The sequence below is a fragment of the Alistipes montrealensis genome (assembly GCF_018362775.1).
Taxonomy (GTDB): Bacteria; Bacteroidota; Bacteroidia; order Bacteroidales; family Rikenellaceae; genus Alistipes; species Alistipes montrealensis.
The window spans coordinates 57,672-115,342 of sequence record NZ_JAGYXY010000007.1 but is presented as its reverse complement, the minus strand read 5'-3'; the positions used below and the strand labels follow the sequence as shown (position 1 = coordinate 115,342).

37 protein-coding genes (2 of these 37 cut by a window edge) are annotated in these 57,671 nt (G+C 59.6%); 29 read left to right on the top strand and 8 right to left on the bottom strand.

Going from position 1 to position 57,671, the window contains the following annotated elements:
• The 4 genes from KG007_RS12890 to KG007_RS12875 all read right to left on the bottom strand — a co-directional run.
• Positions 1-1,140, bottom strand: the 5' portion of a protein-coding gene (locus KG007_RS12890; RefSeq protein ID WP_249413357.1) for a sugar porter family MFS transporter. Its footprint begins 255 nt before the window's first position; only the first 1,140 of its 1,395 coding nucleotides appear in the window; the start codon lies at positions 1,138-1,140; its stop codon lies off the left edge, out of view.
• 7 nt (positions 1,141-1,147) lie between these two features.
• Positions 1,148-2,251, bottom strand: a complete 1,104-nt coding sequence (locus tag KG007_RS12885) for a DUF4434 domain-containing protein (RefSeq protein ID WP_195461591.1) — start codon at positions 2,249-2,251, stop codon at positions 1,148-1,150.
• A gap of 344 nt (positions 2,252-2,595) precedes the next feature.
• On the bottom strand, positions 2,596-4,044 hold the full coding sequence (locus tag KG007_RS12880) for a phosphodiester glycosidase family protein (RefSeq protein ID WP_213349390.1): 1,449 nt from the start codon (positions 4,042-4,044) through the stop codon (positions 2,596-2,598).
• A gap of 491 nt (positions 4,045-4,535) precedes the next feature.
• Complete coding sequence (locus tag KG007_RS12875) at positions 4,536-5,555, bottom strand: LacI family DNA-binding transcriptional regulator (protein ID WP_213349387.1); 1,020 nt, start codon at positions 5,553-5,555, stop codon at positions 4,536-4,538.
• A 356-nt stretch (positions 5,556-5,911) separates the two neighbouring features.
• Between KG007_RS12875 and rbsK the strand changes: the two genes are divergently transcribed.
• The 23 genes from rbsK (at position 5,912) to KG007_RS12760 (ending at position 40,238) form a co-directional block, all read left to right on the top strand.
• Positions 5,912-6,820: a ribokinase gene (gene rbsK / locus KG007_RS12870; protein ID WP_213349384.1), complete on the top strand. Its 909-nt coding sequence runs from the start codon at positions 5,912-5,914 to the stop codon at positions 6,818-6,820.
• A 30-nt stretch (positions 6,821-6,850) separates the two neighbouring features.
• The gene (locus KG007_RS12865) at positions 6,851-7,861 is read left to right on the top strand and encodes a GRP family sugar transporter (protein ID WP_213349382.1); all 1,011 of its coding nucleotides are present in this window, start codon (positions 6,851-6,853) and stop codon (positions 7,859-7,861) included.
• Positions 7,862-7,876: 15 nt separating this feature from the next.
• Complete coding sequence (locus KG007_RS12860) at positions 7,877-8,905, top strand: nucleoside hydrolase (protein ID WP_213349380.1); 1,029 nt, start codon at positions 7,877-7,879, stop codon at positions 8,903-8,905.
• Positions 8,906-8,930: 25 nt separating this feature from the next.
• Entirely contained in the window at positions 8,931-12,209 is a 3,279-nt protein-coding gene (locus tag KG007_RS12855; protein ID WP_213349377.1) for a SusC/RagA family TonB-linked outer membrane protein, read from the top strand.
• A gap of 11 nt (positions 12,210-12,220) precedes the next feature.
• Complete coding sequence (locus KG007_RS12850) at positions 12,221-14,023, top strand: RagB/SusD family nutrient uptake outer membrane protein (protein ID WP_213349374.1); 1,803 nt, start codon at positions 12,221-12,223, stop codon at positions 14,021-14,023.
• A gap of 35 nt (positions 14,024-14,058) precedes the next feature.
• On the top strand, positions 14,059-15,846 hold the full coding sequence (locus KG007_RS12845) for a BACON domain-containing protein (RefSeq protein WP_213349372.1): 1,788 nt from the start codon (positions 14,059-14,061) through the stop codon (positions 15,844-15,846).
• Between the two features lie 84 nt (positions 15,847-15,930).
• Positions 15,931-17,091, top strand: a complete 1,161-nt coding sequence (locus tag KG007_RS12840; protein ID WP_213349370.1) for a hypothetical protein — start codon at positions 15,931-15,933, stop codon at positions 17,089-17,091.
• Positions 17,092-17,099: 8 nt separating this feature from the next.
• Positions 17,100-18,413, top strand: coding sequence for a glycosyl hydrolase family 28 protein (locus tag KG007_RS12835; RefSeq protein WP_213349368.1), 1,314 nt, complete (start codon positions 17,100-17,102; stop codon positions 18,411-18,413).
• A complete protein-coding gene (locus KG007_RS12830) occupies positions 18,413-20,038 on the top strand; it encodes a calcineurin-like phosphoesterase C-terminal domain-containing protein (RefSeq protein ID WP_213349366.1) in 1,626 nt (541 codons plus the stop codon). Before KG007_RS12835 ends, KG007_RS12830 begins: the two co-directional genes overlap by 1 nt.
• Positions 20,039-20,216: 178 nt before the next feature.
• Positions 20,217-20,804, top strand: coding sequence for an RNA polymerase sigma-70 factor (locus KG007_RS12825; RefSeq protein ID WP_213349363.1), 588 nt, complete (start codon positions 20,217-20,219; stop codon positions 20,802-20,804).
• 123 nt (positions 20,805-20,927) lie between these two features.
• Positions 20,928-21,911 carry a FecR family protein gene (locus tag KG007_RS12820; RefSeq protein ID WP_213349360.1) on the top strand — a complete coding sequence of 328 codons (984 nt, stop codon included), beginning with the start codon at positions 20,928-20,930 and terminating at the stop codon, positions 21,909-21,911.
• A 115-nt stretch (positions 21,912-22,026) separates the two neighbouring features.
• Positions 22,027-25,359, top strand: coding sequence for a TonB-dependent receptor (locus KG007_RS12815; protein WP_213349357.1), 3,333 nt, complete (start codon positions 22,027-22,029; stop codon positions 25,357-25,359).
• 25 nt (positions 25,360-25,384) lie between these two features.
• Positions 25,385-26,956, top strand: coding sequence for a RagB/SusD family nutrient uptake outer membrane protein (locus KG007_RS12810; RefSeq protein WP_195461606.1), 1,572 nt, complete (start codon positions 25,385-25,387; stop codon positions 26,954-26,956).
• A gap of 2 nt (positions 26,957-26,958) precedes the next feature.
• The gene (locus KG007_RS12805; protein WP_213349354.1) at positions 26,959-28,794 is read left to right on the top strand and encodes a beta-N-acetylhexosaminidase; all 1,836 of its coding nucleotides are present in this window, start codon (positions 26,959-26,961) and stop codon (positions 28,792-28,794) included.
• Positions 28,795-28,796: 2 nt separating this feature from the next.
• Complete coding sequence (locus KG007_RS12800) at positions 28,797-29,813, top strand: DUF6528 family protein (RefSeq protein ID WP_213349351.1); 1,017 nt, start codon at positions 28,797-28,799, stop codon at positions 29,811-29,813.
• A gap of 9 nt (positions 29,814-29,822) precedes the next feature.
• On the top strand, positions 29,823-30,740 hold the full coding sequence (locus tag KG007_RS12795; RefSeq protein ID WP_213349348.1) for a sugar phosphate isomerase/epimerase family protein: 918 nt from the start codon (positions 29,823-29,825) through the stop codon (positions 30,738-30,740).
• A 22-nt stretch (positions 30,741-30,762) separates the two neighbouring features.
• Complete coding sequence (locus tag KG007_RS12790; RefSeq protein WP_213349346.1) at positions 30,763-32,469, top strand: hypothetical protein; 1,707 nt, start codon at positions 30,763-30,765, stop codon at positions 32,467-32,469.
• Between the two features lie 144 nt (positions 32,470-32,613).
• Positions 32,614-33,363 (top strand): lipopolysaccharide kinase InaA family protein, encoded by a 750-nt coding sequence (locus KG007_RS12785; RefSeq protein WP_213349343.1) that lies wholly within the window; start codon positions 32,614-32,616, stop codon positions 33,361-33,363.
• Positions 33,364-33,601: 238 nt separating this feature from the next.
• Positions 33,602-34,447 (top strand): prephenate dehydratase, encoded by an 846-nt coding sequence (locus tag KG007_RS12780; protein WP_195461612.1) that lies wholly within the window; start codon positions 33,602-33,604, stop codon positions 34,445-34,447.
• Positions 34,448-34,469: 22 nt separating this feature from the next.
• Entirely contained in the window at positions 34,470-35,534 is a 1,065-nt protein-coding gene (locus tag KG007_RS12775) for a bifunctional 3-deoxy-7-phosphoheptulonate synthase/chorismate mutase type II (protein ID WP_195461613.1), read from the top strand.
• A 173-nt stretch (positions 35,535-35,707) separates the two neighbouring features.
• Entirely contained in the window at positions 35,708-36,388 is a 681-nt protein-coding gene (locus KG007_RS12770) for a response regulator transcription factor (RefSeq protein WP_213349340.1), read from the top strand.
• Positions 36,366-37,814, top strand: coding sequence for a sensor histidine kinase (locus tag KG007_RS12765; protein WP_213349338.1), 1,449 nt, complete (start codon positions 36,366-36,368; stop codon positions 37,812-37,814). The genes KG007_RS12770 and KG007_RS12765 overlap by 23 nt, the downstream gene beginning before the upstream one ends.
• 153 nt (positions 37,815-37,967) lie before the next feature.
• On the top strand, positions 37,968-40,238 hold the full coding sequence (locus KG007_RS12760; protein ID WP_213349335.1) for an inorganic phosphate transporter: 2,271 nt from the start codon (positions 37,968-37,970) through the stop codon (positions 40,236-40,238).
• Between the two features lie 263 nt (positions 40,239-40,501).
• Here KG007_RS12760 and KG007_RS12755 read toward each other — a convergent pair whose 3' ends face one another.
• Positions 40,502-40,894, bottom strand: a complete 393-nt coding sequence (locus tag KG007_RS12755; RefSeq protein WP_195461651.1) for a DUF2721 domain-containing protein — start codon at positions 40,892-40,894, stop codon at positions 40,502-40,504.
• A 328-nt stretch (positions 40,895-41,222) separates the two neighbouring features.
• The gene (locus KG007_RS12750) at positions 41,223-41,660 is read right to left on the bottom strand and encodes a PepSY-like domain-containing protein (protein WP_195461625.1); all 438 of its coding nucleotides are present in this window, start codon (positions 41,658-41,660) and stop codon (positions 41,223-41,225) included.
• A 233-nt stretch (positions 41,661-41,893) separates the two neighbouring features.
• Between KG007_RS12750 and pflB the strand changes: the two genes are divergently transcribed.
• Both pflB and pflA read left to right on the top strand, forming a co-directional pair.
• Positions 41,894-44,125, top strand: a complete 2,232-nt coding sequence (gene pflB, locus KG007_RS12745) for a formate C-acetyltransferase (RefSeq protein ID WP_213349333.1) — start codon at positions 41,894-41,896, stop codon at positions 44,123-44,125.
• 94 nt (positions 44,126-44,219) lie between these two features.
• Positions 44,220-44,945 (top strand): pyruvate formate-lyase-activating protein, encoded by a 726-nt coding sequence (gene pflA, locus KG007_RS12740; RefSeq protein WP_213349330.1) that lies wholly within the window; start codon positions 44,220-44,222, stop codon positions 44,943-44,945.
• A gap of 70 nt (positions 44,946-45,015) precedes the next feature.
• On the opposite strand, the gene KG007_RS12735 is transcribed toward pflA, so the two are convergent.
• Both KG007_RS12735 and KG007_RS12730 read right to left on the bottom strand, forming a co-directional pair.
• Positions 45,016-45,927: an endonuclease/exonuclease/phosphatase family protein gene (locus KG007_RS12735; RefSeq protein WP_249413356.1), complete on the bottom strand. Its 912-nt coding sequence runs from the start codon at positions 45,925-45,927 to the stop codon at positions 45,016-45,018.
• A gap of 23 nt (positions 45,928-45,950) precedes the next feature.
• Positions 45,951-49,346, bottom strand: coding sequence for a DUF5689 domain-containing protein (locus tag KG007_RS12730; protein WP_213349327.1), 3,396 nt, complete (start codon positions 49,344-49,346; stop codon positions 45,951-45,953).
• 251 nt (positions 49,347-49,597) lie between these two features.
• On the opposite strand from KG007_RS12730, the gene KG007_RS12725 reads away from it, so the two are divergent.
• The 4 genes from KG007_RS12725 to KG007_RS12710 form a co-directional block, all read left to right on the top strand.
• Positions 49,598-52,720, top strand: coding sequence for a SusC/RagA family TonB-linked outer membrane protein (locus KG007_RS12725; protein WP_229095513.1), 3,123 nt, complete (start codon positions 49,598-49,600; stop codon positions 52,718-52,720).
• Positions 52,721-52,744: 24 nt separating this feature from the next.
• Positions 52,745-54,634 (top strand): RagB/SusD family nutrient uptake outer membrane protein, encoded by a 1,890-nt coding sequence (locus tag KG007_RS12720; protein WP_213349324.1) that lies wholly within the window; start codon positions 52,745-52,747, stop codon positions 54,632-54,634.
• Positions 54,635-54,706: 72 nt separating this feature from the next.
• Positions 54,707-56,866 (top strand): DUF6259 domain-containing protein, encoded by a 2,160-nt coding sequence (locus KG007_RS12715; RefSeq protein WP_213349322.1) that lies wholly within the window; start codon positions 54,707-54,709, stop codon positions 56,864-56,866.
• A 1-nt stretch (position 56,867) separates the two neighbouring features.
• Positions 56,868-57,671, top strand: partial view of a hypothetical protein gene (locus KG007_RS12710; protein ID WP_213349320.1) — the 5' portion only. It continues 144 nt past the right edge of the window; only the first 804 of its 948 coding nucleotides appear in the window; it begins with the start codon at positions 56,868-56,870; the stop codon falls past the right edge of the window.

Here is a 57,671-nt window from a genome sequence, read left to right as displayed (position 1 = left end):
TACGGCGCAGATCGACACCGCGCAGCAGAAGATGTAGGCCAGGAAGAAGATCAGCAGGAACGTACTGGACACACCCCATGCCGCTCCCCACAGGAAGTAGAGCCCGATGCAGACCAGCGACAGGATCATGCCCGACACGCCCCAGTATACCAAACTTTTGCGCCCCACACGGTCGATAATCACCAGTGCCAGAACCGTAGTCAGCATATTGACCATCCCCACGAGTATCTGCGAAAAAAGCGAGTCCCCGCTCGAAAGGCCGGCGTTCTCAAAAATCGTCGGACCATAGTAGAGCACCGCATTGACCCCCATGAACTGCCCCAGCACAGCAATAAACACGCCGATCAGAACCGCCTTGCGGATACCCGGAGCGAACAGCATACGCCATTCCGACTTTGTCTGCTGCGATCCGGCGGCGCGCACGGCCGCGATCTCCGCCGAGGCGACTTCCGAAGAGCGGTAGATACGCTCCAAAACGGTATGGGCCCGTGCGTCGCAGTTGCGCAGCACGAGCCAGCGCGGACTTTCAGGGATAAAGAAGATGACGATGAAGAAGAGAAGCGCCGGAAGCGTTTCGCTTCCCAACATGCCGCGCCACATCTCCGTTACCAGGATTTTCTGCATCAGGGCGGATGAATAGACGGCCGTTTCGGCCGATCGCAGGATCAGGAAATTGACCAGATAGGCTCCCAGGAACCCGATCGTGATGGCCAATTGGTAGAGCGACACGAGCGTACCGCGCCAGCGCGCTACGGCGACCTCCGAGATGTACATCGGCGAGACGATCGACACGACGCCGATACCCACCCCGCCGATGATGCGGTAAATGACCAACTGCGCGAAATCGGGACTCAGGGCGCAGCCGATGCCCGATACGGTAAAGAATACGGCCGAGATAAGCATCGTCATCCTGCGGCCGAAACGGTCGCTGAGGATGCCGGCCACCGCAACGCCGCCGATCGAACCGACGAGCGCACAGCCGACGAACCATCCCTGCTGCATGGCGTCGAGTCCGAATTGGGCCGAAACCCCGGTCACGGTTCCCGAAATGACTGCGGTATCGTATCCGAACAGGATTCCGCCGATAGCGGCTACGACCGAGAGGAACGCAACGTAGCCTGTGTTTGTCTGTGATTTCATAGTAAGGCTACCTGATATTGAAGTACTCTTTGTAACGGTCATAGAGGTGTCCGGCCTGCAAATAGGCCGACTGCGGACTCATGAAGTGCGAGAACTCGAAGGTGATCGCCTTGTCGTACCCGGCGCGCTTGGCCGCTTCGAGTTTCATGCGCAGTTTGTCGAATTTGATCGGCAGGAATTTGATCGGCATATCGCGGTCGAACGACTCGGCGTTGGTCCAGCACTGCATACCGTATTTATCGGCCATCTTCTTGTTGACGGAGAAGAAAGCGTCCAGTTCGTCGTAGTCGATGTGTCCGTCCTGAAAGGCGCAGGCATCGACCACGTCGTGAATCCCGTCGAAAATCTCGCTCCACTCCTTCTCGTGCTGCTCGACCGACACCGCCTGTTCCTTGGTCAGTTGGCTGCCGCTCGCCATAACGGCTTTCTTGCCGTCGATCCACGGGGAAATGAAGGTCGGCAGTCCGCCGGAAACCGCTTTGCACTGACTGCCCATGGCACGAAACGCCCCGATAGCGCCTTTGGTACTGCGGCTGATCTCGCCGCTCAGATACCAGCCGCCGAAACTCCGATACTTTTCACCGTACATCCTCCAGACCTCGTCGATGACGTATTTATTATGCTCGACTTCACTCGACATGTCGCCCGTGTCCCAGTACCGTCCCGAGTCGTAGAGGCCGAAATAGAATTTCATACCATATTTCTGGGCCAGACGCAGGTACATATCGACCAGGTCGACCGAGGGCATATAGCATCCCTGCCCGAGCAGGTGGGGCGACGGATAGGTGATGAACTTGCGGTATCCCGAGCGAATCAGGATCACGGTATCGATGCCGACGGCTTTCATGTAGCGGAAGTCGGCGTCCCACTCCTTCTCGCCCCAGTTCTGGTGGGGAATATCGTGGGAAATCTCATCCAGGAATGTTCCCGAAATCTGTAATCCGTTCCCTTTGGGGACAATCAGACCGCCCGGGCCCGGGAACGCCTCCGCCGATTCGGCCTCTGCGGTTCCGAGGTTTTCAGACGCCTTGACCAGCCCAGGTACGGCAACCGCCGAGGCGGCAGTAATGGCAATTTTTTTCAGGAAATTCCTGCGGGTCGAGGTTTTCATATTGGGTTCCAATTTTATCGCACACTCAAAATAAAGTAAATTTTATCACTCTACAATGCAAATATAATTAATTTATTTACAATGAAGCAACCTTTTGCCTTTAAAATTCACGATCGAGCAAAAATAAATACGTTTAGCACAGGCAACCGGAGTTCGGCGTGTCATCCTAAGAAAAACCGGAGTGCATACCGACTTCCGTCAGCCGATTTTGCCGGTCCCGATCGGCGATACCGGTCCGCTCCGCGCCTGCGCAGGTGCGATCACGATAAAAAACCGGGACAGCCGAAAAGCCGTCCCGGGTACAGAAAATTTACCGGCCAGCGAATATGCCGCCGTTTTCTCCGCTACTTGAATCCAAAAGCGCCCTGCACTTTCTTCGACGCTTCCACAGACCCTTTGGAGTTATCCACGGTCTTCTGACCGTTGATGAGCATATCGGGCGAGCTGGACCGTTCGAATACGATGGCCGAAGCGCAGCCCGTATCCTTCATGACCTGCGCCGTTTCCGGAATCGTAAGGCCCACGCTTCCGTTGATCTGCTGTCCGCAGAATGCGATCACCTTACCGTGAGGAGTAAGTCCTATCGACGAGGTCGCATACCGGTTGACATCGGTGGGATAACCCCAGTTGATTCCCGTATTGCAGATCATCTCGTCGGCAGTCTGGATTTGTCCGTCCCACAAGATCATCAACAGGCCGGAAGCTGCATTCTGCGCGTCCCAGACCGTTCCTTCCTCCTTTTTCCGCTCGACATAGGTCGAACCCGGCTTGTAGGGGAACGCATAGAGTTTGTCATCGAATTTCTGCGACCAGGCCATCTTGTACACACCCTTGCTGTCCTGCCCCAGCGTGCCGAAAGGATAAAGCGCGCCTTCCTGCACGAATTGTCCGCCGCGGAAGATCAGCGGGTCTGCCGTAGATTCGATGCCGACCAGCAGGACATTCCAGGAGGGTTCCTCCGAAGCAAAGGTATAAATCGATTTCTTGTTATCCTTGCCGGCTCCGAGCGCTCCCATCGTCGATTTGCCCGGCGACATGATTGCGATGTAACCGATGCTCTTGGTGGCTGCATTGTTGAGCAGGTCTTCGTTCTTGTAAACTTTGATGTAGTTGGGAAGCGTGCCGTAGGACGAAGTCACGTTCGTCCAGCCCTTGCTCAGCAGCGGATCTGCATAATCTTTCACCTTGACGGTATAGTTGTAGTCTTCACCCTGATAGGTAACCACCAGTTTGCCGTCCTCGAGTTCGAGGTTGAACGTCTTGTCGGCGGGTGACTTAACGGAGGCGCCGCTCAACAGGCTGAAATCGAACGTCATGGCGTTGATCTCCATCTCGGGTTTGTAGCCGATCGTGATGAGCTGACCTTCGACCACCGCGTCGGTGTCACCGACCTTAGCCCCAACAACCGGCTGGAGGATCTCTTTAGGCGTCGCCGTCATCGTATAGGTCACCTCTTTCACGCCGTTGTGCAGTACGACCGAATAAGGAGCCGATAGATTGAGCGTCGAAGTGGCTTTGCCCGGGGTTTTCAGAAGCGCACCCTTGGTCATGTTGATCGTAACCGACACACTGGTCAGGTCGGACAACTCCTCGAATGCGAATTTGATGGTTTTGTCGGCATCGGAAATCACGGCATTGGCTGTTTTAGAGCCGTCGACCGCCACGACAGACGCAATCGGATTGGCAATCTCTTTCGAATCGCCCTCACCGCCGTCCTTATCCGAACACGAAGCGAGCCCTCCCCCTACCAGGAGGCCGAGCAATAAAGTCATCAGACTAAAATGTCTTTTCATAATTAAAGGTTTTTAGGTTACAGAAGGTTTGACGTTTTAATAGTATGTAGTTTCAGGTCCCCTTTCGCTATAAGTTTTTTCATTGGCAACGGCGCTACATCTTTTCGATGTCCTCAAAACAACATTTATTCATTTTGAAACAAAAATGTAACACCTTTGACACACAAACATAGTAATTATTTTTATCAATTATTCAATTTTGAATAAAATAAATAAACATATTTATCCAAATGGCAGAATTACCCGAAAATATCACACCCATCAAGCCGACACTTGGCAAAATCACATAACAACCATGAAAGGCCATTCGCAGAAATTTTATTTCCGCAAAACATTATTGCCGAAAAACAGAAGAATGAAGAGACACAACACATGCAACGGGGATGTCCGTACGGACATCCCCGTTTTCCGCACGGCCTATAAACAAAAGAGAGCCGGCGACAGGCCGGAAAACAAAAACGGGAACCTTGCAAGGTTCCCGTTTTTATTTTCTATAACAGCAGGTTGCGCACCGAACGCCGGATAATCAGCGACGGCGGCAGGTGCAGGTGCGAAGGCGCCGCACCGGGTTCGCGGATGGCGCGGATAAGCAGTTTCACAGCCAGCGTGCCGATCTCGTCCGTGGGCTGCCCGATGCAGGTGATCGCCGGGTCGAGGTAGTTGAAAAGCATGTTGTCGTCGAACGAAACGACAGAAATATCGTCGGGAATCCGCAGGCCCGATTCGTGGACCGCCTTCACCACCCCGAGCAGGATCAGGTTGCTCAGCGCGAAGATCGCCGTAGGCCGCTCGGCCTGGGCCAGCGCCAGTTTGGTCTCCAGATAACCGTTTTGTACGGAAAAATCTTCGCCCGTCACCACGATCCGATCGCCCAGCCCGTGTGCACGCAGCGTATCGCCGAATCCGCGCACGCGGTCCCGCACGGGCATCGAATGAGGCGTACCCTGAATACAGGCGATGCGGCGGTGGCCGTTCTCCAGCAGGTATTCGGCCGCCATCACCGCGCCGCGGTAGTTGTCCGTCGTGACGTATGACAGCATCCCGGCATCGGGCAGGTAGCGGTCGATCAACACCAACGGCATGCCGCCCTCCTGCACGCTTGCGAACAGCGCAGCGTCGTTGCCGCACGGCGCAGCGATGATTCCATCCACACGCCGCGCCAGCAGGGCCGACAATCCGTCCTGCTCGTTACGCTCGTCCTCCTGCGTGTCGACCACCACCACCTTATAGTTATAATTGCGCGACTCGCGGATCACCACGCCCGCAACATTGGCAAAAAACGAGTTTTCGATATTCGGAATCAGCAGGCCGATCGTATCGGTACGATTTGTGCGCAAACCCTTTGCCAGCAGGCTGGGCGTATAGTTACAGCGTTTGACCTCCTCCATCACGCGCGCCACGGTGCGCTGGCTGATGCGGTATTTGGCCGCATTGCCGCTCAGGACACGCGAAACAGTGGAAATCGAACATCCGGAACGTTCGGCGATGCTAACAAGAGTTTCTTTTTTCATTGTTTTATTTTCAGTTCACCCATGACAAATGTATGAAAAATATCGAAAAAGGAAAGAAAAATAACAAAATAATTTTGGAGGTTTCCAAAAAGTAATTATATTTGCGCAAACGATAAGCGCAAACAGAGCCGAAAAGATAGAATCCGAAAGCACAGACAGCCGCACCAGAGGCCATATGAAACATATCGCATAAAATTGATTTACGAAAACAAGAGGCGCAAAACGGCAAAAAGAGCCTTCGGAGGCCATCGAAAAACAACCTGAAACCCGAAAACAGCATTTCCCCCGAGCGGATGCGTCGTCCGAATCCTCCCGGGTGGAGAAAGCGTCAAAAATTAACCAACGATAACCGAACGATGAACAAGATTCTGGTAATTGGCAGCACCAACATCGACATGATCGCCTGTGTCAAACACCTCCCCCGCCCGGGCGAAACCGTCGGCGAGGCGCGCTTCATGCAATCCAACGGCGGCAAGGGAGCCAACCAGGCCGTAGCGGCCGCACGCCTGGGCGGCGACGTGGCTTTTGTCACGTGCCTGGGCGACGACGCCGGGGCCGCAGCCCTCCGTCAGCAATTCACCGCCGACGGCATCAACACCGAAGCCCTCTTCACAGCCAAGGACACCCCGACCGGCACGGCGCTGATCTTCGTCTCGCAGGACGGGGAGAACTGCATCGCCGTAGCCCCCGGCGCCAACCACAGCCTTACGCGCGAAGCGATCGACGCCGTGGCGGACCGTATCGCCGGGGCCCAATACCTGCTCGTACAACTCGAAATCCCGATGGAGACAGTGGCCTACGCCATCGAAAAGGCCTACGAAGCGGGAACCCGCGTGGTGCTCAACCCGGCCCCGGCCATGCCGCTGCCCGACGAACTGCTGCGCAAGGTCTACCTGATCACCCCCAACCGGACCGAAAGCGAAACGCTGACGGGAATCCCCGTACATACGGCGCAGGAGGCCTCGAAAGCCGCCGCCGCACTGCTGGCGAAAGGCGTCGGAAACGTCATCGTCACGCTGGGCGGCGAAGGCGCGCTGATCCGGACACCGGCCGGGGAGCAACTGATCCCGGCGCACACGGTCACGCCCGTGGACACCACCGCCGCCGGCGATGTCTTCAACGGGGCCCTGCTGGTAGCCCTCTCCGAAGGCAGCAGCCTCGCCGACGCCGTACGCTTCGCCTCGCGCAGCGCCGCGGTCTCCGTGACCCGCATGGGCGCCCAGACCTCGATACCATGGCGCGAGGAGTTGGGAACCCTCGCCTGAACCGAACGAAAACCTTAAAACTCAAATACTATGTTCGTTGTTAACAGCTACTCTTTGGCAGTCATCTTCTGCTTCATCACGATGCTCTGCTGGGGCTCGTGGGGAAACACCCAGAAACTCGCCGGCAAGACCTGGCGTTACGAGCTCTTCTACTGGGACTATGTGATCGGCATGGTGCTCTTCGCCGTCCTTCTGGGCTTCACGATGGGAAGCATCGGGACCGAAGGCCGTCCCTTCCTCGAAGACCTCGCACAGGCCCAATGGAAAGGGATCGGCAGCGTCGTCCTGGGCGGCGTGATCTTCAACGCCTCGAACATCCTGCTCTCGGCCTCCGTGTCGCTGGCAGGGCTCTCGGTAGCCTTCCCGCTGGGGGTAGGCCTCGCACTGGTGCTGGGCGTCATCGTCAACTACATCGGCGCTCCGAAAGGCGACCCCGCCATCCTCTTCCTGGGCGTTGCGCTCATCGTTGTCGCAATTATCTGCAACGGCATCGCCTCGGGACGGATGCGCAAAAGCGGCGATTCGGCGGCCCAAAACCGCAAAGGCATCGTGCTGGCCGTCGTGGCAGGCGTGCTGATGTCGTTCTTCTACCGTTTCGTCGCCGCCGCGATGGACCTCGACAACTTCGCAGCCCCCACACCCGGCATGCTGACGCCCTATTCCGCCATCTTCGTCTTCTCGGTCGGCGTACTGCTGAGCAACTTCGCCTTCAACACCTACGCCATGCGCCGGCCCTTCGTCGGAGCGCCCGTCAGCTACCGCGAATACTTCCGCGGCTCGCTGCCGACCCACCTCGTAGGCGTGCTGGGCGGCGCCGTCTGGTGTCTCGGCACGGCTTTCAGCTATATCGCCGCCGGAAAAGCCGGGGCCGCCATCTCCTACGCGCTCGGACAGGGCGCACCGATGATCGCCGCCGTCTGGGGCGTCTTCATCTGGAAGGAGTTCAGGGGCGCCGACCGCAAAACCAACACGCTGCTGGCCGTGATGTTCCTCTTCTTCATCGCCGGGCTGGCCTCGATCATCGCCTCCGGCGGCAACTAAAACCCAAAAACCGAAATGAAAACCTCACTGCTCCCCGCAGCGGCCGCCCTGCTGCTCGCGGGTACGGCCTGCGACTCCCGACCCGCAGCCGCAACGCCGGAACCGATCCGGCTGATCGTCGAGACCGACATGGGAAACGACATCGACGACGCACTGGCCTTCGACCTGATCTACAAGGCGATGGACGACGGCCGCGTAGACCTGCTCGCCATCGGCAACCACAAACTCAGCCCGACGGCCACCGATTACATCGACATCCTCAATACGTGGTACGGCTACCCCGGCACGCCGCTGGCCCAGTCGCCCACCCCGGTGTTCAACGACCACGCCCCCGACTACACGGCGGCGGTCTGCGCAATGACCCGGGAGGACGGTTCCCCGGCCTTCGCCCGGAGCAAAACTCCGGAACAGATCGAAGACCCCGTCGCGCTCTACCGCCGCACGCTGGCCGCACAGCCCGACGGCTCGGTAACCGTCCTTTCGCTGGGATTCGCCACCGAGCTGGGAAAACTGCTCGACAGCCCGGCCGACGCCGTTTCGCCCCTCACAGGCCGCGAACTGGTGGCCCGCAAGGTGAAACTGCTCTCGATCATGGCAGGCAGCTACGGCGAAAAACAACGCGCCGAATACAACGTCGTCAACGACATCCCCGCCATGCAGAAACTCTTCGCCGAATGGGAATCGCCGATCGTGCAGAATCCCTTCGAACTGGGAAAACAGGTCATGTACCCCGGCTCGGCCATCGAAAACGATTTCGGCTGGGCGGAACTTCATCCGGTCGTCGAAGGCTATAAGAATTACCACAAAATGCCCTATGACCGCGCGTCGTGGGACCTGCTGTCGGTAGTTTACCTGCTCCATCCCGAATACTTCACCGAAAGCCAGCCGGGAACCGTCGCCGTCGACGACAAGGGCATCACGCACTTCACACCCGACCCCGGCGGACGCCACAAGTGGCTGACCGCTACGCCCGAACAACTGGTCCTGCTGCGCGACTACATCGTCCAAACCACGACCCGCGCCCCGAAACACCCCAAACACTGACCCAAACACTTCAAGAACCTCGCATATGAATCTTTTCAACTACCGATCCGTAATCCGCCGGAAAATCGTCGGGGGGGGGATTTTCCTTCTCCTGATACTGGCGACGGGACAGGTCTTTGCCCAAAGCAAGGCCGTGTCCGGAACCGTGAAATCCCAACAGGGTGAGCCGCTCGCCGGCGTCACCATTCTCATCGAAGGCACGACGCAGGGAACCTCGACCGATGCGCAGGGAGCCTTTACGCTGTCGGCCAAGCCCGACGACATGCTGGCCGTCTCCTACCTGGGTTACAAGAGCCAGCGCATCAAGGTAGGCCCCCGCACCAAACTGGAGGTCGTCATGACCGAGGACCAGAACCTGATGGACGAGGTGGTCGTCGTGGGATACGGAACCCAGCGGCGGCGCAACATCGTCGGAGCCGTCGAGAACATCTCCGGGGAGGTGCTCGAAAACCGCCCCAACGCCTACCTGCTCCGGTCGATCCAGGGCCAGATTCCGGGCGTGAACATCACGATGGCCGACGGAAAGCCGAGCCGTTCGGCGACGATCAACATCCGCGCGAACACCCAGTCGATCGGCGCAGGCGGCGCGGCTCTCTGCCTGATCGACGGCGTGGAGGGCGACCTGACGGCTATGAATCCCGAGGACGTGGAGAGCATTTCGGTGCTCAAGGACGCCTCCTCGACAGCCGTATACGGCGCCCGGGGAGCATTCGGCGTCGTACTCGTGACGACGAAAAAAGCCCGCCAGGACAAAATTTCGGTCGATTACAGCGGCAGCGTGTCGATCATCAGCGAAACCGTCCGCCCGAAATACGAGACGGACAGCCAGACCTGGTACGACAACTACATGACCGCCTACGTCGGTTATTCGCACCACCTGCCGACGGGCATCAACAACTTCTTTCCGTGGACGCAGAGCTGGGAGGACGAGTACAAGAAACGCATGAACGATCCCGACCAGAGCTACCTGGACTGGGGACTCGACGCCAGCGGCAAATACCAGTACTACGGACGCAACACCGACTGGTACGACATGTTCTACAAGAAATCGACCACGGCCCACCAGCACAACATCCGGATTTCCGGCGGCGGCAAAACCACCAGCTTCATCGCATCGGCCCGCTATTTCGAACAGGACGGCATCTACCGCGTCGGCGACGAGAAGTTCCGCCAGTTGAACGCCCGCGCCAAAGGAACGGTCAACATCACCAAATGGCTGACCGTGGAGAACAACACCGACTTCGTCCGCCGCAACTACCACCAGCCCACGACCTATTCGCAGAGCCTGCTGGTACGCCGCAACCTGGAGCATCAGGGCTTCCCGCTCACCAAGGTCACCAACCCCGACGGAACCTGGACCGCAGCGGCCGTCTACACGGGTTACGCCAACATGGCCGAGGGCAACTCCTACCGCGACAACCTCAAGTTCGACATGAAGAACACGACCGTCGTGACCATCGACCTCATCAAGGATGTGCTGGTGGCGAAGGCCGACTACTCCTACCTGTTCAACCATTCGCGCCAGAACGACGTGATCTCGCAGGTTACCTATTCCAACGGCCCGGAGATCCAGATCTCCTATCCGGCGAGCAGTTCGATGCGCACCACCGAGACGCAGACCGAATACCACAGCGCCAACGCCAACCTGTCGTTCACCCCGCGGCTGCCCGAAGACCATTCGCTCAACGTGATGGCCGGCTGGAACATCGAACACAAACGGGCGCGCAACACCCGCATGGGCCGCGACGGATTCATCGTGGGCGGCAAGCCCAACTATTCGCTGATGAACGGCATCGACTACGTCCTGGAGGACGCCAACAGTTACGACTGGGGTTTCGTCGGCATCTTCTACCGCGCCAGCTATGCCTACAAAGGCAAATACCTCGCGGAACTGAGCGGCCGCTACAACGGCAGTTCGAAGTTCCCGAGCAACGAACGATGGGGCTTCTTCCCGTCGGCTTCCGTGGGCTGGCGCATGTCGGAAGAGAAGTTCATGAAGGACATCTCCTGGATCAACAACATCAAATGGCGCTTCTCGATCGGCAAGGCGGGCAACGGCAACGTTTCGCCCTACAAGTACATGGAACTGCTGAACTTCACCAAGGCCGGCGTAATCGTCGACGGCAGCCAGCGCACCTATACTTCGGCCCCTTCGTCCGTACTGCCGGCGAACCTCACGTGGGAGACCGCTTCGACGATCAACCTCGGACTCGACATCAACCTGCTGAACAACCGCCTGAGTTTCGTGGGCGACATCTACAAGAAGTCCACGACCGACATGTTCGTCACCGGGGCCGAGCTGCCGGCCGTGACGGGTTATTCGGCCCCCTACGGCAACAACGCCGACATGGAAACCAAGGGATTCGAAGTCTCGCTGGGCTGGACGGACAGCTTCCGCGCCGGTAACAAACCCTTCAATTACAGCGTGCGCTTCTCGCTCTGGGACAGCAAATCGAAGATCACCAAATACACCAGCAAATCCAACACCCTGCCCACGATCTACTCCAACGCCTACTACGAAGGCATGGAACTGGGCGAAATCTGGGGTTACCACGTCGTAGGACTCTTCGCCACCGACGAGGAGGCGCAGGAATGGGGCCTGAAAGCACAGGAGAAGACCTTCTGGAGCGGCGACAACAAGTCGTGGAACGCCGGCGACCTGAAATTCGCCGACCTGGACGACAGCGGAGTCGTCGACAACGGCAGCAACCGCCTCGACGACCACGGCGACCTGCGAAAAATCGGCAACTCCTCGCCGCGTTACCACTACGGCATCAATTTCAGCGCAAACTGGAACGGCATCGGTTTCTCGGTCTTCTTCCAGGGACTGATGAAGCGCGACTGGTATCCCGCCGGCGAATCGGGCCTCTTCTGGGGACAGTACGACCGCCCCTACGGATACAGCCTGCCGTGGCAGAACACCGACCGCTGGTCGGAGGATAATCCCAACGCCTACTGGCCGCGCCTGCGCGGTTCGCTGGCCGTCAGCGGACGCGGCACGCTGCGCGCGGCCAACGACCGCTACCTGCAGAATGCGCGTTACTGCCGCCTGAAAAACATCACGCTGGACTACACGCTGCCGCAGCAGATCACCCGCAAAGCCCACATGGAGAAGGTGAAAATCTACGTCTCGGGCGAGAACCTGTTCTTCTGGTCGCCGCTGAAAAAGTATGCCAAGAACTACGACCCCGAAATGATCACGGCGGGCGACGCCGACTTCGCGTCGAAGACGGGAACCGACGGCCAGGGCTACGGATACCCGATGACCAAAAGCGTAACCATCGGACTGAACATCACATTCTAACAAGCAATCCCATGAAACCCATACTGAATAAAATAGCGATAATAGCCGGATTGTCCTTCGCGGTCTCCTGCCAGAGCTTTTTCGACGAAGATCCCGTTTATTCGACGACCACCGACACCTTTTTCAATTCGGAAACGGCGCTGGAGACCTATGCGATCGGGTTCCTCGAAAGCCACCTGCCCTCGGCCGCAACGCTTACGCGCGGCGACCAGTACAGCGACATCTGCGTGACGACCCAGACCGAAGGATTCCTCAAGACGGGCGGTTACAGCGCCCAGCAGGCCAACAACTGGGCCCGCGGAAACTGGCGTCCGCTGTACAACGTCAACTATTTCCTCAAACACATGAAGGACGCGGCGCCCTATGTGGACGATGCGACGATGAAGCATTACGAAGGCGTCGGCCGTTTCTGGCGCGCCTGGTTCTACTGGGACAAGGTCAAGATGTTCGGCGACGTTCCGTATTACGACGAGCCGATCGACCCCGACGACGACGAGCAGCTCTACAAAGGCCGCGATCCACGCGAAATGGTCATGCAGAAGGTCCTCGAAGACCTCAACTTCGCAGCAGCCAACTGCTCCACCGCCAGCAAATACGTCAACACCAACGTGATCAACCGCTACGTGGCCCTGGCCCTGAAGTCGCGCATCTGCCTCTACGAGGGAACCTACCGGAAATACCACGGACTCGAAGACAGCGAGAAGTGGCTCAAGGAATGCGTCGCCGCATCGGAGGAACTGATGACCGACAGCCCCTACACGCTCGTCGCCACAGCCGGCGAGGAAACGACGAATTACAGCAAGGTCTTCAAGAGCGAGGAACCGCAGTACACCGAAGTGATCCTCTCCAACGAATTCAACACGATGCTCAACCGGTTCCACGACGCTTCGTGGTACTACGCTTCGGGAAGCTACGGAAGCCGCAACTCCGGCCCGAAGGCATTCGTCAACATGTACCTCAACCTCGACGGAACCCGCTTCACGGACAAGGCCGGCTACAACAAGACGCAGTTCAAGGACGAGTTCGCGGGCCGCGATTACCGTCTGCGCCAGACCTTCATCACGCCCTACTACACGAAGAAGGTCGCGGGCAAGGAGACCAACGAATTCGCGAAGGTCTTCCCGGGCCTGACCACGCAGCTGACTTACTACCGCATCATCAAATGGAACACCGACGACGATGCCAACGAGAGCAACACCTCCAGCCCGAACTCGCTTTCGGTGTTCCGCTACGCCGAAATCCTGCTGAACGAAGCCGAAGCCAAGGCCGAACTGGGCGAGATGAACCAGACGGTGTGGGACAAGACGATCCGTCTGCTCCGGGAGCGTTCGGGCGTGAACGGCGCGATGCCCGCAACAGCCGACCCCTACCTGGCAGACTACTACGACCGGGTGACCGACAAATGGATTCTCGAATGCCGCCGCGAGCGGAGCATCGAACTCTATATGGAGAACACCCGGCGCGACGATCTGATGCGCTGGCGGATGGGCCACAAACTGACGGTCGAATTCGCGGGCATCTACATCCCCGAACTGGGCAAACCGTTCGACATGAACGGCGACGGGAAAAACGACATCTGCTTCTACTCGAAAAGCCACCCCAGATCGGGCAGCGCACAGGCCGGGGTTTCGTATGTGGAGGTAACCGCCGAGCCGGGCGACAACGTCACGACGTACGGCGTGAACGAGGACAACTGCCTGGTATATATCCTCGACCGGGAGTGGGCGGATTACAAATACCTCTACCCCGTCCCGAAAAACGCGATCGACATCAATCCCAACCTGCGGCCGCAGAATCCCGGCTGGGACGATTAATCCGCTTATCCGAAACGACCTAAAAATCCGATTCTATGAAACTACATCCCATAATTTCGTTTTTGTGCCTGGCGCTCGTCGTCCTCGGCACTTCCTGCAAAGACGACGAGACCGTGTTCCTGCAGCGGAGCCACGATGCGCTCTCGTTCCCGTACCTCAATTCGACGGAGGAACTGCTCGTCCTGTCGAATGGCCGTTGGCGCGTCGTGCCCAACGATCCGTGGATCAGCTGCTCGCCCGAAGAGGGCCAGGGCGACGGAAAAAGCGAGCAGCCGGTGGAAATCACCGTCCTGCAGAACGACGGCGCGGAGCGCAGCGGCAGCGTCACGCTGACCGACGGCCTGAAAGAGCTCGTCATCCGGATCACACAGGAAGACGGTTTCTTCGCCATCGGCAATCCCTCGATCGCCTCCAGCTTCGACCTCTACGAAGAGCTCACGGACAAGCGGGTGACGATCCCCTACCAGAAGTCGAAGCCGGGCTACAAAGCCAACGTCACGGCGTCGCTCGAAGGCGCTGGCGCCGAAGGCATCGCCATCGAGTCGCTCACGGATTACGAAATGGAGGTAGGCGACGGCGCAATCCCCCTCAACCTCAGCGGAACACCTACCCAGAAAGGCCCGATCACGGTCAAACTGCATGTCGAGATCACAACCACGGGAGCCGACTATAACCTGACCGCCGAGAGCCGCGCCAAACTGGCCGGCGAAGTGACCGTCACGATGTTCAAGCTGCTGCCCCGCCTGGCCGTCCTCGACTGGGGCGACTACGAGAAAGGAACCGGCACGAACTTCAACAACGGCAACCCGCGTTCGTTCAGCTTCGGCCTCGCACTGGAAGAGGAGGGCGACAACCTGCGCAACTACACGTCGAAAACGGCCGATTGGCTCACCGCCAGCAGCATGTTCTTCGCACACAACCGTTTCGCCTTCGGCAACCTGAAACCCGGCACAACCTACTGGTTCTGGATCGTCGCCCACGAGCTCGGCCCCAAGAAGGAGGATTCGGACAAAACGTGGCTGTCGTTCACCACTCCGGCGGAAGAACTGGCGCCGAACGTCATCCTCTACAAGGATTTCGACGATTTCTGGTTCAGAGGCTGTCCGATCTACCAGGCATTCGGCGTCGAAGTCACCAACGCCCAGATCGGTGCAAACATCGACCCCGACGATCCGAACTGCCCGGCGGCCACCGGAAAAATCGTAAACCCCGTCAACTCTACCGACTCGTTCTTCAACTACGTCGGGAGCGCGACCGACAACCGCGGTCCGGTGAAAGCGGCCAAACTGTGGGAAGCATGGTGGGAAGGCGACAAGTACGGCACGAACTACGCCGACGCCGACTATCCCGGCTGGCAGGGCTTCTGGGTACGCACCCAGACCGGAGCCGCACTGCTCTCGACCGCATCCGTCTCGGGTTACCTCAAGACGCCCAAGCTGACCGGAATCGGCGAAGGGACGGCCGACATCACCGTAACGTGCCACACGGCGCCCTACTTCGAGCCGTACCACTCGTGGGGACAGGACCACGAACAGCACTACATCCAGGTCGAAGGTCCCGGAACCATCACCGACGGAGGCCCGACCAAAGCCGAACCGACAGGGGCCGCCACGGCCAATACGGAAAAGCAGGTAACCGTGCAGTGCTCGACGCATGTGGACAGCAACAAAATTCCCACGACCGACTACGTAAACCCCACGGAGCATGTGGTCAAAATCACCGGAGCCACCAAGGAGACCCGCATCGTAATCGCGGCGCATCCTTACGGAACCAAGCACTACCGCCTGTGGATCGACGATATCCAGGTAACGAAAGACCGATAATCATAAATTAGAAACAACAGGTTTTATTCGGTATTGCCGCCCGGGGCGGCAATACCGAATTTACCACAACTAAAACGACATGCTATGAAACTGTTGAAATTCACCCTTGTCCCGATCCTGGGCCTACTCCTTTGCACCTCCTGCGGCGGGGACGGCGACGACACCCCCGGTCCCGGCAAACCCGAAGGTCCCGACAAATCGTCGACCACGGGGATCGGCCAGTTCTCGGCCGCAAACATCTTCAGCCGGAACACCTACCTGCCGGACAACACGGCGATGCAGGGTTTCAACCTCGATTCGGACGGCTCGGTCTGGTATACGCAGCTTTCCAACACCAACCAGGCGCAGCTGACCTGGGTCCGCGCACAGCCCAACAAAGGCTCGACCGAGATGACCGCCAACAAGGAGTACATGAAACTCACCTATTTCGGACACGGAACCAACACCGCCCTCGAAGAGGGCGGCGCCGACCGTTACCTGTGGGCCGGAGCCTACGGGCTCTGCAACGCCAAGGGCCAGTACTGGAACGAAAAGCTGGTGGGTCGCGTCAAATACGTAAAAGGCGCTACCGTCAAGACCAGCGAATGCGACGAGTACTACTACATCGGGGACTACACCGACCTGCATCCTTCGATCGACGCCGACAACGACCTGCTGACAATCAACTACGGCGACAGCAAGAACTCATCTTACAGGTGTTTCGTCATCTACAAGCTGAGCGAAGCCAAAAAGGCCCCCATGACCAACGTCACGATCACCTGCACCGACGGCTTCCAGACCGACAAGCCCGCCTCGACCAACCAGATCAGCGTGGTGGTGCGATGCCGCGACCTGACGACGCTGAAGCCCGTCGCCCAGCCGCGTTTCCTCAAGACGGGATACGGAGCGAGCGGCGCCACCTATTACGACTGGCAGGGATACGACGTTCACAAAGACCGCCTCTACTACACCGAAGGACAGTCGAACTACAACCTCACCGGTTCGTTCTACTCGGGCAGTTCGTACGCCTACGTCACGGTATTCGATTTCAACGGAAACATCGTCGAGGAACGCACGCAGGTGGCCGTCGTGTCGGACAAGGACAAACTGACGGAAATCGGCGTCTCGGTGTTCGGGGCGCTCGAAGCCGAGGGCATCAAGGTCTACAAAGGCAAACTCTACCTCGGCTACACGGCCCGCGGAATCACGGCCGAAAATACGAAGCACTACCAAAATATCTTCGTGTTCGACCCGTCTTCGAAATAACAGGACCGATGAAAACCCGTATCTTGCGAAAACTGTGCTGCGCGCTGTTGCTGGCGACGGCCACTGAGGGCTTCGCCCGGGAACCAGTCACGCCCAACGATTTCGAGGGGAGCGACACCCGGCGCATCCGGCTGGCGGTGGAGGCCGCGAAAGGGACGACCAACTCGGTCACCATTCCGCGCCGGAACGCCAACGGAACGAACGTCTGGATGATCGACAGCGCGATCCTGCTGCCATCGGGCATGACCGTCATCCTGGACGACTGCACCCTGCAACTGTCGGACAGCTGCCGCGACAACCTGTTCCGCAGCGACAACGTGGGCATCGGCATCACCGACCCCGCGTGGAACGAAAACATCGCCATCGTCGGCGTGGGGAACGCGGTGCTCAAAGGCGCCGCTAACCCACGCGCCACGGGCGACGGACTGCGCAACCTGAGCCTCGACCCCGGGCCCAACCACAACAGGGACCGCAGCAGCTACGGGACCGACGCGGGCCGCATCGGCCGGAAGCAGAAGTCCGACTGGCGGAACTTCATGATCCTGATGGCCTACGTGAAGGGTTTCGAGCTGAAGAACGTGCGCATCGAGTACGCCCACACCTGGGCGGTCAATTTCGAACGGGTCCACCACGCCGAGATTTCGAACATCCGCCTCTACACGCCGCAGTACCGCTATGTCGGCGGCGAGAAGAAGTACACGTTCAACAACGACGGCATCGACCTGCGCGAAGGGTGCAAATATTTCCGCATCGACAACATCACGTCGGTCAACGGCGACGACTGTATCGCCCTCTCGGCACTCGACATGGGGCCGGAGTACCACACCAACGGCAATATCGATTCGTTCCAGGTGACTTCGTGCCGGCACAACGGCCCCGAGGACGACATCGAGCACATCTACATCACCAACGTCAAGACCAACTACACCGGCGTCGCACTGCGCGCCAGCGACAGCGCGAGCATCCACCACGTTTACATCGACGGCGTCATCACGGCGGCGGACCCCACCGTCACGCCGCCCTACGCCGGCAGCCCCTACGTCATCCTGGTCGGCAACCGCGCCTACGGGAAACCGGCCGAAAAGCACACGATCCACGACATCTACGTGATGAACGTCATCGGCGACGGCCTCCGGCTGATCGACATCAAATCCCCGATTGCCGACTGCGTGTTCATGAACGCCGTCTATACCGGCGACAAGGCTCCCGCGGCGATCACCTACCGGGACGGCATTCGGGAACAATGCGTCAACGTACAGGAAATCAACCTGATCAAAACACCCGGAAACGGCAGAAACCCATCAATGCGAACCGAAAAATGATGTCATACGTCAGAAAATACGCCGCGGCGCTCGCCGTCCTCGTCCTGTCGTCCTGCAACGCCCATGCCGCAGGGCCGCAAGTCCCCGCCGCGGGATCGCTCACGGGCCGCGTCGCCTCAGCGGGCGGAAAACCCCTTGCCGGAGTGGTTGTCTCCGACGGCGTGCGGGTCACGCAAACCGATACGGAGGGCATGTATACGCTCGACTCGGACAAAGAACTGGGCTATGTCTTTATCTCCATTCCTTCGGGTTACATGACCGCTGCCGACGCCTGCGCCATCCCGCAATTCTTCGCCCACACGGCAAAACCCGCAGGGCAGAGCGAGCGGCACGACTTCACGCTGACGCCCGTGGATAACACCCGCCACACCGTCATCGCGGCCACCGACCACCACCTCGCCGACCGTGAATCGCTCGACGTGACGCAATTCACGGCCGAAGGAGGCTTTATCGACGACGTGAAAGCCGTCGCGGCGGCGACCGCATCGCCCGTCTACTCGATCTGCATGGGCGACATGAGCTGGGACGAGTACTGGCACAAGCGCAACTTCATGCTCCCCGAGTTCCGCAGGCTCTACGAGCGTTACACCTTCCCCTGCCCGGTCTTCAACGCCATGGGCAACCACGACAACAACCCTTACTGCGCGTCGGACGAAGCGGCTTCGGCGGCCTTCCGCCGGGAGATCGGCCCGACCTACTATTCGTTCAACCTCGGCCAACTGCACTACGTCGTGCTCGACAATATCGTCTACGTCAACACCGGGGGCCGGGAGGGCGCGATCGGGAAACTCGACTACGAGGTCCGCATCGACGACCGCCAACTGGCCTGGCTCAGGGCCGACCTGGCGACCGTCGCGGACAAGAGCGCCCCGCTGATAATCGTCATGCACGCCCAGTTGCACTGGTGGTATCGCGGCAGCGAAGGCGTTTCATGGAAGTACGCCTTCACGCGCGACGCCGGCTGCCTCGTCGACGCCCTCGCCGGCTTCAGCGAGGTGCACCTCGTCACGGGCCACTCACACATGAATTTCCGGCTGCTGAACGGCAACCTCCGCGAACACAACATCGCGGCGACGAGCGGCACGTGGTGGTGGACCGGACAGATCCACGGCGACTACACGATCAATACCTGCCTTGACGGTTCGCCCGGAGGCTACGAGGTTTTCGAAGTCGACGGACGCGACATCCGCTGGCATTACAAGGGCATCGGGCTCGAAGACGACTACCAGTTCCGGGCCTACGACATGAACGAGGTGCTGAAAAACGAACGTATCCGCTCTTCGGGCGACTTCACGCCGGAGGGGACCGCAGGCGGCATGAACGACGCCTGCGGAGAAAACGACATACTCGTGAATATCTGGGGCTGGCAGCCCGACTGGACCGTCCGCGTGACGGAAAACGGGCAGCAGCTCCGGGGTGTGCGCGTCATCGGCAAAGACCCGCTGCACAAGATTACCTATACGCGCAGCACCGTGCCGTTCCAGACAGCCTATAACCCCCACATGTGGCGTTACCGCGCCTCGGGGCCTTCGACAACCGTCCGTATCGAGGTCACCGACTCGTTCGGCCGCACCTCCTCGGAGACAATGACGCGGCCCAAAGCGTTCCACATCCGGATGAAATAAACCCCGAAAAAAGGCGGAAGTGATTCCGCCTTTTTTCATGCCCGGGAGGTCCGGGATACGCTGTTTCGTCCGAAAATTTGGTAATTCTGCGGGGAATACTTATTTTTGCTTTGGCAGACGCCTCCCGATCCGCACCCCGACGACCCGGAAAAGAGACACGTCTTCCGCTCGCAGACCGATGAAAAAGGTATTTCCCCAAGACCAGACAAACCAGACGCTCGACCGGTTCCGGCAGGGCGATTCCGAAGCGTTCGCCAGTCTCTACCAGTCCCACTGGCAGCAGGTATTCCGTTTCAGCCGCCTCTACCTCAGAAGCGACGACGATGCGGAAGATGTCGTGCAGGAGGTTTTCATCCGCCTGTGGCAGATTCACGAACGCATCCACCCCGACGACAATTTTTCGGGGCTGCTCTTCATCATAACGCGCAACCTGATCTTCAACCGCTTCCGCAGGCAGATCGACCCGCTGGGCTTCAAGGTCTCGGTGCTCGCCGCCCTCGAAGCGTCGGACGACATCGAATCCGAGATCAGCGCCCGCGACCTCTCGGAATATATCGACCGGCTGGTCGACCTGATGCCCGCCCGCCAGCGGCAGGTGTTCAACATGAGCCGCCGCGAGCACAAGAGCTACCGCGAAATCGCTGAAGAACTGGACCTCTCGCAGAAGACCGTCGAAGCGCACATGCACGAAGCGCTGCGCTTCCTGCGCGACAACCTCGCCGTGCTACTTTGGCTCGCGCTTTTTCACGACGGAATGACCAGCTAAAGGCCCTCTGTCCGGGGCGTGAGCCCTTCCAAAACAAAATTTACAAAAAAATCGCTGCACGCACTAAGGGTATCCGGTGCCGTGCCGTGTATTTATTGTGGATATCCACAGAAGACAACCGAGATGACAGACATCAAAACCCTCGTCCGAAAGCTGCTCGCCGACAAACTCTCGCAGAAAGAGCTATCGGAACTCTGCCTGCGGCGCGACATCACGCAACACATGCAGCGCGAATGGGACGGCAGCGCGGAGCAGGCCGAAGAGGAGCCTTCACGCGAAGGCCGCATCTGGGGACGCATCGTCCTCGGAACGGAACTGGCCGGGAAACCCCGCCCGGGACTCCGCGTGGCATGGCGCCGCTGGAGCTACGGCATCGCCGCATCGGTCATGCTGGCCGTCGGGACCGGACTCACGATCGCCAACCTACTGTGGCGCCCCGCACCGGAGGTCATCCACACCCTGTACAGCGGCAACCAAAGCACCGAACAGGTCGAGCTGCCCGACGGCTCGACCCTCTGGCTCGGGGCCAACTCGTCGTGCCGTTACGCTGCGGATTTTTCGGGCCGGGAACGGCGTGTGGAACTCAGCGGCCAGGGCTTTTTCGAAGTGGCGAAAGACCCCGCGCGGCCGTTCGTCGTGAGCACCGGAGACATCGATGTCACGGCGCTGGGAACCACCTTCGAAGTCTTTTCCGACCTCGAAGGACGGCATGTGGAGACCATCCTGCGCAACGGCAGCGTACGGGTGTCCATCCCCGGGGTGACGAAAAAAACCTATACGCTCTCGCCCGACCAGAAATTCGCCTACTCGGTCGACACGCGCAAAGTGGTCGTCACGCAGGTCAACGCCCAGCGTTACACCCTCTGGCACGAACGGATGGCGCTGAGTTTCGAGAACCAGCCCCTGTCGGTTATCCTGCCGCGCCTGGAGAGGTGGTATAACTGCCGCATCGACTGCTCCGCAGAGATCGCGTCGCGCTACTATTACACCTTCACTCTGAGCGACGAGACGCTCGACCGCACGCTTCAACTCCTGCAGTCTTCGACCAACCAGGCGCCGATCTTCTACCGGCGCGACGGCATGCACGTACATATCTTCGAAAAATAACCCAGCCCTATGAACAGAGACCGAAATTACGGATAACCATTCCCCGCCGAACAGCCCGGCTGCACTGCGGCCGAAACCCGTACCGAACCAACCCCTACTAATTTAAAAACCGTTTATGAAAAACCTTTACACAATCCGGAAACACTTCCGGAGCCTGTTTTGCTGCATCCTGCTCATCGCAGCGAACGGCATGCCCGCAGCGCTTTACGCACAGAAGGGAGGAGGTCTGACCATTGAAATGAAAGACGCCCCGATCCTCGACGTGCTCAAGGCCATCGAAGCGCAAAGCGAATTCTCTTTTTTCTACAACAACAACCTGATCGACCCGGGACTGCGCGTCACGGTGTCGAAACGCAGCGCCCCGATCCTCGACGTACTCGGACAGGTGTTCGCAGGAACGCCCTATGCCTACCGCATCGTCGACAAACAGGTGCTTCTCTCGAAAAAAGAGGCTCCCTCGAAATCCGGCGAGCCCCTGAAAGTCCAGGGACAGGTCACCGACCTGAAAGGCAACCCGATCGTGGGCGCCACGGTCGTCAACATGCGTACGCTCCAGGGTACGGCGACGGGTATCGACGGCCGATTCGAAGTGACGGTTCCCGCACTGACCGAAGAACTGACATTCAACTACATCGGCTTTAAGACCAAGGTACTCCCGGCATCGAACGTCGGGCTGGTGCAGCTCGAAGAGGCCACCGTCCTCGAAGATGTCGTGGTCGTGGGTTACGGCACGGTCAAGCGCGTGAACCTCACCGGTTCGGTTGCCACGATCGACATGAAAGAAAAGGCCAACCAGCCCATCACCAACACCACGCAGGCGATGTACAACACCCCGGGCGTGTGGATCAACCAGAACAACGCCAAACCAGGCTCGGACGGAGGTACGATCCGCATCCGCGGCGTCAACACGCTCAGCAGCGCCAACCCGCTGGTATTGCTCGACGGCGTGGAATACAACATCAACGAAGTCAATCCGGCCGACATCGAGTCGATCTCCGTACTGAAAGACGCCTCGGCGGCCATCTACGGATCGAAAGCCTCGAACGGCGTCATACTCATCACCACCAAGAAAGGTACGAAAGGCGCACCGGTCATCAACTACCGGGCCAACTTCGGCGTACAGTACGCGACCTATGTACCCGACCCGATCGACGACCCGATCCTCTACATGCGCCTGCGCAACCAGGCTGAAATCAACTCGGGAAAAGCAGCCTCGGGCGTCTCCTACTCCGACGCCGTCATCAAGGAGTACCAGGAGGGCATGAAGACCAACCCCGACGTATACCCCTCGACCAACTGGTTCGACATCTGCCTCAAACCGGCCTTCATCCACCAGCACGACCTGCGCATCTCGGGCGGAAGCGAACGGCTCGATTACAGCATGGCCGTAGGCTACATGAAGCAGGACGGCGTATTTATCGCCAACGACTGGGCCGACCGCATCTCGATGGACATGAAACTCGGCGTCCAGATCAACAAATACGTCAAGGTCGGCGCTTCGCTCTACGGCAACATGCGCCACTACCTGGAACCGGGCTACGGGACCTCGACGGTGATGGACGCCATGATGCGCGCCCTGCCCATCATGTCGGATTACCACAAAAACGGCATCTACGGATCGAGCTGGATCGCCACCCCGGGCCGCGGCAACTACGAGAATCCCCGTATGATTATCGAGCAGGGCACGACCGACCGCCGCGTACAGCAACTGCTGGCCCAGGCTTTCGTCAAACTGACGCTTCCCCACGGCATCACCTACGACGCCAATTTCAGTTTCCGCAAGCGTGACACCCGCAGCAAAGACCACATCCCGGCCATGTACACCATGAATCCCAAGACCGAGGAGGTCCGCAACTACAATTCGGCAGCCCCGCGCGTCAAGGACTGGAACGCCTGGGAAACAGGCAGCTTCTTCACCCAGACGCTGGGCTGGGAAGGCAACTTCCGCGACGAGCACCACATCGGCCTGATGGTCGGCCAGGATTACCAGGAGTTCTACAACGACAACTTCCAGGCCTACAAGGAAGGGTTCTACGACAACTACCACACCGACCTCAACTCCGCGTCGGGACAGGTCAACGCACAGGCCACAGGCGCCTCCTCGCGCGAAAAGCTGGTCTCGGTCTTCGGCCGCCTCTCCTACGACTACAAACAGCGTTACCTCGTGAGCGCCGTCTTCCGCTACGACGGTTCGTCGCGCCTGGCCCCCGACCACCGCTGGGCTTTCTTCCCCTCGGTGTCGCTGGCATGGCGTATCGACCAGGAAAACTTCATGAAGGACGTGAAGTTCATCGACCAGCTCAAACCGCGCTTCTCGTGGGGTAAGATGGGCAACCAGGCCGTCTCGCTATACAGCTACCTCAGCACGGTCAACACCTCGGGCTACGATTACAGTTTCGAAGGTTCGAAATACGGCGGCGCAGCCATCTCGGCCCTCGCGGACAACACGATCACCTGGGAGAAGACCACCTCCTACGATGCCGGCGTCGACTTCTCAATCTTCGGCAACCGCATCCTCTTCACGGCCGACTGGTTCCTCAAGCGCACCGAAGGCATCCTGCGCACGGTGAACCTTCCCTCGCAGGTCGGCGACCTGAGCGGCCCGAAGAGCAACGTGGGCGTCGTGGACAACAAGGGCGTCGAACTGTCGCTCGCACTGCGCGACACGTGGGGCGACTTCTCGGCCGGCGTTTCGGGCAACTTCTCCTACACACGCAACGAAATCGTGGATCTCAACGGCGAGACCGAAATCAGCGGGCGCCTGATCTGCAAGGAGGGTTATCCGATCAATTCGTGGTACTTGCTCCAGGCCGACGGCGTCTTCCAGACCCAGGCCGAAATCGACCAGGCACAGGCTGTCTACGGAAACCGCGCCAACCTGCGCCCAGGCTACGTAAAATACGTCAACCAGAACAACGACAACAACATCGACGGCAACGACCGCGTCATCGCAGGCAACACGATTCCCAAATTCACCTACGGCTTCAACCTCAATTTCGGCTGGAAGGGCATCGCTATCGAGGCGCAGTTCCAGGGCGTAGGCGACGTTTCGGTCTATCCGTCGAGCAACATGGCCTTCGGCCTCTACAACGGCGCAGGACTGACCAAACAGTGGGTGAAAGATTCGTGGAGCGCCACCAACCGCAACACCAAATATCCGCTGCTGACGACCTACCCCGAGGCGGGCGAGAACTTCCAGAACTCTACGCTGTGGCTCCAGGACGCGTCCTACCTGCGCCTGAAAAACATCCAGTTGAGCTATACGTTCCCCAAAAAGCTCATCGGGCGCATCGGCATCAAGGGGCTGCAGGTCTACGTCAGCGGCCAGAACCTGGTGACTTTCTCGGACTTCAAGATCTGGGACCCCGAGATCTCGATCTCGCAGGCCAACCTCTTCTCCTACCCGATCCTGAAAACCATCAGCTTCGGCATCAACCTTACCTTATAACCGCTCTCTTCAAAACCGATAAACCATGAAACGCTTTCAAACCATCATACCGGTTCTGCTCGGGATCATCTGCACCGGGTGCGACCTGGACATCGAACCGCAGGACCGCTACGACCAGCAGACCTTCTGGTACAGCGCCAAGGCCGCGGAGGGCGGCCTGACGGGATGCTACAATGCCCTGCTCGAAAAGGGCATCTACGGCCGCGCCGCCGTCTACTGGGAGGACGACGCCACACCCAACGGCTACAATTTCAGCAACGACGACTCCTGGACGACGATCGCCAACGGCGCACAGACAGCCACCTCGGGCGGCATCATCTCCAACCGCTGGGCCCATGCCTACAAGGGCATCGGGCGCTGCAACACGCTGCTCGACAACATCGACCTCAACCGCGAACTGGACAAGAGCGTCATCGAGGAGTACAAGAACCAGGCGCGCTTTCTCCGCGTTTTGTTCTACTACATGCTGACGACCTATTACGGCGACTGTCCGCTGATCACCAAAACCCCGGTCATGGAGCACAGGACCCTGCCGCGCAACCCGCGTTCCGAGGTACTCTCCTTCATGCTCGGCGAACTCGAAGAACTTTCGAAGGCGCTGCCCCCGAAGGCCAAGCCGGGACGCCCCACGTCGGGCGCCGCGCTGGCCCTCAAGGCCCGCATCCTGCTCTTCGAGGCCAGCCCGCTGCTCAACCCCGGCCACGACGAGCGGAAATGGCGCGACGCGGCCGATGCGGCCCGCGCCGTGATGGACTGCGATTCGGAGTACAAGCTCTTCACCACCCCGGGCCAAATCGGCTCGGCCTACCGCAACCTCTTTCTCGAAGCCAGCGAGAACAGCAGCGAGTGCATCTTCAGCGTGCAGGGCATGAACCAGAACAAACTGGGCCTTTCGTTCGAACTGATCGCCCGCCAGTACGGGACGATGGCCCCGCTGCGCGACCTGATCGATTTCTTCTGCGACCGCGACGGCAACGCCCGCACGCCCGGCGAGCAGAAACTCGACCCCGCGAAGATCGACCCGCGCTTCGGCGCTACGATCGTCTACCCCGGCTGCAAGTTCATGGGCGCGGTCGTCACGCCGACGCAGTTCCAGCAAACCGGCTGCACGATCAAAAAGTACACGGTTTACGACGAACATACGCCCACCGCCGCCGAAAAGAGCATCGGCGACACCGAGTCGCCCATCGACTACATGATCCTGCGCTACGCCGACATCCTGCTGATGTACGCCGAGGCCAAAAACGAACTGAACGAACTGGACGAGACGGTCTGGAACGAAACGATTCGCCCGATCCGCGCCCGTGCGGGATTCACGGCCGAATCGGCGCTCGGGTTCCCCGGCAAGGACCAGGAAAAACTGCGCAGCGTCATCCGCTACGAACGTCGTGCGGAGTTCGTGGGAGAGGGCTACTACTACAACGATCTGCGCCGCTGGCGCGAGGCGGAGAACGTCAACAACGGCCCGATCCGCAAGTTTAACAACGATGTCATCCTGGTCCGCAGTTTCGAACCTTCGCGCGACTACTGGTGGCCGGTTCCGCAGGGAGAAATCGACCTGAACCGCAACCTGCTGCCCAATAACCCCAACTACTAACCATGAAACGCATATTCACACTGATCGCACTCTGCACCGCATTCGCGGCTTCGGCCTCGACGCGGCAGTTGCAGGTCATTCCCCAGCCCGTAAAGGCCGAACTCCGCGTAGGCGTCTTCGTCACCGCCGGCTGCCGCGTCGAATGCGAAGGCTTCGACACCCGGTCTGATCGTCTGACGGCGCTGGCCGGGCAGTTGGTCACGCCCTGCGATCCCGCATCGTCGTGGAACGGAGCGAATGCCATCGTACTGCGGCGCGACCCCGCGGCGGGAATTCCTGCCGAAGGCTACCGGATCGACATCTCCGCACGCCGGGCACAGCTCACCGCAGGCGACGAGGCCGGATTCTTCTACGGCCTGCAAACCCTTTTCCAGATGGCCGACCAGCGGGGCAACCTTCCCTGCGCCTCCATCGAGGACTACCCCCGCTACCGTTACCGCGGCCTGCACCTCGACGTTTGCCGCCATTTCTTCCCGGTGAAGTTCATCAAACACTACCTCGACTGGATGGCCTCGTGCAAACTCAACACCTTCCACTGGCACCTGACCGACGACCAGGGCTGGCGCATCGAGATCAGGCGTTACCCGCGCCTGACCCAAATCGGCGGCTACCGGGCCCAAACCCAGATCGGCGGGTTCCACGAAGACCCGATCACCTACGAACAGGGCCGCTACGGCGGTTACTATACGCAGGACGAGATTCGCGAAGTCGTGGCCTATGCCGCCGAACGGCATATCACCGTCATTCCCGAGGTCGAAATGCCGGGCCATGCAATGGCGGCGCTGGCCGCCTACCCCGAACTGGCCTGCGGCCACGGCCCGAAGCATTTCGAAACGAGCGGACGCTGGGGCGTGCTGGACGACGTTTTCTGCCCGGGCAAGGAGCAGACCTTCGAATTCCTCGAAGGCGTGTTGGACGAGGTATTGGAACTCTTTCCCTCGAAATTCATCCACATCGGCGGCGACGAGTGCCCCCGCGTACGCTGGAAGGAGTGCCCCGACTGCCAGGCCCGCCTGGCGGCCGAAGGGCTGAAGGACGAGTCCGGATTGCAGACCTACCTGACCCGCCGCATCGGCCGTTACCTTGAATCGAAAGGCCGCCGGCTGATCGGCTGGGACGAGATTCTCGAAGGCGGACTGGCTCCCGACGCCGTGGTGATGAGCTGGCGCGGAACCAAAGGCGGGATTGCCGCCGCGCGCCAGCAGCACGAGGTGATCATGACCCCGAGCACTTACCTCTACTTCGATAAGAAAGCGACCGACTCGTACGACGAACCCGTCAGCCTGAGCAGCAGCCTGCTGCCGCTGGAGAAAATTTACGGCTACGACCCGTCGGAAGGCATTGCACCCGAAGACCAGCGCTACCTGCTGGGCGTACAGGCCAACCTCTGGACCGAATTCATCTGGACCGAAGGCCGCGTAAGTTTCCAACTCCTGCCGCGCATCTATGCGCTCTCCGAAATCGCCTGGTCACCCGTCGAACGCAAGTCGTGGGAGGAGTTCTCCGAGGTACGGCTCCCGGCCCACCTCGCGCGGATCGACGCCACGGGAGAACCCTACCGCCTGCCAGCGCCCCTCGGCATCGAAAACGGGACCTCCGAAGGCGAAAGTTTCTCCTTCGCGATACGTCCGCCGTTCCCGGGCTGCAAGGTCTGCTACACGCTCAACGGCGCCGTACCGCAGGATTTCGACCGCGAGATGCCGGAGACGTTCGACATCGTTGTCCCCCGCGGCGAACAGCGGACGCTGCGCTGCGTGACCATCGCCCCCTCGGGACGGCGCAGCACCGTCACGACGGTCATGCTCACCAACCAAATACAAACCAATAACCCCGAATGACTATGAAACGCCGTATAACAGCCCTCTTATGCGCAGGCTGCCTCTTCACCCTCACCGCCTGCCAGGAAGACATCGAGATCACGGAGGTTCCCATGCCTCCGGTCGAGGAAGAACCCGGCCCCGGTCCCGACGACACCGACAAAATCTACGACTGCGAACACCCGCTGCTGCTGACCGAGCAGGCGCAGGGCCGCATTCTCATCGTCGACGCCGACACCAAAGAGATCCTCTGGGAGTGGCGGGCCGCAAGCGCCTCGGACATGCCCAACGCCACTTCGCTCATGCGGCTTCCGAGCGAGGTCAAAGCCATCTACAACCGCCGTTACATCCTGGCCACAGCCTCGGGCGGCGGCGTGGCGATCATCCGCATCGCCGACAAAAAGGTGATGTTCTACGCGTCGGTGGGCAACAACCCCCATTCGGCCGAAGTCTTCCCCGACGGCAACCTCGTCGTGGCGTCGACGGACAACGACGGATTCCTCAACACGTTCCGCGTCGACACAGTGGCCCGCACCGGACAAATCGTCCAGAAACTGCCGCTGACCTTCTGCCACAGCGCCGTCTGGGACCGTTCGCGGGGCCGCCTGCTGGCGACCTCCGACAACAAACTGTGCGTCTTCACCTACAACGGCGACGGCAACGACCCCCGCATCACGAAGGAGTCCGAAAGCGCGATTCCCGAGGGCAGTTGGGCCCACGACCTCTTCCCCGTCTACGGTGAAAACGCCCTGTGGCTCACGAACAACAGTTGTGCGATGAAGGTCTCGGCCTCCGACCTCGCGATGACGACGACCGATTTCTCGCAGTCGTCCATCAAGTCGGTCAGCTCGGGCCCGGAAGGTTTCGCCACGATCCTGATGATCCCCAAGGACGGCGAGTGGTGGAACACCAAAGTCGTCGACACTGCGGGACAGACGGTCTTCGAACAGAGCGGCATGCAGATTTACAAGGCGCGCTGGTTCGTCGACAACGCATACAGCTACCCCGCCAAACATGATTTCGTACAACCTGCAAAATAGCCCCGCCCCATGAAAAGAATACTCAGATTCCTCCTCCTGCTGCTCCTGCCCGCCGTCGCATCCGGCCAGAAGCGGCTGAACGAGGTAGGCGCGGTTTACGGGGCCATCCGCTCGATGACCCCCGAAGCCTACAAGGAGGCGCACGACAAATACGGCATCCGCTGGATCGAAGCCTGGACGGGCAATCTCACGGGCGGGACCGAGGAGCAGTACGACGCCTGGATCACACGTTTCAATACCGCGATGAAAGGCTCCGGGCTGAAACTGTGGTCGGTCCACCTGCCCTTCACGCGCAAGTCGCCGAACGACCTCTCGGACAACCGCCCCGAATGGCGCGAAGCGACGCTCAAAAACTGGATCGAAATCCTCGACCGCGCAACGCGCCTCGGCAAATTCCGCGTGGTGGTGATGCACCCCAGCAGCGAGGCGCAGATTTCCGACGGGGAGCGCCCGCAGCGGCTCGAAAACCTCCGTGAAATGCTCCTGCGCTTCATCCCGCTCGTAAAGGAGCGCTACGGCGCCGTAGTGGCCGTCGAGGACCTCCCGCGCGGGTGTCTGGGCAACAGCAGCGCCGATTTCGACTGGCTGGCGGCCAATGTCCCCGGTTTCAAAATCTGCTACGACACCAACCACCTGCTCGGCGAGGAGAGCCACGCCTTCGCGGCCCGTTTCGCCCCTTACATCGTCAACATCCACGTCTCGGACTACGACGGGGTGGACGAACGCCACTGGATGCCCGGACGCGGCATCGTCGAATGGCCGAAAGTGATCGACATCCTCACCCGGTCGGGCTACGACGGCCCCTTCATGTACGAAGTCACGCCGCGCAACGATCCGCGCGGAAGCGCCGAATACATGCGGCAGACGACCGACAGCCTTTTCAACCGGTATGCACTTTACAAGAAGCAGTCGGAACGCAAAAAATAAACCTTCAAATCCCGAACCTTTTATGAAACGATACATCTATTACACCGTATTGCTGGCCCTGGCGGCATGGAACGGCACGGGCTGTTCCGACGGTTACGAATACTTCAACCCCAATCCCGGCGACGAAGAGCAGGCAGCCTCCCCGATCGTCAACACCGGCAAAGCCTCCGTCAACGCCATGGCGGGAACCGCAACGATGAACGGCAACTGCAACGACATGGGCCAGACCGTCACCGAAGCCGGATTCCTCTACGGCCGCACGGCCGCCGAAATGATGAAATCCGAACCCATCGTCTGCTCGGTCGACGCCGAAGGGCGTTTTTCGTACACCCTCTCCAATGTGGACAACGGCGACCACTATTTCCGCGCCTACATGATTATCGGCGGCCAGACCTACAACGGCCGCACCGGATGGTTCGAGGTAAAGGTGGCTTCCGTTCCGGAGGTCACCACCGAATTCTCCGAAGCCGCCGGAGGCGTCATCTCGCTCAAAGGCAGTTACAAACTCGACCGCGACCTGAGCGTGGAACCGGGATTCCGCTACGCCACGACCGAAGACGGCGTTTCGTCCGTACAGTTCGTACGGGCCACGCAGGTCGACGAGCAGAACAAGACCTTCAGCCTCGACATCCCCGACACGGGCCAGCCCTGCTTCTTCCAGGCCGTCGTGCGCATGTCCACCGATTTCTACGACGGCCAGGTGAGCGAAGTGATACGCCCGAAAGACCTTTCGGCGGCAGGCGCCGCCAACTGCTACATCGTCACCGAAGGCGGCTGGTACAGCATCGACCCCAAACGGCCCGACGGAACCACCGTCGCCGCAGCCGCAGCCGACTGGGTATGGTCGTCGGGCTCCGGGCTGGTATCGGGTGTACACCTCTCGGCAGGCCGCATCGTCTTCCAGACCAGCGGCAATGCGGGCAATGCCGGAATCGCCCTTACGAACAGCGCGGGCGAAATCGTCTGGAGCTGGCACATCTGGATGACGCAGGCCCCCGCCGCCCAGACCGTCAACGGCCGCACGTTCCTCGACCGCAATGTCGGCGCCACGGAGTTCGACGGCGCACTGGTCGGCTCGCTGGGACTCTACTTCCAGTGGGGCCGCAAAGACCCGTTCATCGGCGCCAACCGCATCCAGAAAGACTATGCCAGTGCTGTCGAATATGAGGGAACCGGATTCCAGACCACGGGCGACACCGGTTACACGGCACTCTTCCTCTACAACGATGTCCTCTGCGAAGGCTTCAAATTCATAAACAAGGATATGGACATGGCCACGAGCATCGCCAACCCGACCGTTTACTACGGAGTCTACAACGGCGGCGGGTGGAAAGGCTCCAACAGCGAAGTCAAAGACTACTGGGGCGGCGTGAGCGGCACGAAGACCAACAACGACCCGTGTCCGGCCGGTTACCGTGTGCCGACATTCGACGAACTCAACGGCTACATCAAGGACATCGACACCGGCAAGACCGCGCAGGAAAATGTCAGCGCCCAGTCTTTCGGCCGGAAATACACCATCGGCGACGAAACCTTCATGTTCCCGGGCTCAGCCCTGCGCGTGTGGAGCGCCAAGGTGCGCTATCCGGGCCGCCTGACCTTCTTCTGGACGGCAACCATCTCGCCGTCGGCCGAAAAGAAAGCGCTCAATTTCTACGACTACCGCTGGACCACCAACGCAGACCCGATCTGCAGCGGCATGGCGATCCGCTGCATCCGGATTCAGTAAGCCAAACCGTTCGTTACAACAGGGCGTTCCTTGAAGGGACGCCCTGTTTTCGTGTTCCAGTTCCGTTTCAGGACAATTTCACAACCAAAAAGGACTGACGTATGCGCCGCAGGTGCGTAACTTTGCAACGGAAAAACTACTGCAATGCGCATTCACATCAATACGGCTACGGAACACCTCCGGGATTTCGCACAGCGCCTGCCCGAACTCTTCGGCCAGGGCGGCGAAATACTGCACGCAGGACGCAACACGATCAAGGCCTTCGAGATAAACGGCGAACGCCTGGTCGTCAAGCGGTTCCGGCGTCCGAACCTGCTGCGGGCCGTGATCTACACCTTCTTTCGCAGGAGCAAGGCGCGCCGCTCCTACGAACACGCCGTGCGGCTGCGGGCGCTGGGGATCGACTCGCCCGAGCCCATCGCATGGAGCGAATACCGCCGTCACGGACTGCTCAGCGACACTTATTACGTTTCGCGCCGCTCGGACTACGCCCCGCTGTCGCAGACCACCGAACACTTTCCCGCGGCGGGAACCCTGCCCGTACTGGAGGCATTCGCCCGCTTCGCGGTTTCGCTCCACGAAAAAGGCATCGAACACCGCGACTTCAACCACGGCAACATCCTCTGGAGCCGCACCGCCGCGGGCGTTTACCGGTTCCAGTTGATCGACATCAACCGCATGCATTTCGAGGACGCAGGCCTCTCCTCGCGGGCCTGCATGATCAACCTGCGGCGGCTTGCCTGCCCGGCCGTGGCATTTCTCTACATCCTCGACCGATACGCCGAAGCCCGCGGGTGGAATGTGGACGACACGCTGCTGCGAGGCACTTTTTTCCGGTTGGCATTCGGCCACAGCAAACAATTGCGCAAACGGTTCCGGCGCCACAAACGCTGATTTTCCGCAAAAAAACGCGCCGGGAATTTGGTTTTACGGATTATTTCGCTACATTTGCCAACGATAAAAGCTATCGAACGATGAGAGCATACGGTTTTGCATATTATTTTTATTACTTTTTCTTTTATAGCAAGGGAAAAAGCGGGATCGCATGCAATTAACTGTATACATCGAAGTATAGATTAATATGACACGAAAATCCCGCTCGGCCGAGCGGGATTTTCTTTTTCAAACCACTATGGAACAGATCGCAATACAGGGCATCGCGGGATGCTATCATGAAACGGCGGCGCGGCGCTATTTCGCAGACCGGGAAATCGAAGTTCTCCCCTGCCTGAGTTTCGACGAGTTGTTCGCCCGCATGGCTGCCGATCCGGCGCTGCTGGGCATCGCAGCCATCGAGAACACCATTGCCGGCAGCCTGCTGCCCAACCACGAACTCCTGCAGCAGAGCCACGCCCGGATCATCGGCGAACAGAAACTCCGCATCTCGCACGTACTGGCGGCCCTCCCCGGCCAAACGTCCGACGACATCGCCGAAGTCCGTTCACACCCGATCGCCCTGATGCAGTGCGGCGACTTCCTGAAAACCCGCCCCGGCATGAAAGTCGTCGAACGCGACGACACCGCAGGCAGTGCGCGGGAAATCGCCGAAGGGCATCTCGCAAACACGGCGGCCATCTGCGGCGCCGACGCAGCCCGCCTCTACGGCCTCGAAATCCTCCAACAGGGCATCGAAACCAACAAACACAACTTCACACGCTTCCTGCTGCTTGCCGACGAGAGCCGCGCCTCAGCCTTCTCCGACCCGGCGAACACCGACAAAGCCTCACTGCTCTTCACGCTTTCGCACACCCAGGGGAGCCTCTCGAAAGTGCTGACCGTCCTTTCGTTCTACGACATCAACCTCACCAAAATACAGTCGCTGCCGATCATCGGGCGCGAATGGGAGTACCGCTTCTACGTCGACGTAACGTTCGACGACCCGGTACGCTACCGGCAGGCCATCGACGCCGCCCGGCCCCTCACGAGCGACTTCCGCATCCTCGGCGAATATGCCGAATGCACCAACCCCGCAATTTAAAAACAAATAAATCATACCGATCATGAACGACATTCAACCCATCACACTCCCGGGAATCGATCCCAAACGCCCCCTGGTAATCTGCGGTCCCTGCAGTGCCGAAACCGAGGAACAGGTCCTCAGCACGGCCCGTTCGCTGGCCGCCCAAGGCTTCAACCTCTACCGCGCCGGACTCTGGAAGCCCCGCACCAAACCCGGAGGTTTCGAAGGCGTCGGCGAAACGGGCATCGCCTGGCTCCAGCGCGTGAAGCGCGAAACGGGAATGTACACCGCGACCGAGGTAGCTACCCGCGAACACGTAGCCGCAGCGCTGAAAGGCGGCATCGACCTGTTGTGGATCGGCGCCCGCACGGCAGCCAACCCCTTCGCCATGCAGGAAATTGCCGACGCACTGCGCGGGGCGGACGTTCCCGTGCTGGTGAAAAACCCCGTCAGTCCAGACCTCGAACTGTGGATCGGCGCCATCGAGCGCATCTACAACGCCGGAATCCGCCGCCTCGGGGCCATTCACCGCGGGTTCACGTCGATCGACAAGAGCCTCTACCGCAACCATCCGATGTGGGCCATTCCCATCGAACTGCACCGACGCCTGCCCCACCTGCCGATCTTCAGCGACCCCAGCCACATCGGCGGCAAGCGCGAACTGATCGCCCCGCTGTCGCAGCAGGCCATGGACCTCGGATTCGACGGACTGATCGTCGAGGCGCACTGCTCGCCCGACTGCGCCTGGAGCGACAAGGCCCAGCAGGTAACGCCCGAAGCGCTGGCGTACATCATCCGCAACCTGGTAATCCGCGACGAATCGATCACCACCGAGAGCCTCACCGAACTGCGTTCGCAGATCGACAAGCTCGACGATGAGCTGCTGGAACTGCTTTCGCGCCGCATGCGTGTTTCGCGTGACATCGGGCAGTACAAGAAGGAGCATAACATGCCCGTACTCCAGACACAGCGCTACGAGGAACTGCTGGCCCGCCGTGCCGGACAGGCCGAGCAGATGGGCATGGACCGCGAATTCATGCGCACCGTCCTGCAGGCCATCCACGAAGAGTCGATCCGCCAGCAGATGGAAGTGCTGGGAAAATAGGACTCCCACGGAACGACAAAGGCTCCCGCGAATCGGGAGCCTTTATCGTTTTTAGCGGTTACACCGGTTTTTAGCGGCAAACGGGAAACATTACATTTCGGTTAAATATCGCACGGGGAACATGCAACATCGGCAATGTTACGTAAATTTGTCACGGATTCAAACCCGCATTTATGGCAAAACACAAAATCCTGGTAGTCGACGACGAAGAGTCGCTGTGTGAAATCCTGCAGTTCAACCTCGAAGTCGAAGGTTATGAGGCCGACGTGGCGTACAGCGCCGAACAGGCCCTGCGGATGCACCCCGAACGTTATTCGCTGATCCTGCTGGATGTCATGATGGGCGAAATGAGCGGTTTTCGGATGGCGCAGATACTGAAAGCCGACCCTGAAACGGCCAAGGTCCCCGTGATCTTCTGCACGGCGAAGGACACAGAGGACGACACGGTGGCAGGGCTGAACATCGGCGCCGACGACTACATTACGAAGCCCTTTTCAGTCCGCGAAGTGCTGGCCCGCGTACGCAGCGTACTGCGCCGCACGGCCGTTACACAGGCCGAATCGGAAAACATCCGCTTCGAAGGGTTGGAGATGGACCTCCGGCGCAAGGTCTGCACGCTCGACGGGCAGGAACTCCAGCTCACCAAAAAGGAGTTCGAAATCCTCGCCCTGCTGCTCTCGAACCGGGGTGTGATCTTTTCACGCGAGGAGATGCTGCGCCGCATCTGGAGCGACGAGGTAATTGTCCTCGACCGCACCATCGACGTCAACATCACGCGCCTGCGCCGCAAAGTCGGCCCCTACGGGGAACACATCGTAACGCGTCTGGGCTATGGTTACGGCTTCGAAGAGTAGGCTCTCCTACCACCGGCGGCTGTTCCTGCTGCTCATCGTCTTTTCGTGGACGCTGGTGGGATGTTTCATCCTCTTCCAGTATGGCCGCGAAAAACACTTCAAGGCCGAACAGCTCGACGCGCAACTGCAACTCTTCAACCTGCGGCTGCTCGACGCCGCAGGCGAAGGCACACCGCCCGATGCTTTCATCGCCCGTCACGGCAACCCGTACGAAGACCTGCGCGTGACGCTGATCGACCGCACCGGACGTGTCATCTTCGACAATTCGCTCGACACACTGCCGGACGCCAACCACCTCAGCCGCCCCGAGGTCGCCGAAGCGTTGGCCCACGGCAAAGGTTACACCATCCGCCGCCATTCCGAGAGTACCGACCGCAACTATTTCTATTCGGCGATGCAGGGCGACAGCTGCATCGTCCGTTCGGCCGTGCCCTACTCCGTACCGCTGGGCGAAATCCTGGCCGCCGACCGCGAATTCCTCTGGGTCATGCTGGGCATAACACTGCTGATGAGCGTTGCGGGCTACTTCGCGACACGCCGCCTGGGACAGAACATCACGCGGCTGAACGAATTCGCCCAACGGGCAGAGCGGGGCGAGCCGATCGACAATCTCCAGGCATTCCCCCACGACGAACTGGGCGAAATATCGAGCCACATCATCCGCCTCTACGCCCGCCTGCAGAAGACCACCGCCGACCGCAATCGCGAGCACGCCCTCGCGCTGCATGAACAGCAGGAGAAAATCCGCATCAAGAAACAGCTTACCAACAACATCAACCACGAGCTGAAAACCCCCGTTGCGGCGATCCAGGGCTACCTGGAGACCCTGCTGGCCAACCCCTCGCTCGATGTGCAGAAACGCACGGACTTCCTGGAAAAAAGCGCAGCGCAAACCGAACGGCTGCGCCGCCTGCTGGCCGACATCTCGACCATCACACGCATGGACGAAGCGAGCCAGCTGATCCAGAAGGAGCGCGTCGTACTGAACGACCTGGTGGACGAAATCGCCGCCGACATGCTCCTGAAACCCGCCGACGAACGGCTGCGGGTGAATATCGACTTCCCGGAACAGATCGAGATCGTCGGCAGCCCGTCGCTGCTGGCGTCGATATTCCGCAACCTCGCGGACAATGCCACGGCCTATTCCGGCGGGCGCGACATCTTCATCCGGCTGGTTTCCAATACCCCCGAAGCGTGTACGATATGTTTTTCGGACAATGGTATCGGCATCGGCGAGGAACACCTGCCGCACATCTTCGAACGCTTTTACCGCATCGACAAAGGCCGTTCGCGCAAGCAGGGCGGGACGGGGCTGGGGCTGGCTATCGTCAAAAACGCCGTCGTGATCCACGGAGGCACGATCACGGCCCGAGACCGCGAGCGCGGCGGACTGGAATTCGAATTTACGCTGAAAAAACACAGTTAGCCATCCCCCGTACGGCAACCCGGCTTATCGCCCGTGGCCGGACTTCAACCCTTTTACAGCCGTCTCCGGAAGTTTCACCGCTCCGCAACTGCGCCTTAACAGCTTTGTAACATCCGTTTCTGACCTTTGTACCGGAAAAAACCGATACGAATTATGTCCCCACTTTTCACCGCAATCGTTGTCATCCTGGCTCTGCTGGCCGTGATGGGCATCGTCGTGGGCGTCGCGAACGACGCCGTCAACTTCCTCAACTCGGCCCTGGGCTCGAAAGTCGCACCCCGCCGCGTGATCCTCTGGGTTGCGGCGGCAGGCATCCTGATCGGCACGCTCACGTCGAGCGGCATGATGGAAGTTGCCCGCAGCGGCGTTTTCTACCCCGGGCAATTCTCTTTCCGGGAGATCATGATGCTCTTCCTGGGCATGATGCTGGGCAACGTATTGTTGCTGGATATCTACAACACACTGGGGCTACCCACCTCGACTACCGTGTCGATGGTCTTCGGCCTGCTCGGAGCCGCCGTCGCCGCCGCACTTTTCCGCATCGCCGGCGACCCGGGGACTTCGCTGCAGGACCTCTCGCAATTCATCAATACGGGCAAAGCCATGGTCATCATCGCGGCAATCCTTTTGTCGGTGGCGCTGGCCTTCGCGGCGGGAACGCTTTTCATGTACATTTCGCGCCTGATCTTTTCGTTCCGCTACGCTGCGGTCTTCCGCCGCTGGGGAGCCGTCTGGTGCGGCATTTCGCTGGCCGGAATCCTCTATTTCGCATTGTTCAAGGGACTGAACAACTCGGGGCTGATTCCGACCCATATCTCGGAGTACGTCGGCGGGCACGTCGTGCTGACGCTCCTCGCATTCTGGGCTGCGGCATCGCTCCTCCTCTACCTCTTCCAGCGCATGCGTTTCAACATCATGCGCATCACGATCCTTTCGGGAACCTTCGCGCTGGCGCTGGCCTTCGCGGGCAACGACCTGGTAAACTTCATCGGCGTGCCGCTGGCAGGTTACGACGCCTGGCAGATCGCCCGCGAAGCAGGCAGCGAAACGATGATGATGGGAGCGCTCGAAGGTCCCGCACGCGCAAACTTCCTCCTGCTGGGCATCTCGGGCATCGTCATGGTGCTGACGCTCTTCTTTTCGAAAAAATCGCAGCATGTCACCGAAACCGAACTGTCGCTCGCCTCGCAGCACGAAGGCGACGAACGCTTCGGCTCGACGCTCGTTTCGCGCAGCCTCGTGCGCGCGACACTGGTGATGAACACGATGTGGACCGGGCTGATTCCGGCACGGATGCAGAAAGCCATCAACCGGAGGTTCGAACCGCTGCCCGTCGAAGAGCGTTCGTCGGCCCCCTACGACATGGTGCGCGCCGTGGTGAACCTTACCGCCGCGTCGATCCTCATCGCCATTGCCACTTCGTACAAACTCCCGCTCTCGACGACCTACGTGGTCTTCATGGTGGCCATGGGCTCGTCGCTCGCCGACCGTTCGTGGGGCCGCGAAAGCGCCGTTTACCGCATCACGGGCGTAATGGCCGTGATCTCGGGCTGGTTTATCACGGCGCTCGGCGGATTCCTCATCGCGCTGGCCGTCACGGCCCTGCTGCTGTGGGGCGGCTGGATCGCCGTGGTTGCACTCACGGCAATCTGCGCCTGGCTGCTCATCCGCAGCCACCGCAAAACGCCCGAATTGAAAGCGGCGGACGAGAAAGTCCAGCTGCCGCTCGAAACCGCCGAAACCCCGGACGAAGTCCTGTGCGCCTGCATCGGCGAAGTTTGCAGCACGATGCAGGAAGTCACGCGCATCTACAACCGCACGCTGGTCGCCGTTTTCAAGGAGAACCGCAAGGTGCTGAAGGAGATGGTACGCGATTCGAACAAGCTCTTCGAGGATGCCCGCATCCGCAAATACAACATCATGCCCACGCTGCGGCGCCTGCAGCAGTGCGACATCGACACGGGGCATTTTTACGTACAAGTTACGGATTACCTCTCGGAAGTGACCAAGGCGCTTATCCACATTACGCGTCCGTCGCTGGAGCACATCGACAACAACCACGAGGGCATGTCGAAGGAGCAGATCGTCGACCTGATGCGGGTCAACGACCAGGTGGAAACGATCTTCGACAAGATCAACGACATGCTCGCCTCGAAAGATTTCTCGGACCTCGACCTGGTACTTGAAATGCGCGACAAACTTTTCGACACGATAGTCGGGGCGATCAAGAGCCAGCTAAGGCGTATCAACGGCAACCCTTCGGGCAGCACCCGCGCCAGCGTACTCTACCTCACGATTCTCAACGAGACCAAGACAATGATGCTCCAGTCGCGCAACCTGCTGAAATCGCAGCACTATTTCCTGGAAGCCCAAAATAATGCCGATACCCCATCATGCAGACAATCCACCCAAACCCTCCTTTGAAAAAGAGGGTTTCAAAAAGCACCGCGTAACGAAAACGTAACGGGGCCGTCATTTCGCTGAAACGACGGCCCCGTATCTTTGCAATGTGAAAACCGGAGAACCGGATTCACAAGTTGGTTTTAGGTTACATAAGTAGGTTAGTGGGAGATGCAGTGACGGGATGTCGCGGCATCTTCGTTTTTCAGGAGTATGCCTGAAAAACGAAGATGCCGCAGGCAACATACAGACAATCCCTCTAAATCTCCCTTTTCAAAAGGAGACTTTTATTTCTCCATGTCCTTCAAGTGGATTTCGAGCGCCCGGACCGAAATCTGTATTTCCCAGAGCGAAACACCCAGCGAGGCGATCAGCAGCAACAGCGCAGCGCCGAAGACATAGGCCGAAAGCAGGACCAGCCCCACATAGAGCAGGAACATCGTCACCACACACAGGAACAGGCTCGACACGCCCAGCGCCTGCATCGTACGCGTGAGGTGGAGCCGCCGGCGCAGGTTGTCGATCTGTGCACGCGTCACCTTCGAAGGGTGCTGCAAATGCTGCTCCTTGAGCGTGCGCACCAACTGGGCATAAGAGAGGAACCGGTTCGTATAAGCCAACAGGATCAACGATACGGCCGAGAACAGGAGAGCGGGTGTTGTCAAAGTCAATTCTTCCATCATGCGCGGATTTTATACGGCAAAGGTAGGCAAATATCCCGGTCTTCGCCTCCCGGAATCCGGTTTTCACAGAAAACGCGGGCCGCAGCGGCGCATTAAACCCCTGTTTACTGCCTTTGCAACCAAACAAATACCGACCATGCCTACAACCTATCCCGGCGAACGCCCGACAACCTGCAGAAACTGGCCGAACCGACGGCCCGCAATACTCCGGCTGATCCAGGGATTCGGTTATAAGATCGAAAAGGAATAATCCGAAAAAAGCGGCGGGACCCGAGGGCCGGATGCGCAACTCAAACCCCCGGGCCGTAATCCGCCGCATCAATCGTCAATGGTCGGTTTCGACCAGCCGGAACTTGCGGTTGAATTTCAGTTCCAGGCCATTGCCGAGGGTGACCTCATGGGTGCGGCTGTCGCGTTCGATACCGCGGACATGCTGTCCCGGGTAGTTCGCAGCCACGAATTTCTGGATCGGCTGCGGTATCAGCCCGTCGGGAACCGCACCGCCGGGCCGTTCGATATCGGTCCATTCGCCGCGGGCATCGAAGTCCAGCTTCGTGCCGTCGGCCAGCTTCACTTCGTAACTCGGGGCAACCCCCTTCTCCATCAGGGCCGAAACCACTTCGACATCGCCGAAATACTTTTTCACCAGCGTCCGCGCCGCATCGGGCAGTTCGTGCATCTTAACGGGAACTTCATCGCCCTCGGCAAATACCGCCGTCGCAAAAAGGCCCGCTCCCAGCAGGGCCAACAGAATTTTTTTCATCGTTTATCGTGTTTCTCTACACCACCTGCCTGCAAAAGCAGGGCCACAAACGTCACAATGCCGTCTTGTAACTATTCCATCGCCCCGACAGCCCTGTCAATACCTGATCGTAGGTATTTTTTAAATTTTTATAAAAATTTGTAAGCGCTCCTTGGTTAGTGTGAAAAAAATAACGTATCTTTGCGGGCCGAAATAGGACAATTATAATCGCAAAACGAACAATATCATCATTTATGGAACTGAACAAAACCTTCTTCATCGACGGGCTTTGGAGCAAAGAGATCAACGTGACGAGCTTCGTACAGACCAACATCACCCCTTACCTGGGCGACGCATCGTTCCTCGCAGGACCGACCGAACGTACGAAACACATCTGGAACCTCTGCCTGAAGGCCCTCGAAGAGGAGCGTCAGAATAACGGCGTCCGTTCGCTGGACAACAAGACCGTTTCGACCATTACCTCGCACAAAGCCGGTTACATCGACCGTGAAAACGAACTGATCGTGGGCCTGCAGACCGACGAACTGCTCAAGCGCGCCATCAAGCCCTTCGGCGGCATCAACGTCGTATCGCGCGCCTGCAAGGAGAACGGCGTGGAGGTCGACGAAAAGGTAAAGGATATCTTCACCCACTACCGCAAGACGCATAACGACGGCGTGTTCGACGTTTACACCGAGGAGATCCGCTCGTTCCGCTCGCTGGGCTTCCTGACGGGTCTTCCGGACAACTACGCCCGCGGCCGCATCATCGGCGACTACCGCCGCCTGGCCCTCTACGGAACCGACCGCCTGATCGAGGCCAAGACCGAAGACCTGCGCAACCTCACCGGCCCGATGACCGACGACCGCATCCGCCTGCGCGAAGAGGTCGCCGAGCAGATCAAGGCCCTGAAGGACATCCGCACGATGGGCGAATACTACGGCCTGGACCTCAGCCGCCCGGCGCATTCGGCGCAGGAGGCCGTGCAGTGGGTCTATATGGCTTACCTGGCCGCTGTCAAGGAGCAGGACGGAGCCGCCATGTCGCTGGGTAACGTATCGTCGTTCCTCGACATCTTCATCGAATACGATCTCTCGCACGGGGTGATCGACGAAACCTTCGCCCAGGAGCTGATCGACCAGTTCGTCATCAAACTGCGTATGGTGCGCCACCTCAGGATGCAGTCCTACAACGACATCTTCGCCGGCGACCCGACGTGGGTGACCGAAGCCCTCGGAGGACGTTTCAACGACGGCCGCACGAAGGTTACGAAGACCTCGTTCCGTTTCCTGCAGACGCTCTATAACCTCGGCCCTTCGCCCGAGCCGAACCTCACGGTACTCTGGAGCCCCGAACTGCCCGAGGGATTCAAGGACTTCTGCGCCAAGGTTTCCGCCGACACCAGCTCGATCCAGTATGAGAACGACGACCTGATGCGCGAAGTCCGCCACTCGGACGACTACGGCATCGCCTGCTGCGTATCCTACCAGGACATCGGCCGCCAGATTCAGTTCTTCGGCGCCCGGACCAACCTGGCCAAGGCCCTGCTGCTGGCTATCAACGGCGGCCGCTGCGAGAACACCGGCACGCTGATGGTCAAAGGCATTCCGGCCCTTTCGGAGGGTCCGCTGCGCTTCGAGGAGGTGATGCGCAACTACAAGATGGTGCTCACGGAGATCGCCCGCATCTACAACGAGGCGATGAACATCATCCACTACATGCACGACAAATACTATTACGAGAAGACCCAGATGGCATTCGTCGACACCGATCCCCGCATCAACCTCGCCTATGGCGTGGCCGGCCTTTCGATCGCCCTCGACTCGCTGTCGGCCATCAAATATGCCAAGGTGACCGCCCGCCGCAACGCCGAAGGACTCACCGAAGGATTCGACATCGACGGTGAATTCCCCTGCTACGGCAACAACGACGACCGCGTCGACCACCTGGGCGTCGACCTCGTCTACTACTTCAGCGAGGAACTCAAGAAACTGCCCGTCTACAAAGGCGCCCGCCCGACGCTGTCGCTGCTCACGATCACGTCGAACGTGATGTACGGCAAGAAGACCGGCGCAACGCCCGACGGACGCCTCAAGGGCGTGGCCTTCGCCCCGGGAGCCAACCCGATGCACGGACGCGACAAGAGCGGCGCCATCGCTTCGCTCGCCTCGGTGGCCAAGATGCGCTACCGCGACGCGCAGGACGGCGTTTCGAACACCTTCTCGATCGTGCCCAAATCGCTCGGCCCGACGGCTGAAGACCGTGTCGAGAACCTCGTGACGATGCTCGACGGTTACTTCACCAAAGGCGCCCACCACCTGAACGTCAACGTGCTCAACCGCGAGATGCTGGAGGACGCCATGGTGCACCCCGAGAACTATCCGCAGTTGACGATCCGCGTGTCGGGCTACGCTGTAAACTTCACGAAGCTGAGCCGCGAGCACCAGTTGGAAGTCATCAGCCGCAGTTTCCACGAACGCATGTAACGGTTTAAGGAGCCGCTTTTAGGGGCGGGGCCGGATTCGCATACCGGAATCCTGTTTGCGCCCGAAACCCCTTATTCAAAAACAAGGAACAATCATGATTCGCGTGCATTCTTACGAATCCATGGGAACATTCGACGGGCCGGGACTCCGGCTCGTCGTTTTCCTGCAAGGCTGCAATTTCCGCTGCCTCTACTGCGCCAATCCCGACACGATCGAGGCCGGGGAAGGCAAGTTGACCGACCCCGCCGAAATCCTGCGCATGGCCGTCGACCAGAAGCCCTTCTTCGGAAGGCGCGGCGGCGTGACCTTCTCGGGCGGCGAGCCCACCTTCCAGGCCGCGGAACTCGTGCCGCTGGTCAAGGCGCTGAAAGAGGCCGGCATCCACGTCTGCATCGACACCAACGGCGGCGTGTGGAATCCGGCAGTCGAAGAACTGTTAGGGCTGGCCGACCTGGTACTGCTCGATATCAAGCAGGCCGACCCGGAGCGCCACCGCGCCCTCACCGGACGGGAAAACGCCCAGACGCTCCGTACCGCCGAATGGCTCGAAACCCACGGGAAACCGTTCTGGCTGCGTTACGTACTGGTTCCGGGTTACAGCGACGCCGAAGCGGACATCCGCACGCTGGGCGAACGCCTCGGGGGTTATAAGTCCGTCGAACGGGTCGAACTGCTCCCCTACCACACCCTCGGGGTCCACAAATACGAGGCGATGGGCCTGGAATACAAGCTCCGCGACGTACGGGAAAACACGCCCGAACAGCTCGACCGCGCGGCGGCCCTGCTGCGGGAATACTTCCCGACGGTGGTAGTCAACTGACCCCGCCCCGAAAACACGGAAACGCCCCGGATGTCGACATCCGGGGCGTTTCTCTTCTATATGCTTCGGGTCAGAACAGCACCGTCAGCAGGATCGGGTAGTGGTCGGAAACATACGTCACGCCGTAATTGTCGGTCAGCGTGCGGAACGACATGGCCATCTTCGTATTGCGGTAGAAGATGTGGTCGAGGTTCCGGGTCGCAGACGGTGTTCCCGAACCGAAGTTATTGAAACTGTAAGCATCTCCCGCAGGAGCGATGTCGCGGCCCACTTTCATCCAGTCCCGGTAAGGCTTCAGCGCCTTCTTACCATCGTCGTTGGCCTCCGCGCAGTTCATGTCGCCGACGATGAAGCACATTCCCGAATCGCCCGCAAGCTTCTTCATCCGCTCGACATTGAGATTCGCACTGTTGACACGCGCCTGGATGTACGGTTCGTTGGGATAGGTGGAGTTGGTCCGCACGGGCATGTGCGTCGAGAGAAACCAGAACTCCTTGCCGGTCTCCTTCTCTTTCAGGTGAACCCAGACTGAAGTCCGCCATTGCGTATCGCCCACGTCCCAGCAGCGGGAGGGCTCGTCGGGCGTCGGGCTGAGGAAAAAATAGCCGTTGTCCACCAGCGTGAAGCGGTCCTGACGATAAATCAGGCAGGTGTTGCCGCCCTTTCCGTCGCCCGTTCCCGGAACCTCCATGTAGGCATAGTTCGGAAGGTTGGTCTTCAGGTAGGTCCGCTGCGCCGTGCGCGGTTCCTGAAGGCCGACCACATCGGGCTGAACGGTGTTGATCATCTTCACGACGGCCGCCTTGCGTACGTCCCAGTTCGTATCGCCCTCGTCGCCGGCACTGTTGTAACGGACATTGAACGACATCACTTTCAACGTGTTCGACGCGCCTCCGCCGGGTCCTTCTCCCTCATCCTTATTCGACGAGCACGCCAGGGCGCACATTGTAATTCCACAAAGCAGATACTTCAGTGTTTTCATAGCTTTTTTTATAGTTGTTTAAGTTAGTCCTTGGTAATCACGATGTCGTCGAAGAAGTGACGGCCGGTACACGAGAACGTGATCTTCGTATCCTTGGTCGCACCCGACACCTTGACCGAGCAATCGTACCAGCGGATATATTCGGCATCCATCTTGTCGGCCGTGGCGGCATCGACGGGAGAAACGGCAGCTCCGGTAAGCGACGACGGGAAATAATTCTCCGACCCGACCGTACCGGCCGATGCACTCACACCGATCGTCAGGTTATCGGGCGTATAACCCTTCGCCCCCACCAGCAGCGTAGCTGCCTTAAAGCTGACCGTGATATTGGCAGGCGTATCGCCCAACGCCTCCAACGCGGGAGTGGTGACACTGCTGGTCGCATCCGTTCCGCTGTTACCCAGCCGGATATAACCGGGCAGTTCGAAAACATAGCCGGTCTTCGTCCAATTCTCAGGCATCGTGTAAGCGATCTTATGGCTGACGAAGTACTGCCAGGAGGGAATGAAATAGTCGGGTCCCCAGAAAGCGTCGTCGAATCCTTCGGTCAACAGCACGTTCTCACCGGAAGGCAGGTTCGAAGTATGGTAGGCGCGTTTTTCGTGTGTCGTCAGGAAGAATCCGTTGATGAAGATCACCTGCTTGGCCGGATCGACCGGATTTCCGGACAACGACACGTTGTCGGCCTGGCAAACTTTGACATAGAGATACGAGCCCTCGGCCACGGCCTTGCTTTCCGGAATATTGAATATCGCCAGCTTGTAACCGCCCGCATTCGCACTTCCGGTAAGTTCAAAGGATGTTTCGAGCTGCTCGGGAGCCGAGGTCACATCGGTCTTGAAATTGAGAATCTGCGCTCCTTCGTTCCAGTTGATATTGTCGTTGCTCCACACGACTTTCCAGTTCTTGGGCAAATCCGAACCGGCGGCTCCGAACAGGCTGAATCCGAAACGCAGGTTACCCACCAGGCGGGAGGTCGCCTTCATTTTGAACACCAGCCCGTTATCCTGCCAGTTATCTCCGCCCCATCCTCCGATATAATAGCGGGCGTCATACATGTAATCGGAGAGTTTCGTGCCCGAAGTGTATGCATTCAGCGCACAACTGGCCGCAGTACCGCCGCCGGTCTTGGTGATCGTATTTCCATCGGCATAGGTCAGTACCTTGTCGGCGTAGGTTACGTTTGCATAGGTGTACTTCTGCGGCTCTCCCAGCAGGCGGATGTGTCCGTCGATCGGCGTGATGGCATAGACCGCCTGCCCGAAGCGGGTTCCGGTCATGGCTGCGAGGTCCCCGACGGAGGTCGGCAGCAGGAACGAAGCTCCGGCAAGGCCCTTCACCGCGCCGCGCTTCTGCGGAACGGCCACCGAAGCGAACGACGCCGAAGCATAGGTCTTCATCGTATAGGCGGTATGGTCTTCCAGTTCGAGCGAGACGCTCCCGCCCATGGTCTTCGCCAGGTCGGCATCGACCACCTGCGATTCGGGCAGCGCGACGAGCATCGCCTCACAGGCCCCGGCAGTCAGCTCGGCCACCGAAACCGCTTTGTAAGCGGGGATTTCGGAAGGAGCAGCGGTCTTGGTCACCTTGTCGGCGGCCTTCGGAGTCACCACCAGCAATCCGTCGGCATCGGTTGCAAGCTGGGCGTCTTTCACGACTACCTCGACCTGGTCGCCTGCTGCGAAACCGTGGTTCGCCAGCTTGACGAAGATACCGGCATCGGCATCCTGCACAGCGAAACAGTCGGCCGGAACGTTGTCCACAGCCACCACGCGGGCCTGTATATAATAGTTGTCGCTGATCGTCACCGTTCCGGCGCCCTTCATGCCGCGAACGACCGAAACATCGGTCTTCACGGGATCGTCGGCGCTCGGACGCTGCGGCTCGCCCTCGACCTCGAGCACGATATCGTCGAGGAAGAAGCGCACGTCATCCGTGCTGGAAGCCATGTCGGCGGAAGTGATGGTGATCTCCGTCTCGGGCGTCGCATTGCGAACATATACCGTGAAGGGCTTGAACTCGTTGTTGGCCACACCCTCGAGCGTGCCGCCTTCAACCGTCGCGCCGCTCACGGCGTCGGCCTTCACGACCACACCGGGATCGGTCGGCACGCCATAGGCGTCGACCATCGCCGAAGCGAGGAACGTGAGTTTAAGATCGCTCTTCGAAATGCGCATCGTCTCGAAACGCGACGCCAGTTTGATCGTGTAGGCCCCCTGCGTATAACGGGTGACGAGCGCCTCATCGCCGCGGCCCACCTGCAGGAAGCCGGGACGGGTCCAGCAGGAGACCACGTTCACGATACCGGACTGTTCACGCGGGAGCGCATAGGTTCCGTCGTTCCACGACGACATGAAGTCGAGCGGGATGTCGATATAGGCGGCTTTGGCGTCGATCACATCGTCGAAACCGGTCGAGAAGACCACCGTTTCGTCATTCATGTCCGGCACTGCGGTCGGTTCGGCCTTGGCCTTCGTGACGCAGAACGCACTCTGGTAAGCCACGGTCCTGTTCGATGCCGAGGTGCTCGCCTTGGAGCCGTCGGTGCAGCGGTGGCGAATCCAAAGTTTGCCGCCGGCCGGAATTTTCTTGCCCGCCGGAATAGTGAAGTCGATCGTCTTCCAGGTGGCGTCCGAAGCTCCGCCGGAGCTGGCCCCGTCGAACGCCGTCCAGTTCTCACCGTCGGCGCTCCACTCGAAGGCCCACGCATGTCCGGCACTCTGGGTTCCGTCGCGGCGGCTGCCGTAGGAGTAACGCAGGTCGCCCGACAGTTCGTCCTTCACCGGAATTTCGAGTTGGAGGGCATCGCCTGTCTCCCACTCCCCGAGGACAACGCCCCGCTGGAAATACCAGTTCGTCGTAGGATTGGTGTGGGTCTTGGTGCTGAACTCCATCACGGTCGGAGTGCCCGTCCGGCGCAGGATCATGCCGTCGTCGAAGTAGCAGGCGGCTCCCTCGATAAAGGCATTGTCCAACGCGAGGTTGGCATCGATACTGAACGTCTGGGAAATCGGGAAGTCGTAGCCGTCGCCGCCGCCGATCGTGCCGGCGCCCTGCGACAGCAGGATCGAAGCCGCGGAGGACTCCGATTCGGTGATTACATTAACATAGGTAGTACGCCCGCTGGTCGAACGGTTGCGCGCGACTTTGAGCGTCACGGCGGTATTACCCATGCCGCTGGTCTCGCTGGCCGTGACCCAACGGATCGACTCGCCGGTCGCGGGATCGGTAAAGTTGATGCGCCAATAGGCGTTGCTGGTCACATTGAGGGTTACATCCTCGCCCGCTCCGTCAGCGGTCAGGTTCTCCTGCTGAATGCCCACCCGGCCGACGCTGTCGACTTCCGGGTCGTCGGAACAGGAAGTCCCGGCAGCCAGCAAAGCCGCTGCCGTGCATATCCATAACAAATACTTTTTCATAGCTGTGAGATAAAGGTTCATTTTGGGTTTCAACAATCCGGTCCGAAGTACGGGATCATTCCCGGCCCCGGCTCGGTGGTACATGTTACATTTTCATGATATTCAATGAAAAAATTCAAAAAAAATCCGCTTTTCTTTGGAATATCAAATATTACATCTATTTTTGTACCACACCAAACCACACTAATCCGTTCATCCTATCTGTTGTGTGGTGTGGTGTACTGCGCAAATATACTACTAATTCTAAAAAGATGAAAAAAAGTTACGATGAATTTCAAAGAAAGTGTGATTTTCGGATGATCATGGCTTTCTGTGCGCTTCTGGCAGCGATCGTTTTTTCGCCATCGTACGCTTCGGCCCAGAACTTCACCCTCCAGGGAAGCGTAAAGACCGAGAAAGGGGAGCCGGTTCCCGGCGCCACCGTTATCGTCTCGGGGACCCAACTGGGCGCGACAACCGACGCCCAGGGCAACTTCTCCCTGCGCATGGCTAAAAAGCCCGCCGCAGACGCATCGATCGTTATCTCCTACCTGGGCTATACATCCCAGACAATCCCTATCGGCAACCGAACCACCTTCGAGGTCGTGCTCCAGGAAGAGAGTACCGCAATGGATGAAGTGGTCGTCGTAGGATATGGTACAGTCCGGAAAAAAGACCTTACGGGCGCACTTTCGACGGTCGGCGGCGAAGCGATCCTCAACCGGCAGACCCCGACCATCTCGCAGGCCCTCCAGGGCGCGATGCCGGGCGTAACGGTCACCCGGACCAACTCCGCGCCGGGCGGCTCGGCCACGATCCGCATCCGCGGCATCACGTCGATGACCGAAGGCGCATCCGACCCCTACGTGCTGATCGACGGCGTTGCCGGTTCGATCGACGATGTCAACCCCAACGACATCGAGAACATCACGGTGCTGAAGGACGCGGCGTCGGCGTCGATCTACGGATCGCAGGCAGCGGCGGGCGTCATCCTCATCACCACCAAGCGTGCCGGCAAATCGGGCGCGAGCGTCACCTATAATTATTCGCTCGGCCTCGACTTTCAGTCCCAAAAGCCCAAGTACATGAACGCCAACGACTACATGACGGCGATCAACGAACTGCGCTACAACGACATGCCTTCCGGAGGCTGGTATCAGGAGTACTCCCGCGATTATATCGAGAACTACACGCTGCTCAACCGCGAGAATCCGGACATCTACGCCAATGTAAACTGGATGGACCTGATGCTCAAAGACGTGGGCGTGCGTCATTCGCACAGCCTGACAATCCAGTCGGGCGGCGACAAACGCAGCTCGGTGCTGAGTCTGGGTTTCGACGATGTCGACGGCCTGTTCCGCAAGAACCTCTCGTGGAAGCGTTACACAGCCCGTCTGAACAACGACATGCAGGTGTTCAAGTGGATGAAGGCTTCGGCCGACATCTCGCTGCGTTACACCGACCAGGTCAATCCCCACGCTTCGCCCTCGAGCATCATGCGCTACATTCCGCCCATCTACCAGGCTGTCTGGAGCGACGGACGCTACGCCCCGGGCAAGGACGGCGTCAACAAGTATGCAGCCCTGATGTCGGGCGGCGAGAAGGACACCGACAAGTACCTGGCCAATGCCAAGTTCCAGTTGGACATCACTCCTGTCAAGGGGCTGACCGTCACGGGTATCTTCTCGCCCCAGTTTTCCTACACCAAAATCAAGGATTTCCAGCGCCAGACCTCCTATTTCAGCTATCAGGAAGCGAGCGACACCAGTTCGAAATACATCAGCGACGCCCTGACCACGGAGATCGAAGAGAGCCGCGGCGACACGTTCGCCCACACCACGCAGTTCTACGCCAACTACCAGCACACCTTCGGACAGGACCACAACCTCAGCGCCATGATCGGCTACGAGAACTACTGGTATCAGGAGGGAACGATCCTGGCCGGGAATACGTCGTTCTCCCACTCGCTGATCCCCGACCTGGACGCCGGCAACTCCGACGGCACTACGGCCAAATCGAAGGATGTCAACGAGCTGGCACGCCGCTCTTATTTCGCCCGACTGATGTACAATTACAGGTCTAAATACTACATCCAGGGCAATATCCGCCGCGACGGCTCCTCGCGTTTCGCACCCGACTGCCGCTGGGGTACGTTCCTCTCGGCGTCGGCCGGCTGGGTCTTCACCGAGGAGAAATTCATGGAAGGCGCCCGCAAGGTCCTCGACCACGGTAAACTGCGCCTCTCCTACGGCGAACTGGGCAACGAGCGCATCAAGGGCTACTATCCCTACCAGGCCGTGCTGGCCAACAACAACGTGGTGGGTTACAACGGCTCGACGCTGACGGCCCTGTCGGGTTACGCGCAGGCCGCCGCCGTCGTTACCGACATCACGTGGGAGACCACCTCGACCATCGATATAGGCGTAGACCTCTCGATGCTCCGCAACCGCCTGTCGGTCACGGCCGACTGGTACTACAAGAAGACGCGCGACATGCTCCTGCAAGTCCCCATCGCCCCGATCATGGGACTTTCGGACCCCTATGACAACATCGGCGACATGAACACCAAAGGCTGGGAGATCACCCTCGGCTGGAGGGACCACATCGGCGACTTCAGCTACGGGCTCTCGTTCAACCTTTCGGACGACGTTTCGAAGATGGGCTACATCGGTAACAAGGAGGTTATCTCGGGCGGCAAGATCATCCGCGAAGGGGTCGAATACAATTCGTGGTACGGCTACGTCAACGAAGGACTGTACCAGAGTTCCGAAGAGGTGAGGAATTCGGCAACCTTGGGTGAATACGTCTCTCCGGGCGACATCCGTTACCGGAACTTCGGCGACGGCGACCCGGACAATCCGCTCATCACGACGAACTACGACCGCCGGGTGCTCGCCTCGTCCCTCCCGCACTTCAACTACGGCGGTTCGATCGACCTGGCCTGGCGCGGCATCGACTTCAACCTCACGTTCCAGGGCGTCGGCAAGCGCAACTCCTACCTGACGGACGAGATGGTCCAGCCGCTTCGCTCGCAGTGGTATAACTTTGCGACTTATATCGGGGGGGGGAACTCCTGGAGCCGTAAAAACACCATCGAACAGAACCAGCGCGCCAAATACCCGCGTTATTCGTGGAACAGCGCGAATAACAACTACGCCATCTCCGACTACTGGCTCTTCGACGGCTCGTACTTCCGCGTGAAGAACATCTCGCTGGGCTATACCCTGCCCCAGAAATGGATGAGCAAAATCCACGTCAAGAGCCTGCGCCTCTCCGCGACGCTCACCGACTTCTTCACCCACAGCCACTTTCCCGAAGGCTGGGACCCCGAGGTCGGCACTACCGGCTACCCCATCACCAAATCGGTACTCTTCTCCGCACAGCTTAAATTCTAACGTCGTATCAAAGAACGAAAAGATATGAAAACCATTAAAATCGCATTATTCGCCCTGGCCGGAAGCCTTGTGGTTTCGTGCAGCGACCTGGACCTTTCGCCCAACGACAAGGCAGCCAGCGGCTCCTGGTATCAGACGGCCGAGCAGTTCGAGCTGAACCTCAACGCCCTGCTCCACCACACCTACTGGCCCATGGAGCGCAACGAATGGGGGACCAACGAACAGACCGAACTGGATATGCTGACGGACGACGGACAGAACCGCAGCGCCCCGGGCCGTTTCCTCATCGACGGCGTAAACTCCGACTTCCCGCTCTCGGTCCGCATGTGGGACATCACCTACACGGGTATCAACCGCTGCAACAAAATTCTCACCGAGATCAAGAAACTCGAAGGAGTGATGGACGAGGACCGCTACGAGCGTATCGTGGCCAACGCCCGCTTCTACCGCGCCTGCTTCTACGCCCGCATCATGATCCACTTCGGCGACCCCGTCATGGTTCCCGAGGATATGGACATGGATTCCGAACAGGGCCGCGAAAGCGCCTACCTGCTGGCCCGCACCGATATGTGGACTGTCCTGCCCGACATCCTCAAGGAGTTCGACGACGTTGCTCCCCTGCTGCCCGTATCCTACACGGGCGGTGAGATCGAGCGCGCCACGCGCGGCGCAGCCTACGGCATGAAAGCCCGCTTCGCCCTCTATTTCGCGTCGATCCGCAAATGGGACACACTCGAAAACAACGGGTTCGGCGACGCCGACGCCGCGGAGGCCGAGAAGCTCTTCAAGGAGGCCCGCGACGCCGCCTGGAACTGCATGGAACTGGGCGTTTACACCCTTCATTCGGATTTCGGGCAACTGTTCCGCATGTCGACGAAACATTCGCCCGAGGGCATCTTCAACATTCCCCGCTCGAAGGCCCTGTCGAACGAATCGAAATACCAGTACCTCTACGGCGGAGCCACAAGGGCCAAACTCCCCCGCCTGTCGGGCGCTCCGACCTGTACGACCTGCCTGCCTTCGTGGTATCTCCTCTGCGCATTCCTCGACGACCAGGGCAAGCCCATCGACGAATCGACGGTCTACGATCCCCACAAACCGTTCGAGCACCGCGACCCGCGCTGCACCTACACCATCGTCGAGTTCGGCACGCAGCACGTAGGCGTGATTTTCGATCCGCATTTCGATGTCACCGAGGTATACAACTCCCGCGAAGGAACGATGGTGACCAACAACGATTCACGTTCCTACCTGATTTCCGGGAACTCGAACCAATACGCCTCCTACAACGGCCTCGTGCTGAAGAAACACGTCGACGACGACTGGCTGGCTCCGTTCGAAGCCGAGAACGACAAACTCATCCTGCGCTATGCCGACGTGCTGCTGATGTACGCCGAGGCAAAGATCGAACTGAACGAGATCGACGGCACGGTGCTCGACGCCATGAACCGGGTCCGCGCCCGCGCCTACAAAGCAGCCGTGACGGCCACCTCCGACTACCCGGCCATCACCGAGCGGTCGCAGGACAAGCTCCGTTCGATCCTCCGCATCGAGCGCCGCATGGAGTTCGCCTTTGAAAACCTGCGCCTGTACGACATCTGGCGCTGGCGCATCGCCGAAAAGGTGCTCAACCGCCCCTGGATCGGCCTGCCCAAGAAAGACAAAACCCTCCAGCGTGCCTATATCGACAACGGCATGTGGTTCCACGGAGCCGTGCCCCAGGTCGACGAAGACGGATGCGTCGATTTCATGGCTCCCGTGGCCAAAGGCGCCACCGACTTTTTCAACAGCAATATTTACGCGCAGGTCCTCGCAGAGTGTAAGTTCGTAGCCCCGAAGAGCTACCTGTGGCCCATCCCGACCACCACGATGCAGGTGATGAAGAACATCAAGGAAAACAACCCGGGTTATTAACCCGCAGGTACGGCCCGCCGGGCGCCCTTTTTCGGGCGCCCGGCGCGCGTGCCGCAATACAACGAAGAGACTATGAATAAAATGGTGAAATTTCTGCTCGCATGCACGGGCATCCTGCTGTTCCCGGCCGCCGGGGCAGCCCCGAAAGAGAACACGCTCCGCAACGACAAACTACAGGTCACGGTCGACGACAACGGCCGCCTGACCAGCATCAAAAACCTCCGAACCGGGCAGGACTACGCCGGGGGCGACTACCTCTGGCGCCTCTATTACGACACACAGAAAGCCAAAGAGATCGAGGTGCTGCCCGGCGAACAGACGCCCCGCATCACCCGCAAGGGCGACACGATCACGCTGACCTACGACCACCTGAAGGCCAACGACTTCAGCATCGACAAAGAGGTCGACCTCGACATGCGCCTCACGCTCGGCATCACGCTCGAAGGCGACCAGGTGCGTTTCTCGTCGACGATCGAAAACAACGAACCCCACACGATCGTCCGCGAACTGCACTACCCGCTCGTGGGCAGCATGCCGCTTCCCGGGGACCACAAACTGCTGCTCACCCACACCGGGGGCCAGCTTTACGACGATCCCAAAGCGATGATCTTCCGCCACAGCAACACTGCGCCCTACAAGACCCCGGCGCAGAAGTTCCGCCAGATGGACGCCAAATACCCCATGCGCACCGTTACGGCCGGTTCGGGCGGCTGCATGGCCTCCAACTGCTTCGCCTACGTCGGCGAAAAGGAGGGTCTCTACTTCGGCAGCCACGACACCACGTTCCAGGACACGAACCACGGGCTTCGCCTCTACCCCGACGCCGAAGGCAATTTCACACGGCTGGAATCGGGTTTCTACAAGTTCCCGCAGTGCTTCGCCGGTGAGACGTGGACGTGCGACGCCAACGTGATAGCCCCTTACTCGGGCACGTGGCACGAAACGTCGAAACTTTACCGCCGCTGGGCCGACACGTGGTGGGACCACCGCGACGCGCCGATGTGGGTCAAACACATGCGCAGTTGGCAGCGGATCATCTTCCGCCACCAATACGGCGAACTGCTTTTCAAATACACCGACCTGCCGGGCCGCATCAAGAGCGTCGGCGAGAGCGTCGGGGCCGATGCCGTCTTCACGTTCGGATGGTGGGAAACGGGCATGGACCACGGAAATCCCCACTACAACGCCGATCCCGCCCAGGGCGGCGACGCGGGCTGGAAGAAGGCCATCGCCAACTACAAGAAGGACGGCGGCAAGGTCCTGCTCTACTTCAACGGCAAACTGATCGACCGCGAGAGCGAGTTCTACAAAAGCGGCCCGGGCAAGGAAATCTGCTACCGCGACAATACGGGCGCCGAGCTTTTCGAGCAGTATAAATTCACGGGACAGGGCACGTTCCTGGGCGACTACAACGCCCGCACGTTCGTCGTGGCCGACACGCGCGCGCCGATCTGGCGCAAGATGTTGCTCGACTGGGCCGACCGTGCCCGCGAATACGGCGCCAACAGCGTCTTCTACGACCAGTTAGGATACGGCGAACGCGCCACCAACTGGGACCTGAGCCGGGAATTTCCCGTGCCCAACATGCACGTTATCGCCGACAAGGCCGAAGTGCTGAAGCTGGTCCGCGACCGCAACGTCAGCTTCGACCCCGAGTTCGCACTCGGCACGGAGTGGCTGACCGACGTTACGGCGCAGTACTGCGACTACATCCACATCTACCAGACCACCGCCGGACCGAACAGCTTTATCGACTGGTTCCGCTACACATTCCCCGAGATCATCATCTCCGACCGCGAAGTGCGCGACGACACCGACATCGAACGCCGTGTGAACAACACGCTGCTGAAGGGCCTGCGCAACGACATCGAAATCTACCGCTGCCGCGATTTGATCGACAAGACGCCGCACTACCAGGCTTATCTGGCCAAAGCGAACGCCATCAAGGGCCGCTACGCCGACCTGCTGCTGGCCGGAACCTACCGCGACACGGAGGGATTCGCCCTGTCGAACCCCGGCATCGAGGCCCGCGCCTACGTCAACGGTGACGGCATGGCCATCGTGGCCACGCGGACACAGCAGGGCGAAGCCGCAAAGGGCGCGATCGAGGTTCCGGGCTACCGGTTCGTGGAGTCTTCGACGCTGGGCGACGCCCGGGTGTCGGCCGACGGCCGCGAGGTAACGCTGGGACAGTACGACCTTGCCGTATTGGTTTACGAAAAAACAAAATAACATGCGTGCGCTGCAAACAGGCGCACCGATCGGAAATTCCGGCGCCCGGGCGTCGGAATTTCCCGTCCTGCGCATCACCAACCGCCATGTTTCGGCCCAGATCTGCCTGCCCGACACCGAATGCGGCTACTACCGGGGCACACGCTTCGACTGGAGCGGCATCGTGCGCGACCTGCGCAGCCGGGGACACCGCTACGTCTCCGAATGGCAGTCCCGGCACGATCCCCTGCGGCACGACGGACTCACGGGCCCGGCCGACGAGTTCACCCAGATCGGCTACGAGCAGGCGCGCCCCGGAGAGGAGTTCCTCAAAATCGGGGTCGGCACGCTCCGCAAGCCCTACGACCAGCCCTACGACCGGTTCCGGCTCTACGAAATCGTCGATCCCGGCATCCGCGACCTGATCGCGGGCCGCGACCGCGTCGAGTTCCGCCACCGGATGCTTAACGACGACTATGGCTACGACTACCGCAAAACCCTGGTACTGACCGACGCCCCGGGCCTGCGGCTCGAATACACGCTCAAGAACCTCGGTCCCGCACCGCTCACGGGTTACGTCTACAACCATAATTTCTTCACGCTCGACCGCATGGCCACGGGTCCCGACACGTCGATCCACTTCCCGTTCGAGCCCGAAGGCACGTGGCGCGAGGCGTACGACAGCGTGGCGCTGACGCCCGACGGAGTCGTTTTCAGGCGCAACCTGCGCACGGGCGAGTCGGTCTTCATGGGTGACCTCCACAGCCAAGACCCCGCGACCCGGGAGTATGGATTCAGCCTCCGCAACCTCGCGACGGGAGCAGGC

Coding starts and splice junctions, on each gene's coding strand:
- KG007_RS12885 (WP_195461591.1), bottom strand. CDS start 2,251: ATGAAAACCTCGACCCGCAGGAATTTCCTGAAAAAAATTGCCATTACT.
- KG007_RS12880 (WP_213349390.1), bottom strand. CDS start 4,044: ATGAAAAGACATTTTAGTCTGATGACTTTATTGCTCGGCCTCCTGGTA.
- KG007_RS12875 (WP_213349387.1), bottom strand. CDS start 5,555: ATGAAAAAAGAAACTCTTGTTAGCATCGCCGAACGTTCCGGATGTTCG.
- rbsK (WP_213349384.1), top strand. CDS start 5,912: ATGAACAAGATTCTGGTAATTGGCAGCACCAACATCGACATGATCGCC.
- KG007_RS12865 (WP_213349382.1), top strand. CDS start 6,851: ATGTTCGTTGTTAACAGCTACTCTTTGGCAGTCATCTTCTGCTTCATC.
- KG007_RS12860 (WP_213349380.1), top strand. CDS start 7,877: ATGAAAACCTCACTGCTCCCCGCAGCGGCCGCCCTGCTGCTCGCGGGT.
- KG007_RS12855 (WP_213349377.1), top strand. CDS start 8,931: ATGAATCTTTTCAACTACCGATCCGTAATCCGCCGGAAAATCGTCGGG.
- KG007_RS12850 (WP_213349374.1), top strand. CDS start 12,221: ATGAAACCCATACTGAATAAAATAGCGATAATAGCCGGATTGTCCTTC.
- KG007_RS12845 (WP_213349372.1), top strand. CDS start 14,059: ATGAAACTACATCCCATAATTTCGTTTTTGTGCCTGGCGCTCGTCGTC.
- KG007_RS12840 (WP_213349370.1), top strand. CDS start 15,931: ATGAAACTGTTGAAATTCACCCTTGTCCCGATCCTGGGCCTACTCCTT.
- KG007_RS12835 (WP_213349368.1), top strand. CDS start 17,100: ATGAAAACCCGTATCTTGCGAAAACTGTGCTGCGCGCTGTTGCTGGCG.
- KG007_RS12830 (WP_213349366.1), top strand. CDS start 18,413: ATGTCATACGTCAGAAAATACGCCGCGGCGCTCGCCGTCCTCGTCCTG.
- KG007_RS12825 (WP_213349363.1), top strand. CDS start 20,217: ATGAAAAAGGTATTTCCCCAAGACCAGACAAACCAGACGCTCGACCGG.
- KG007_RS12820 (WP_213349360.1), top strand. CDS start 20,928: ATGACAGACATCAAAACCCTCGTCCGAAAGCTGCTCGCCGACAAACTC.
- KG007_RS12815 (WP_213349357.1), top strand. CDS start 22,027: ATGAAAAACCTTTACACAATCCGGAAACACTTCCGGAGCCTGTTTTGC.
- KG007_RS12810 (WP_195461606.1), top strand. CDS start 25,385: ATGAAACGCTTTCAAACCATCATACCGGTTCTGCTCGGGATCATCTGC.
- KG007_RS12805 (WP_213349354.1), top strand. CDS start 26,959: ATGAAACGCATATTCACACTGATCGCACTCTGCACCGCATTCGCGGCT.
- KG007_RS12800 (WP_213349351.1), top strand. CDS start 28,797: ATGAAACGCCGTATAACAGCCCTCTTATGCGCAGGCTGCCTCTTCACC.
- KG007_RS12795 (WP_213349348.1), top strand. CDS start 29,823: ATGAAAAGAATACTCAGATTCCTCCTCCTGCTGCTCCTGCCCGCCGTC.
- KG007_RS12790 (WP_213349346.1), top strand. CDS start 30,763: ATGAAACGATACATCTATTACACCGTATTGCTGGCCCTGGCGGCATGG.
- KG007_RS12785 (WP_213349343.1), top strand. CDS start 32,614: ATGCGCATTCACATCAATACGGCTACGGAACACCTCCGGGATTTCGCA.
- KG007_RS12780 (WP_195461612.1), top strand. CDS start 33,602: ATGGAACAGATCGCAATACAGGGCATCGCGGGATGCTATCATGAAACG.
- KG007_RS12775 (WP_195461613.1), top strand. CDS start 34,470: ATGAACGACATTCAACCCATCACACTCCCGGGAATCGATCCCAAACGC.
- KG007_RS12770 (WP_213349340.1), top strand. CDS start 35,708: ATGGCAAAACACAAAATCCTGGTAGTCGACGACGAAGAGTCGCTGTGT.
- KG007_RS12765 (WP_213349338.1), top strand. CDS start 36,366: ATGGTTACGGCTTCGAAGAGTAGGCTCTCCTACCACCGGCGGCTGTTC.
- KG007_RS12760 (WP_213349335.1), top strand. CDS start 37,968: ATGTCCCCACTTTTCACCGCAATCGTTGTCATCCTGGCTCTGCTGGCC.
- KG007_RS12755 (WP_195461651.1), bottom strand. CDS start 40,894: ATGGAAGAATTGACTTTGACAACACCCGCTCTCCTGTTCTCGGCCGTA.
- KG007_RS12750 (WP_195461625.1), bottom strand. CDS start 41,660: ATGAAAAAAATTCTGTTGGCCCTGCTGGGAGCGGGCCTTTTTGCGACG.
- pflB (WP_213349333.1), top strand. CDS start 41,894: ATGGAACTGAACAAAACCTTCTTCATCGACGGGCTTTGGAGCAAAGAG.
- pflA (WP_213349330.1), top strand. CDS start 44,220: ATGATTCGCGTGCATTCTTACGAATCCATGGGAACATTCGACGGGCCG.
- KG007_RS12735 (WP_249413356.1), bottom strand. CDS start 45,927: ATGAAAACACTGAAGTATCTGCTTTGTGGAATTACAATGTGCGCCCTG.
- KG007_RS12730 (WP_213349327.1), bottom strand. CDS start 49,346: ATGAAAAAGTATTTGTTATGGATATGCACGGCAGCGGCTTTGCTGGCT.
- KG007_RS12725 (WP_229095513.1), top strand. CDS start 49,598: ATGAAAAAAAGTTACGATGAATTTCAAAGAAAGTGTGATTTTCGGATG.
- KG007_RS12720 (WP_213349324.1), top strand. CDS start 52,745: ATGAAAACCATTAAAATCGCATTATTCGCCCTGGCCGGAAGCCTTGTG.
- KG007_RS12715 (WP_213349322.1), top strand. CDS start 54,707: ATGAATAAAATGGTGAAATTTCTGCTCGCATGCACGGGCATCCTGCTG.